The organism is Deinococcus malanensis, assembly GCF_014647655.1.
Classification (GTDB): Bacteria; Deinococcota; Deinococci; order Deinococcales; family Deinococcaceae; genus Deinococcus; species Deinococcus malanensis.
This window is the reverse complement of sequence record NZ_BMPP01000014.1, coordinates 1-55,563: the sequence shown is the minus strand read 5'-3', so window position 1 is coordinate 55,563 and position 55,563 is coordinate 1. Positions and strand designations below refer to the sequence as shown.

Here is a 55,563-nt window from a genome sequence, read left to right as displayed (position 1 = left end):
GCAGGGCGCGGCGATGCTTCAGGTATCGCCGGGTGATCAGCTCACGTTCCGGGTGCCCGTCGAGCCAGCCTTCCCCGTGGCGCAGCAGCTTGTCGATCTCCGCTTCGTCCACGTAGTAGTGCTTGGTGTCGTCCAGGACGGGGATGAGGACGTAGAGGTGAGCGAGGAGGTCTTTGAGGCGCACGGTGGCCGAGAGCGTCAGGTCCAGGTACGGGCTCTCGCCCCATTCCGGGAACTGCGGATCCAGGGGGTGTGGGTGGGAGGTGACCGTGTAGCCGAGATGTCCGAACAGCCGCCTGGCCAGGTCGGAGTCGCTCCTGGACGGGAGCGCGGGCAGGTGAACCTCGAACGGGAGCTCCTGCGCCGCGAGCTCCGGGCGTTCCTTGCTGCGTCCGGTCATGGCCGTGCCGAAGGCTTCGCGCAGGGCGCTGCTCAGGAAGCTGGACGCCGCGTACGGCCGGTCGTTGACGTACGGCTCCAGCGGCATGCTGCCCGCACCCTGCCGGCCCCGCGAGAGTGCCACCGGGTCCACCTCGACCAGCAGGGCGACGGTGCAGCGCTCGGGGGTCGCCTCGGGGTAGAACACGTGCCCTTGTCCGACGGGAAGGTCGAAGGTGAAGGGGCGGGCCGGGTTCTTGTGCAGCAGGTACCCAAGGTCGGTGGCGGGCGGGTGGATGGTGGAGATGGTGAGCAGCATAGGCGTCCTTTCGTGCGCTTCAGGCTACCGGCAAAAGGAGCGCGCTCCATCGGCAGTCTGGCGTAACGAGAACGCTGCTGCGGCCAGGAGCCGGTGATCTACCCCCTCGTCACACCGTGGGTCACCAGAGTCCAGACGAGAATGTGTTTCGCTCGGTTCCCCATCAACCTAGAGCTGGACATCTCCTGTAACCGGGCCGCTTTTCACGTCGCCGGACACCGTTGACCGTTTGAGTTCGGCATCTGGAGGCCCCGGTTCGATTCCTTCACGCGTGCGTCTGAAGGTGCGCAGCCCAAATCCCGTATCGGGTCACCGGTAGACGCTCCGTATGTCAGCAGCGTCCGTGGACATGACCTGCGGTGCTGGGCTCCGCTGTGCAGGCTGCCCAGTCACGTTCACGTGCACCCCTGGTGGAGCCGCAGCAATAAGGGCCGCGCCATCGGTCAGGCGAGGGAGCTTCAGACTTCGCATCCTGCCTGAGGTCTGGAACAAGTCGAGTAGGGCGCGGCCCAGGGCTGGCCCCCCCTGGTTCGGTGATGCACCCAAGGTCCGCGCACTGGGCGCGTCTCCCAGGTCCAGCAACTGGGCCACCAAAGCGGAGCACCGACAGGCGTACGAGCGACACCTCATGGTCCACGACAACGCCAGGGAGAGCACCATGGTGGATCACCGTCCGCTGACTCATACTGAACAGGCACGTCGGGGCCTTGAGTGCTCGCCTCTGGCCCCCATACTGGACTTCCCGGCTGTCTCTCGGCGTGAGGACGGCAGACCGTGCACGTGGACGTTCTCATATCAGCGAACTTCCCTGTGCTGTTCGAGGTGAAGATGCGGAACAGCAAGTCGACACTGTCACACACCGGCCCGCTGCGACTCATTCAGATTGGCCTGGGTGGGTGGGGCCGTGACTGGATGAAGATCGTGCGCGCCGAAACGCAGGTGGAAGCCGCTGCGTTCGTTGACGCCAGCCCGGACGCCCTGAAGCTGGCGTGCGAACGAGGCGCACCAGATGATCGCTGCTTTACCAGCCTGACCGAGGCGCTCCGCGCGACGGAGGCAGACGCCGCCCTGGTGACCACCAACGCACACGGCCACGCGCCCGTCGCCCTCGCCGCAATTGAGGCGGGCCTACCAGTCCTCGTTGAGAAGCCTTTCACGCCCACCATTGCCGAGGCGCGCGCAGTGGTGAACGCCGCTCACGCGCGCGGCGTGCCGCTGATGGTCAGCCAGAATTACCGCCACCACCCCGCCTCGCACCTCGCAGCGCAACTGGTGCGCGAAGGGCGCCTGGGCGAAGTGGGGTACGTCGAGGTGGACTTCCGCCGTGACCACGCCCGCGCGGTCCCCGCTCCCGCCGCGCACCACCGCCTGCCACACCCGCTGCTGCTCGACATGGCCATCCACCACTTCGACCTGATGCGCTTCGTGCTGGGCCGCGAGCCGCTCAGCATCGACTGTCACGCCTTCAATCCCCCCTGGAGTCCCTTTGTGGACCCCGCGAGCGCCACGGCCACCATCACCTTCGAAGGCGGGGTGGTCGTGAGTTACCGCGGCAGTTGGGCGAGTTCCGGGCCGGTCACGCCATGGGCCGGCGAGTGGCGCCTGGACACCGCACGGGGCGAGGTCCGCTGGACGAGCCGCGATGACCCGTCCCCAGACCGTGTGGACGTTCGCCAGCTCGGGCAGCCCGCACGTTCACTGCCGCTGCCCGAGACTCCGAATCTTGACCGGGCCGGGGTGCTCGCGACATTCGTGCAGGCGATCCACACGGGAGCAGAACCCGAAAGTTCCGGGCGCGACAACCTCGGCAGTCTCGCGCTCGCCCTTGCCGCCGTGCGCTCGGCTGAGGAGGGTCGCACCGTGCTGCTTGCGGAGATCATCGGCGCCTGAATCACGGGCTCTGGCCGGATCATTGCTGTTCAGACTGGCGGGGGGATGGCACCGCCGGGGCCACTCAAGTGGACGGGGCGCTCCTGTGGGGTGACGGCGTAATACGCCGCCGAGGCATGCAGAACTTCCTGCCACTCGTGCCGCTCCCGCCAGAGGGCTTCCTCCAGCTCCGCACGGGAGACCGGCCGCCCGTCCGGGTGCCGGCGATGCAAGGTCAGCTGGCTCGTCGACCAATGATGAGCCTGCGCTGCGTGGTAGGCCGCGTATAACCTCTCGAGATGGTCTTCCATAGCGGATGTGGTCATGTGTCCTCCGGCATTTCAGCTCAGCGCCAGTCCGGCCAGGTCGCTGGGGTCTGCCATCGTCTGAAACCGGCCGCTGAGGTAGAGCGCGTTTATGGCCCTCAGACCAAACCGGCGGCGCAGTTCACCAATGGAGAGCCGACCAAGGCGGTCTCCAGCGCGGAGGTGCAGCATGTCGAGGGTTCCAGGGATCCAGGTGCAGTTCACTTCAATCATTCGGACTCCAGAACGGTAGGACTCAGGCCACAAGGTCTGATCGGACAGAGAACCTCTGGAACTGGGACTGCCTGGGGATGTTAAGGAAAGCTTCACAAAGTGTACAAGACACAGCCAGACGACTGGAAAAGCAGCTGCCTGAAATCTGTTGTTCATTCGCTACGTCGTCACCCTTTCGCCAAGTGCAGGGCACTTTAGCTTCAAGGGGTTCCTCCGGCCAGTGGACAACCTGCCCGCCGTCAATGTGAAGAAGGCGGGAAGCAGCATCCCCCTAAAATTCAGCCTGAACGGCAACCAGGGGATGGGGATTCTGGCCGCCGACTCTCCCAGTGTCACTCAGGTGTCCTGCGAGACCGGAGCGCCCACAGCTGTCTTCCACACGTAGGTGTAGGTGTCTCACCCGAACACCCGATGTGGCCTGATTCGGCGCCATGTTCAGGCCGTTCTTGTATATATCGCCGCATCACACCAATGAATAATATTCCGTGGAATCCACACCGGAAAGCACAGTAGTCTGGAAGGAGTACCACCCTGCTCCACTCCGGCTCACACGGTCGATTCCTCTTACCACCATGCGCAGGAACAGCCCATGCCGAAACGCTTCACCCCCGTCCCCAAATACCGCCAGCTCTACCCGGAGACCCTCGCCACCGCCGATGAACTCAAAGCCCTTGGGCTCAAACCCGGTGCGTCTACCCCCGTCGCCCTCCTGGAGTACACCCGCCCCCCGGACACCAATGGGGTCTGCGCCCTTTACGCGCGGGATCAAGCGGTACCCATCACAGCGTTGGATACCACGCCGTAAACCCACAGTCTGTACCGTACCGTGAGGAGTTGATGTCCGCACTGCATGTCACGGCGTTCAGGTGTTATCCGGGCTGGGGAGGGTAGCTGTTAATTGAGCTGCGTTTCCTCGCGCCGCGCCCCCTCCCCTCCTGCTGCCCGGCCCCCCGTGGACCGGGTTGGAGAGAAAGAGGGAGTGCTTTTGGTACGCTTCAAAAGCAACCATCACGACTTTCCGGAGGTCGAAATGAATGCCCTGTTGCGCCTCGTCCCGGGACTTCACCAACTGTCCCTCGGCATCGTCAACGTCTTTCTCCTTGAACACGACAGCTCACTCGTGCTGATCGACACGGGCGTCGCCGGAAGCGAAGACGTCATTCTGAACGCCGTGCGGACTTTGGGCCACACCCCGACCGACGTGCACCACATCATCGTGACGCACTTTCATCCGGATCACTCCGGCAGTCTCGCGGCCCTCAAGGTGGTTACTGGGGCGAGAGTGTACATGCACCCCCTTGACGCGGTGCTGGTGCAGGAAGGCCGCTGGCGGGAGCGGCCCATGACGGCGGCGCCTGGCCTGGAGGCGATCTTTGAACGGGTGGTGGCCGCCCCACAATCGTTTCCGCACACCGCCCAGGTGGACGAACATCTGACGCCAGGCGAAACGCTTCCCTTTGCAGGCGGCCTGACGGTTGTGGCGGCGCCTGGGCATTCGGCCGGTCAGGTGGCGTTGTGGTGGCCAAAGCATGGTGGCGTGCTGTTCGCGGCGGATGCGATGGGGAACACGCAGGGACTGCACGATCCGATCCTGTTCGAGGACCTGGAACTCGGGCGTGCGACCCAGCGGGCCCTGGCGGCGCTGGAGTTCGAGGTGGCGACGTTCGGTCATGGGGACGCCATACGCCAGGGGGCAGCCCAGCTGATCAGGCAGCACTGGGGTTGACGCCCGTCTTGAACCCACGGCCGCGTCTGGTCAGGACCGGCAGTGACCCGGTGTGCACTTCTGAAGGAAAGCTGTAAGCGTCCGGCCCGTACAGTGCGGCAACTCTCTCCATGGAAGGTCACCCATGAAACGAAACCTGACGGTCCTGCCGCTCTTCCTATGCACCGCCCTCGCGCAGCAGGGCCCCGCGAGCACCTCCAGCCTGACCCGCGTTCCCCTGACCAAAGGCGCGGTCCGGGTGACCGATGCCGCTGCCACACGGCAATTCGGCCAGCTTCTGAATGGCCTGGCCACAGAGCAGGGCAGCGGGTGTCAGGTGAGCGAGTACCTGGTCTGGGACGATCCGGAGTTGGCCGAACAGATAGGTGGGGACCTTGCCGGACAGTTCAAGGCACGGGGCATGACGTTCAAGGAACTTGGGGAGGAGGAAAACGAGGAAAGTTACGCCCTGTCGTTCCTGCTGACCGAGAAAGCCAACCGGTATGTCGGCATGCTGTACGGGGACGCCGAAAGCGTGGTGCTCGGCTGGTGCCAGCTCAAGGCGGCGCAGGCGAAGGTGGCACAGGCGAAGACAGCGCCCGCCCCGATCCGGCCGGCCGCACCTGCACCAGTCAGACCTGCTCCAGACGGGCCTGCCCCGGCCAGGGCCGCGCCGACTCCCGCCGCCCAGCGCACCACCGGCACGGCCCTGGCTGGGGACTACGTGTGCCTGAGCGGCGGCGCACCGGAGCTGTCGGTGGCTGGCCCGGTATCGCAGGCTCCGGTCGATCCGGCCAAAGCACAGATGCGCAGTTACGCCAATGCCTCCAAATACCGCCTGTACGCAAACGGCACCTGGGGTGACCTGACCTTCGGCGAGAGGTACGTCAACCAGAAGGGGTACAAGGGCACCTACAAAATCCTCGCGAACGGCGACGTGGACCTGATCAGTGACCCGGGGTCGCGTCTGTACCTCTTCCGGACCATTCCTACCACCGACCGCCGCCTGGCGCTGGTCGAGGTGCACCAGCCTGCCGACCGGTACAAAGCGCAGTTCTGTACCCGCGTGGATTGAAACCCGAAATCAGTCCTGCCAAACCTGAAGATTCCACGTAGGAATTCAACCAGGAGGCATTCTGGCTGGTCTAAGAGCTGGCCGTGCGCAGCGGGGCACCCGCGTAAAAGCCGACCGCCTGGTCCACACTGAAGCAGTTCATGCCGTTCACTCGCGGGTCTTTGCGGGCGTCCGGGATCACCAGCACGCGGTCCTGCTGAATCGCGATCGCGCAGATGGACTCACTTTTGAGCGTTTCGGTGACGGTCAGGCCCAGGCGCGCTTTGAACCACTGACGGTCCTGGTCCACGAAGGTCACAGCGGCCATTGGCATGTCCAGGTACCGGGCGGCAAGCGCGACAATGCGGTCGAACTGCGGCGCAGGAAGGGTATCGAGAATGCCGAAGCGGTGTAGTTCAGCGGGGCGGGCGTCTTCGTGGGCAGGGGGGGACAGGCCAGCCCGGCGGTTTTCCTCGGCTTGCAGAGGTCGGAGCTTCAGGCGCGGCGTCGTTCCCAGCTTGGGCATTCTCAAGGGTTCACTCCAGCGGTTCTCCTCTACGGTACTTGTCCCGTGGTCCGCGTGCTAAGGGGCCTATCAGTCACATCAGTTCGAACGCGCTGGAAATGGTGGACCTCGGGACGTCAGGCGATCAGGGCGGGCGGGGTCCGGCGGGGTTGGCTGCGGCTGAGGAACCATATGGTGGCGCCGCTGACGACCAGGTGCATCAGGGCCAGGGCGATCTTCTCAGCGGTCCCGCTCTGCCCGAGGGGGCCAGCGATGGACAGCAGGGTAACGGTGAAGATGGCCGGCCAGGCGTGGCGGGTGAAGCGGCGCAGGACCAGCAGGCCAAGCAGGGCGGAGAAGGGGGAAAGGAGGCTTGCGATCAGCACGGGGAGGAGGGTGAGGGTCATGGGGGGCCATCAGCGCCCTGGGTGACGGTGAGGGGGCCACTGGTTAGGATGGCGATGGTGTGGATGGTGGCGTTGGCGGTGGCACTGAGGGCAGCGGTGAAGGTGGCAGGCCTCAAGGATGCCGCGAAGATAAGGTTGCCCGGTGGCGTGAACACCCTGTGTATTGCGTACCTGTTCGTACACGCCCACCATACGAGCAGCGAAAGAACGAGCGCGAGGGTGAAGGGGATGGGCGCCCCTCAGTGGCCTGAGGGGCGCTCGGCGTCCGCTCCTGGTGGCGGTGCAGCTTCAGCGTCCACGCTCGGGGCCTGCACCGCGTGCCACCCGGCGCTCAATGCGCCGCGCTACACATCGCTCAGGCCAGCGAACCCTTCTGCGGCTCCGGGCGGGAAGCTGGTGGGTAGTGTGGTGGTATGGCCAAGGTGAGCTGGAATGCGGTTCTTTTGAGCGCAGTTGGTGCGACATTCAGTGGTGCAGCGGCGCAGGACGCGACCTGTGACAACTACCGGCTTCAGGATTTCAGCGTCCTGCGAGTCGCGGTGGTGACTGTGGACCGCGCGCTGTTCCGGGATGCCCAGGGAACTGCCCGGGGACCCTATGTGGTTCGTGGTGACCGGGTCGTCCAGGGGCGTGCCGTCAACGGGCGCCGGTGCAGTTATTTCTTCGGCGCCTCGCGGAAGGTCAGTGGGTTCCTGAATGACGCGCAGGCGACGGCTGTGCCGGCTATTCCTCCTGCTCGTGGGGCCTGGATCCGCGATGAGGACGCTGGCCTGGTCATCGGCAATGGGCTGAAGTTGACAGGCGACGCGGTTTGGCACACACCCAGCGGCAGCGTCAATGTCGGCTCCCTCGAGGGAACGCTGATTCGGCGTGGCCCAGCCTGGGTGTACGCCAGCGTCTCTCCCGGCGACTCCTGCCGCCTGACCGTGCTGAACCTCGGCGCCGCGCTTCTCGTTGACGACAACGGTGGGTGCGGCGGGATGAATGTGACCTTCCAAGGCCTTTACCGCCGCGCTTTCTGAAGTGGCCGGAGTGGCGCCAGGACGTGGGTGCCAGGCATCGCAGGTCAAGGAGGAACCAGCGCATCAGCTTTTGTAAGAGACGGGGGTGCGGCTCAGCCAGACAGGATCCGCGCATTGCTTGAGCCCAGGCTTGCCAGACGAGACCGGCACAGCAGGCGGTTTCAGAACTGGCAGCGAGGGGAAGGATCACAGGGGGAGGGGAGGTCGTCCACAGGCTGAGCAGCCTACGGGCGAGGAGAGCTGGGCCGGCGGCCTGGACTGTGCTGGTTCGCGCCAGCAACCCGAGCGAGAAACCATTTATGAGAGCGGACGGCTCTCATGCAATTTTCTCTGCCGGTTTCCGAAATCGCGCCTACGCTGAAGGGGTGATCAACCCGCCCCCAACTCCTCCCATCAGCACCCTTGCCGACGTCTTTGACCGCGCCGACGTGGTGATTCCCCTTCCTCAAGGACATGTCCGGGCCGTGGTCCTGCCCACCGAGCTCCTCGCGGTTCATGATCCCGCGGTGCTGCTGGGACTCCCCGAGGTCCTGTCCGCCAGAGCGACGCTCTTGGACCGGCCACGCCTCTATGGGCGCCTGCGGCCCGAGCCTTGTTACGACGAGGGACTGGCGGTCAAAGTGATGGCGCACATGCTCGCGTATCTGGTCCGGCAGCCCTCCTGGTCAGGGCAGGTCGGGCAGCTCCGGGGACGGCTCACGCACTTTCAGATGCCCTCCGAATGGTGCTTCGAGCAGGTCATCGGACTCGAGGTAGATACTACCGCCGGACCGGTGCCTCTGGAATTGTGGACGGATCCGAGCTGGCCAGGAATGCTCGTGCTGCAGCCTGACGGAGCGAACCTGATGTGCGTGGGGGGGAGTCTGCCTGACGATGAGGCCGCGGGCTGCGCTGCGTTGAGCGCACTGCTGCTGGGTGACCGGGCGGAATTCGACCGCTGCGTCACGCGCGGGGAGGTGCTGCCTGCTGCCCTGGCGCCCTGAATATCAATACGACCACTGGGTTCCCTGATCTGAGCCACATTCAATCCCGGCCTGCGGGTGGCCTGGGGTTTCAGGAGGTGCACTGCACGCCCACTGACTACATCGCGTGCCGCGTCGTCCGCATGAGGACCTGATCCTCGCCTTCAACCTCAAGAGCTGTGGAGGGAGCCGCCATCCTGCGAGTGCCCCCTCCACGTCCTCTTCAGCGCAGCGAATCTCCAAAATGATGGCTGCGAATATCCAGATTGATCGCCACGTTGGTGGGATTGAACGTCCCGTCGTTCATGCCCAGCTTCAGGGTGTACGCGTCGGCGTACTGCACTTCCACCGTCTTCCGTGCCAGGGTCTTCACGCTGGAGGCCACCTTGTGCGGCGTCACCACGACTTCATGCATCCCGGCCGGCATGGTCTTGGGAAACATCATGTGATTATCCGGCGGGATATTGGTGAACATCAGCACACCGTTGACCCACACGTCCACTGGGCCGCTGGCGCCGGAATCGTTGTGGAAGTACACCCACGACGCCGAAGCAGGAGCAGACAGTGCCGCGACGAACAGGCTGGCAATCATGGTGGCTTTCATGGACTTACGGTTCTGCATAGCAATCGTCCTTTTGGGAACTGGAGAGCGGCGGGAACTGAGTGAAGATGCTGGAGGAGTTGGGCGTCATCTGGGGCAGGGCACCTCCACTGCGGAGCGTGAGTACTGACTTCCAGGCGGGAACCGCCGCGTCAATGGCGGGTGGCAGGGACCGCCGGCCGGCGGAACAGCTGACGCATCTGGCGTACGGCTGTGCTCCACCACGCCCGTGTTCCCGCGTCCTGTCCCTCCACCGCCTGACGGTGCGCCGCATGTACCACAGCTTCCTGGTGGTAGCGGTGCAGTTTGTCCAGGCCGCCATTCAGAGTCGGATCGAATTCAATGCGCATAAGACACTCCTTGTGCAGGAAAGGCGGCAGGTGGAGGGCGGCATCGTGCCAGTCAGGGAATGCCGGTCTGGCTCGATGCCTCACGTTAAGACTTGTTCAGGCTTCTCAGCATCACCAGAACTCGGGGGGTAGCTGATAATCCACCCTGGTAAAACTGGGGGGCACGGCCAGGCCTTCACCGCAGCTCAACGCGTGGCCACCAGGAAAGGTGCTGGTTCACAGGGACGGACCGGACACAGGGGCGAGCATCAGCCCCAGAAGTGCCATTGACCGCCGCGTCCCTCCAGTGAGGTGCCGCGCTCCACCATGACCAGGGGCAGGAGTCAGGCGTTTCCAGAGCGTCTCGTGATGCCATACGAACCTCTGTTCACCACGGCTCGGCCCATGACTGCCGTGAGCACGAGTTGGCCAGGCTGCACCCCTACGCTCCTCACCACGCTTCATCCACCAGCAGATGGACATAGGGAGAGGAGCCAGGAGGTCCTGCCTGCGACTCTCCTGGCCGTGAACAGGCCGTTTCAGGACTCTCCATCCTCCTCAAGAGGCTGACGACCCACTCAGCCCATGCTCCAGGGCCCAGCGGGCAAGTTCCACCCGGTTGTGCACCCCGAGCTTGCCCAACATGCTCGAGACGTGTTTACTCACCGTAGCTGCACTGATGTCCAGGTGCTGCGCGATTCGTTTGTCTGGGATGCCCCGCACGAGCAGTCTGAGGACGTCCAGCTCCCGTCCGGTCAACGGGTGGAGGGGCTCAGGCGCCGGAGAAGCGTGCAGCACGTGACCAAGCATCGCCTCCACCTCGGGCGCCAGATCCTCGAGTCGCAACGTGCTTCCTTCAGTGCGGCATTCCAGGTACCGCTCCCCCATCGCCGTCCGTAAGGCGGCGTCCAGCGTCTTCACGAACGGGGCGAAACACACGTCCCACGGCTCCCCTGTGCTGATCCGCATCGCGTCACTACACCCGACCATCCGGGCCGCCAGATCCAGCTGCCCGGCATCCCGCGCGTGGAAGGCCATTTGATGCAGCAGCACGTACCGCAGCAGGGCGTTCGGCACCCGCAGCATGTGCTCCCAGGCCAATAGCGCCAGGGGCAGCGCGATGTGTTTGTGGCCCTGGAGGTACGCCGACCAGCTCAAAAGGCCTCTGGCGAAGGCCAGACCCTCCTCACTGTTCAGCTCGCTGCTCAACGCCTCCGTCCGCTCGAAACAGCGGAAGGCGTCCGGGAGCTGACCGAGACGCAAGTAGGTCACGCCCAGGTTGTTGGCCACTTCACTGAGACGCCGCTTGTGGTTCATACCCTGGAAGATGACCTCAACCCGCCTGAACAGCTCCAGGGCCGGTTCATGTTCTCCTGCCCCTGAGTACACCGAAGCGAGAATCAGCAGGACGTTGGCTTCACCGGCGGCATCGTCCAGTTGCCGGTACAGGTCTCCGGCCTGCTGGAGGGCCTGCCGGGCCTCCCCGTACTGCTGTAGGTTGCGGCTGGTCACCCCCAGAGCGCACAGGGCGTCCGCCAGCAGCGCCGGTTCATCCGACACGTCCGGCAGGGCCAGGACCTGACCCAGCCACTCATGGTGCTTCTGCGTCGCGTCGTGGTCCCAGTACGGTCCCAAGGCCCGCACCAACCGGAGAGCCAGCAGGGTCCGCTGCGCCTCCACAGCCCATCTCAGGGCCGCCGTCAGGTTCGCGTCGTCTGCACGCAGACGACCAGACCATGCCTCGTCATACGCCGGGGCGGTCTGATGAAACTGCTCGGCCAGCGTCAGGTAATACCGCGCGTGCCGTTCGCGCAGGCGTTCAGTCTCTGTCAGGCTGCCGAACAGTTCCGCGGCGTATTCCCGGACCGGTTCCAGTAGCCGCCAGCGCGGTTCGGGACCCTCGGCGGTCTGAACCAGGCTGTGCTCGACCAGCCCGATCAAGGCCTCGCGCGTCCGTTCCTTCCCGGTCACGGCTTCCAGCGCCGGCAGGGTGAACCCGCCCAGAAAGACGCCACATGCTGCAAAGACCTCGCGCTGCTCCGCCGTGAGCAGATCAACGCTCCAGCCGATCGTGCTCCTGAGCGAGTGGCCATGGTGGGGACCGTCACTGGGCCCATCTGCCAGGACCTCAAGGGGCCGCTCCAGCCAGCTGAGAAGTCCGTCCGGCGGAACGACACGCAGTCGCGCGGCGGCCAGTTCCAGGGCCAGCGGAATGCCGTCCAGCAGGCGGCAGATCCGGGTCACCGCGGGCTCATTGGCGGCGGTCAGGCAGAAGTGCGGATCAACCGTCTGCGCGCACGTGACAAAAAGCTGCACGGCCGGGCTCGCCAGCAAGGGTTCGTTCGGCGCGGGCAAGGGCAGCGGTCCCACCGGGAATTCCTGCTCTCCGCGGACGTGCAGGGCCGTGCGGCTGGTCACCAGGACCCGCAGGTTCGGCGCGCCGGCCGTCAAGGCGGCCACGTCGGAGGCTGCCGGTGCCAGATGTTCGAAATTGTCGAGCACCAGCAGCAGGCTGCCCGGCCCCAGCCGGGTCAACAGGTCAGTGGAATCTTCTGAAGGCACTCCAAGGGCCTGGGCGACGGCGGGCGCCACCTCCGAAGGGTCGCGCAACTCCGCAAGGTTCACCCAGACGGCGCCCCGCTCGAATTCCGGGCTCAGCCGGTAGGCGATTTCCAGAGCCAGGCGGGTTTTGCCAATGCCGCCCGGTCCCCGCAGCGTGAGCAGCCGGACGCGGCGGTCTCTCAGCAAGCGGCTTGCGGTCAGCAGCAAGGGCTCACGACCGACCAGGGCATGCGGTCGAAGAGGCAGGTGACCCGGAATCCGGTGAGAACGAAAGTCAGTCATGAGTCCCCCTCAGGTCAGAAGTACAAGACATCTGCTTCACTGGAGAACGGTTCCGGGCCACGCAGCGCTTCTGCCGGATCGCACGCTCTTCCCCACCCGGCCGGGTTGCGTCCCCGGCAGCCTGCTTCCGGAGACCGGGACCGCCATCAGGCGTGAGCGCAGCCACCTCGGGTTTTGGGAGTGCGCCCTGGCGAACAGCTCAGCTCGGACGCGGCGCGGGGCAGGGGGAGTGCTGAAATAGCCAGGAAAAGGTCTGGCCAGCGCTCTTCACCAGGTCAAGCAGGGTGCCCAGCCATAGGTCTTGGATTCCCTTCTCCTGCCGCCGCCGGTACGCGTCACGGCAACAGTCCTGGAATACCTGGAGCATGTGCGGACCATACTCGGCGCGGTGCTCGGCCGGATACAACCGCATTAGGAAGCGGTATGCGGCGACGGACTTCTCGACAGCCTGGATGGTCATGGGGTACTCCCTGCGGTCTACAGGCCGCCCAGTGCGGGGGTGCGCCGGGCGGCCTGCACCAGGCGGCCCAGACGCTCGACTTCTTCATTCAGGACCCGCTGCCCGAACGAGGTGAGGCTGTAGTACCGGCGGCGCTGGTCATCCAGGCTGGGGTCGGGGCGTTCGTCGCTTTCCTGGACGAGTCTGGTGGTGAGGAGGCGTTTGAGGGTGCCGTAGAGGGTGCCGGGGCCCATGCGGGTCTGGCCTTCGGAGTGCGTTTCGACGGCTTTCATGATGGTGTAGCCGTGTTTTTCGCCGTCAGCCAGGGCAAGCAGGATATGGAGGACCGCTGGGGTCAGGGGCAGGAGGTCGTGGGGGCTGGGGTGCTGGTCGCTCATGTCCGTCTCCTACCGGAAGTGATATATCCCCTGTGGATACAGCGTGACAAAATTGGGTGGGTGCGTCAAGAACCGAAGGCTGACGGGGACGCCCACCTCAGCGGTCAGGCAAGGAAAGACGCGGGAGGGCAGGCGGCGGGCGAACCACGCCGGCAACCTCCTTCATTCCGAGCGATAGGAACCGTCCGAATTCCCGACTTTTCCTACTGGTGGCTCTCGTCCAGGACGCTTCCAACCCTGTTCAGGAGATGCAGTCCAGGGGCGCTTCCTGCCGATTCCTGCTCCAGGGCCCGCCCTCCGAAAGAATTGGGAACCAGCGGGAGCGCTGGGGCCAAGAACCTGGCGTGCATTCCGGAAGCGGCGCGAAGAAACAAAAAGCGCTTCGCAGAGGAGGCCACGGCTGCATGATCCTGCGGGTCGAGCGAAACCACGGGTCGTGCCGAGACGCTTCCCGCCGGAACCGCAGCGTCCGTCATCACGGGTGCGGCCGCCAGGAGGCAGGCACCGTGGGCTGACGCGGCAGATGTCAGGGCGAGTACGACCAGAGCGAGCAGTGGTATGAGGTTCATGCTTCTCCCTTCCCTTTCACCCGGAGTGAGGACGTATGCCCGGCTGGATGACCACAGCGGCCTTGCATGCGGTGAAGCCCGTTCCCCGGGTCTGCGGCCTGAAGTGTCTGTGCCAGGAGCCGAGCCGTGCCGTTGAAGTACGTGACGTTATGAAATGCGTGCGAACCCAGTTCCTGAGCGACGGTTCTGGCCTCGCTGACCGTGCTGCCAAAGACGACCACCCGGGTGTTGTGGTCTTCCATAGGAAGTCGGCCGTCATTTTTCGCATCGCTCACGCTGCCCTGAGGGAGACGCACCACACCTGGCAGGTTGGGGAAAGGAAAAGCACAACCTGCGCGGCTCGCGTCGACCCAGCACGCGGTCCGGTCGTTGCGCAGGATGTAGGCCGCCCCCTCCTTCTCGACGACCATCAGGCCCCCAAGCGCCCGCCAGACGGGCGCACCCAGGTGATAGCAGCGGACATCCGTGAAGCCCGCGTCACGCAGTTCAGCGGCGAGCCGGTAGGTTTTACGGCAGTGAGGGCCGTTGCAGTAGATCAACAGCGGCACCGACGGGTTCCCCTGCGTCAGGCGCGCGATCTCCCGGACATCACCGACATACTCTCCCATGGGCACGCCTGGCTTTGGCCCGACGTTCCTCGCTCCCGGCAGATGACTAATCGCCCACTCCAGAGGAGACCGTGCGTCGAGCACGAGGGTTGAGCCTGCCGCAAGAAGCCTGCGCAGCTGCGCCGTCGAGACCTCCGGCCAGGGGCCGCTCCCGCCGTGCCAGGTGCATGCTTCAATGGGGTGCGGCTGCCCTGGCAGCGCATCTGGTCCGGTTGCCTCGCTGATGTCCTGCTGTCCCGTCACCAGTGGTCCTCCTGTGCTCAGTGTGCCGAACGTGCGGCGCCCGGCGCATCGGGTGAATGACCCATACCTCGCTGGTCAAACGAGCCCTTCACGAATGGCGATCGCGACTGCCGAGGCCCGGGAGTGTACGCCAAGCTTGTTGAACACGTTCTCGACGTGACGCGCCACGGTCTTCTCGCTCAGTGTCAGCTTCTGAGCAACTTCGCGGTTGCTGCGTCCTTCGGCCAGGAGGCGCAGCACCTCGAGTTCACGTGGGGACAGTCTGAACGTCGAAGGGCCCGACTGCACTCCAGGAGCCGCAGGGACGCGCAGCGACAATGCGTCCTGGATGGCGGCATCCAGGTCGAGCAGGGTCCCGGCGCGCATCTCACGTTCGTAGGCCGCGCCGCCGAGGGATTGTCGTGCGCGGCTCAAGGTGACGGCGACCTGCCGTTCATCCAGGGGCGCGGCCGGGGCACCGATCATGGCCCGCAGGTTCCGCGCGGCCGCGCACCACCGCACCGCTTGAGCAGCGCTCCCAGCCCGCGCGGCGTACGCCGCATAATCCTCCAGGCTCTCGGCGATGTTGCGGCGGTGGCCCAGGCGCACAGAGCGGGTCAATGCGTCAGACAGAAGCGGCAGCGCTTCCCTGAACTCGCCGCCCATGACCGCACTCAGTCCAAGGGCCGTCTGCGACGCGATAATGCCGCGCTCGTCACCGATAGCACGCCGCAGGTCGAGGCTTTCACGCAGCAGGTGCTGTGCCTGCCCGGTATCCCCAATGTCCAGGAGCGCCCGGCCGAGGCTGTACAGGGCGTAGGCCACGCCGTGGGTATTGCCACTCGTGCGCCAGAAGGCCAGCGCGCGGCTCAGGGGTTCGACAGCGTCATGCGGTTCTCCCCAGTACAGGGAGAGCCGACCCAGGTTGAACAGGGGCGACGTGCGGCCCAGGTCCCGGCGCTCCACCTCCCACAAGGGCAGCGCTTCGTTCAGAAACGCCCGCGCCTCGTCGGGCCGGGCCGCGTTGTGTGCCAGGACCCCCAGCAGGTTGAGTGCCGCGGCCATCCCACCAACATCAGCATGATCACGGGCCAGGGTAAGACTGGCGGACAGCAGACGCTCGGCCTGCTCATGGTCGCCCTGCATCCTCGCCATCTCACCCGCAGCGCACAGGGCCCGCGCGCGTGACTCCGCGCTTCCCTCACCATCGAGCGCACGTTCCAGCCACTGGCGGCCTTCAGCGAAATGTCCATGAACGCTCCAGAAGTTCCCCAGCGCGGCTGCAAGGTCAAGCGCGAGGTTCTGGTCATGCTGGAGGGCCCAGGTCAGGGCGGCGCGCAGGTTGCCGTGCTCACGCTCCAGGGCAGAGAGAACCTCATGCTGCCGGGCGCCCCAGAGGTCCGCGTCGGCCTTCACGGCGAACGAAAGGAAGTGACGCGCGTGGCGCTGGTGGATGCTGTCACCATCACCCTGCTGGACCAGCCGTTCCAGGGCGAACTCGCGGATGATTTCCAGCAGGTCAAAGCGCCCGTCACCGTCCGGTCCCGTCATCACCCTGATCAGGCCATGACGGGCCAGGGTCTCGAGCTGCTCGAGGGCGACGTGAGCCGGAAGGCCCGCGACAGCGGAGATGCTCGCCAGACTGGCACCCTGGGCGAACACGCCGAGGGTCCACAGCAGTCTTCGCTGCTCGGGCTCGAGAAGCTGCTCACTCCACTCAAGCGTGGCCCGCAGGGAACGCTGGCGTTCGGGACGGTCGCCTGGACCTCCAGTCAGCAGTTCCAGCGTGGAGTGAAGGTGCCCGAGCATCATGGCGGGCGGCAACACCCGTACTCTGGCGGCCGCGAGCTCAATCGCCAGCGGCAGGCCGTCCAGGCGGGCGCAGATTTCCGCGACCGCCTGGGCATTGTCCAGGCGAACCTCGAAGTCGCGTTTCACCGCTTTGGCACGTCGCTGGAACAGCTGAACGCTCGCTGCGGTCTGAACTTCCTGAAAGGTCCCGCCCAACCTGGGCACGGGGAGCGCGCCGAGGGCAAATTCCTGTTCGCGCGAAAGGCCGAGTGGTGTCCGGCTCGTCACGAGCACCCGAACGTTCTCGACAACGTCCAGCAGCGCGGAGACGAACGGTCCCGTCTGGGGAAGGTGTTCGGCGTTGTCGAGCAGCAGCAGCAGGTGCGCGCGCTCCAGCCGGCTCAGAACCCGCGGCAGAACATCGCGGGACGTCGAGTCCCTGAGTCCGAGTGCCCGCGCGACTTCCGTCTCGGCTGGGGTGTCGGGCCGCAGCGGAGCGAGCAGCACCATGCAGACACCGTCCCTGAACGCAGGAGTAAGGGTCCGGGCAACGTGTGAGGCGAGGCTGGTCTTGCCGACGCCACCCGGCCCGGTGACCGTCACCAGGGAGACTGCTGGGTCGCTCAGAAGCGCCGTGAGGGCCTGGGCGTCCGTCTCCCGCCCGATCAGCGCGGCGGCATTAACCGACAGCTTGCTGCCTGCTTGTTGCGGCGACGCGAGGCGGTGGTCCATGGTGACCCCCTCAGGGTACTTCCCCGGCAGGTCTTCAAGGTGCATTAGAGAGGAAGGCGGTGGGTAATTCACCCGATGCGGTCAACCGCTGCCATGTCTACCCTCAGGGTGTGGGGGTGCCGAAACAGGACTGACCGATGAGGACTGACCTGGAGCGCCCTCCGCAGTTCACCGGACAGCTGTGAATGCTCACGGGCCCCACGGGTCACAAAGGAGTCGAAGATGCGCATACTGAACACCCTCTTCACCGTTACCACGCTCGCCTTTGGTGCCTCCGCCGCTGCACATGCGGTGGTGCGTACGGAGCTGGGGGCCACTGAGAGTGCCCTGGGCGCGACCGAGATGTACCGTTTGCAGGTTCCGAACGAGAGCGCGGCGACGAGCGCCACCACTCAAGTACGCATGCTTCTTCCTGCGGGATTCGTCCTGTCCCGCACCTTACAAGCCCCAGGCTGGAAACGCACGTTCGAGAAAGACGCGGCCGGGAAGATCACGGCGGTGGTGTGGACGGGCCGCATCGAGCCACAGGAAATCGCGCGCTTCTATTTTCAGGGTGCGAACCCTAAGGAAGCCGCTCAACTTACGTGGAAGGTCTACCAGAAGTACGCGGACAACACGGTGACGGCCTGGGACGACGCCAACAAGGACTTCCCGGCTTCCTCCACCACAGTGAAGTGACATGCCGGCGGTCAGGCAGTCGTGTACCGCAGTGGTACGGCACCGATCAGGCGACTTGCAAAAGAGGAGGTCGACATGAGGATTCTGGTGGTTGGAGCAAGCAGCCGCCTGGGCCGGGCCGTGATTCCACACCTGCTCGCACGGGGCTGGGAGGTACGGGCCATGACGCGTCATCCTTCCGGTCTGGGAGACCTGGCAGCACAAGGGGCACAAGTCGTTCAGGGTGATCTGCGCGACAGACGGTCGATTGAGCGCGCGGTGCAAGGCTGCACCCACGTGTTGTCTGCCGCCCACGCCCTGAGCGGAACGGGCCACAACTCGTCGGAAGCGGTGGACCTGCGTGGCATCTCCACCCTGATCGACGCAGCCGCCCATGCACAGGTAGAACATTTCGTGTTCACGTCCGCCTGGGGCAGCAGCTCAGAGAGCCCGGTGGACTTTATGCGCTACAAAGCTGCCGGAGAGAGGTACCTGCGGGGCAGTGGCCTGTCATGGACCATCCTGCGTCCGGCAGCCTTCATGGAATTCTGGGCGACGTTGATGTGGGAACCGGTCGTGCGCGGACGGCCCGTAATGCTGTTCGGGCGTGGCCAGAATCCCATAAACTACGTGGCCGTGCAGGACGTGGCGTTTTTTGTCGTGGCTGCCCTGGAGGACCCGGCCGCTCGTGGACGCGTCATCGACGTGGGAGGTCCCGAGAATATTTCACTTCGGGAAGTCGTGCGGGTGTTCGAGCGGGCATCAGGAAAATCGGCGCGCGTGAAAGTTGTCCCGCTCTGGGTCCTGCATGCGGTCGCCGTGCTGATGCGCCCGTTTCATCGGCCGCTGGCCCGCCTGGCTGCCCTGGCGGTCTGGCAGGACACGGCTGACATGCGGCTTGCCCCGGCACGCACCCTCGCGCAGGACCCGGTGCGTTTGACTTCTTTGCGTGAGATTGCAGAGTGGACTTCCGCCCAGGGCACGCTCCAGGTTGACCCGGCGCGTGCGTGAGGTGTGCTTCCGGACGCGGCTCCTGCCGCTCACGCTGAAACGAAAACGGCGGGCACGCCGGCATCTGTTCCTGATCTGTACGCTGAATCTGCCTGGAGGCTGCCTGACCCCAGTGACCTCACCGGGTTGCCCGGAGTGATGTTCGCTGGTGCGCGTCCAGCTCCCTTGGTGGCGCTGGTTTTCGGCGGTCAGTTGCGTGGGGCAGCTGGCCATAATGAAGTTCAGCGACCGCTTCTTGTGGAGGCCTGAGGCCAGGACCTACAGACACAGTCAGCACATGGCGTTGCCCTATGTCCACTTCCGAATCCAGCCAGAGTTCCCCTGACATGCTTGCAAACGAAGTCAGGGCCGTGGCTCTTCAACCCGGAGCATCCGCACCAACGGCGCTGGCAGAGGACAACCCGGTGTCAATGAGAGGTGTCATGCTGTACAAGCGGGCGAATGCGGTCTCTATCATGGAAGGTCAGACCACGCCATTACCGTGCAGATCCGGCCTGGAGCGGGGCAGGGTCTGGCAGGCGCCGGCTGACGTCGTTGCCCAATGAAGATCTGTCGCTTCCACAGATCGTGGAGAGAATGATGCGCGTCTTTGTCACAGGAGCCACAGGGTTCATTGGCCGGCGTGTGGTTCACCAGCTTCTTCAGCGTCACCATCACGTCACCGCCCTGGTCCGTCACCCGGCTGCCGCCACGAACCTGCGGGCGCTGGGCGTGCACCTCGTGCCCGGGGACGTCACGCGGCCCGGCGGGCTGGCGGACACCATGCGGGGAAGTGACTGGCTGCTGCACCTGGCCAACCGTTACAGCCTGTACGAACCGGATGAACAGGTGTACCAGACGGTGAATGTGCAGGGAAACCGGAACGTCATGACTGCGGCCCTGGAGGCCGGCGTGCGCAAGGTGGTGCATGTCAGCAGCATCGTGGCGTTTGGCGCGTCACCGGATCAGCCGCTGCGCGAGGACAGCCGCGTGGGACAGCACGCGACCGCGTACGCACGAACCAAGCACGCCGGGGATGAGGTCGTCTGGGAACACGCGCGCCAGGGCCTCAAGGTCGTGATGGTCTACCCGGGCGCGGTGCTGGGACCGGGCGATCCGAAAGACACGGGCATCTGGATCAGGCAACTGGTGCGTGGTCAGCAACCGGCGCGGGTGTTCGAGGCGGGCGGGTTCACCTTCGTGCATGTCGATGACGTGGCGCAAGCGATTGTGCGGGCGGCGGAGCGGGAGGGCAACGCGGGGGAGCGGTACCTGATCGGCCGGGAGTACCTGACGAACGGGGAATTCGTGTCGCTGGTGAGCGAGCTGTCGGGCGTGCCGCGACCAAAGCTGGCCTTTCCGGACTGGCTGGCACACGCGGGTGCGGCTGTATGCGGGACCGTGGCACGGATGACGCGCACACCACCAGTACTGGGCCTGTCGAGGGAGACCGCGCTCCACCTCGCCCAGGGGTTCCGGTTCGGGAGCGAGAAGGCCGAGCGGGAACTGGGCTTAACGTACACGCCAGTGCGCGAGGCTCTGCGGGCAGACATCGCGACTTTCCATGTGACCCGCGAGGGGTAAATAAAAATGAGCACAACGTCGTGTCCTGTGTCGAAGACCTGGAGGAGGTTGTACGGGCAGTAGACCCGGCGGTGCCGGACGCCACGACCCATCTTGATGGCATCGCCCTTGACGGTCTGTGAGGCCAGTGGTGACGCCGGGGTGCCCAAGATCACGTACGCCCTCACTCCAAGTGAAGCCAGCCCGTTTTCGGAGTACACCTACCAGTGACCGCACCGCCTTCCGGGTCAGGATGCCCTACCTCGCGCAACGCGTCGCCGTGGACCAGGGCGTAGTCCTTCAGGTCACGGAGAGACCCGCTGGGCCAGGTGTGAGCCACCGCAAGGAACCACGACGTGTGCCCATACAGGTCCGGCAGATGATCAGTCCAGGGTACATGCAGCACCGCATGCCACGTGGACCGCCGGCTGGGTTGCACGACAGCCTGAGCCTGAAATACTCGGTACACCTGCCCGAGCTGCGTGTACGGATGACCGTCGAGATCGTTGAGAAGCACCACGTCGCCACAGCGATGGCCAGTCGCGGGCGTGGGAATTCCCACCAGCAGGGCCATCGCCGGGTTGAGCCGTTCTGCGTTCACCAGCTCCGAACCGCACTCGGTCTGGAAACGCACCTGCATACGTTCCTGCCCCTCATCGCTCAAGATAGCGATGCCGAGCGCCGCCCAGGCATGTGACGCGGTCTCCGCATCCCAGCGGGCCGAAGCGGCTTGCCCGAAATTCGTCCAGGCCTCACGGTGGGTGGGGTCGAGATGCACCGCTTGGCGACAGGCGAGCTGCGCGGGGTGCCAGCGCTGCTGCTGCATGTGCGCCGCTCCCAGAGCAGCCCAGGAATGGGCTGAAGCCGGCGCGGCGTGCACAGCCGTGCGGGCCCAAAGGGTGGCCGGCGCCTTCCGACCGGCAGCGAGGCGACGAGTGACGAGGTCCAGAAGGAGTTGGGGAGCGAGGGCGGGCATCTCCCTCTCATTTTGGAGGCAGTCCGGATCACTCGGGGTCTTTTTTTCGATGGGGTGGAGGCAGAACGCTTCAGCAGGTGCTTCGGACCAGGTACAGCTCATTCCACGGGCACTTGAAGCACACGCGCATGAACCGCATGATACAATTATGTATATGACAGAATGGAACGGCACCCCCCCCATTCTGCACCTGCACGTCCCCCTTGCCCTCCTGCCGGAGGACCGCACCCTCACGCCCCTACGCCGCTTCGTTCAGCAGGCCTTCGGGGCCACGCTGCACCTGCGGCCCAGTCCCGACCCCGTCTTCGATCTCACCCTATGGGGACCCTGGTCGCACTCCCCTGCTCAGGTGCAGAGCCTGATCGCCCCCCTCGTAGACGTCAGCTTTCACGAGGGGGGTTCACTAGAGGACCGGAGGCCCTCCACAGGTGCGGGCAGACCGAAGTAGCCTTCACACCTTTCAAGGGGGCTGGCCCAGCCGGAGGAGCGTTCTGCCCGGCACCTACAGCCCTGGCCCTGGGCGGTCGTGCCTGGTCCGCTGGGAGTTCCTTGGACGTCGACACAACGTAAGGACGACTCTGCGCGCGTCCATCCATACGCCCCCGTACGAACCTTCCAGGACCAAGACACGAATCAGTCCAGAGGAAGTCGGAACCTCACTTCGTCGGAATACGAAGGGCAGGCAGGGTGGGCCCTTGCTGCGCTTCCGGCCAGCGCTCACGAAATGTCAGGCCGGTCAGCTCGTGCTGGTCGTACACCTCGAGAAAAGCGCTGCTGGCGAAATACATCAGATTCCTGGGCAACTGAAAGAAGTCCATCCCGTCCAGGCGTTCCTCCAGGAAGGAGAATCCCGGATCGTCAGCCCGCGCCGGATCCCGTGGATCCGGATGACGGGTCGCGTGATACGCATAGTACTCATGCCCCGGCACACTGATAGGAAGCAGTTCGCCGTGCGCCATCAGCAAGTCGCCCAGCACCCGAACAGCCGCTGCCTTGAACGCGAACGTGTACAAGGTGATCTGCGTAACATCCGCCGTGTGCCGGGGAACCTTCGCGCCTTGTAGCACGTCCATCTCGAGAGGCGTCCAGGTCGAGGCCAATGGCCGGGTGCCGTACATCGGCGATTTGAGTCGCTCGTTGAGGAAGCTCATGTCTTCATGCCGGGCCCGGAGGGGTGCGAACCCGGTGCCGTCCACGCTGGCGGAGTAGATCTTCTTGACAGTCGTCACGGAAGCTGACCTCAGTAGGGGAATGTGCCGGTGAGGAGTTCGGCGGCGATCTTACGCAGTTCAGCCCGGACAGCGCGGCCAGACGTCAGCGGCTCAAGCCGGGCGTGAAGCGCATGGTAGTAGCGGGCGGTGTGAATGCCACTGGTCACGGTACCAGGAAGTGAGGGGGTGTAGGTAACGGCCTTGACGTTGGCGGGCAGCAGGACACCGTTGTCCACATCATTGATATTGATGCGGAATTTCCCCAGTTTCCTTCGCATGACCACGCCAGTCACAGGGTGCATGCAGGGTGACCAGGACGCACCCTTGGCGTCAAGGGTGCACAGCGCGAAGTTCACCTGTTTCACTGACGGCGGCACCATCCCCGGCGGCCGGATCACGACACCCCGCCGCTGAGGATGGGGACTTTCTTGATTGCACAGGTGCTTTCAAGTTCTGACCGAACGCCACCTGCATCCGGCCTCCCTGAGACGCCGGTGGCGTCGCCGGGACCGCCGAAACACTCGTAGAGTCCAAGACATCAGCCATGAAAAGGAATGGCAGTCCGGCCGGCGTGCGCCACCGCCCGGACCCATTTCACCGGTTTTTCCCCCGGGCAGGCCTTCGTCTGGTACGACTGAACCATGCCGGACGTGACCCATGACGACTTCATCCTCCTGCCTTCATGCGGGACGGGCGAGCGCCATGGCGGTCGACGGGCTGGAGCCGGGAGAAAAGCCCGGCACGGTGAGCGGGGGATCCAGGTCACCGCCACGGTTCGTCCTGTTGACGCCAGGCGCGTGGACGCGGAGGCACACGCCCTGGGCCTGACCCGCGCGGAGGTGGTCGCCCTGGCCGTCCGTCAATGCACCCAGAGCCGAAACAGTGAGGCGGCACCCGTCCTGTCCGTCTCCCTGGCCCCGCGGGACCTGGAACGGCTGACGGCGGTGGCCGCCAGGATGCGGCTGTCCTGCGCGGACGCGGTGACCGTGATGGTCGGCACGTGGCTGGATGAGGTCACCGGCTGTCATGGCCCGCAGGAGCCCGATGACGGACCACCTTGACCGCGTGCGGGATGTGCTCGCCGTCACGCGGGTGATGACCGCCACGCAGGCGGGCCGCCTCGCCAGTCTGGATCTACCGGAGCTGCACCGCAGCGGACTGGTCATGATGCCCATGGGGGTGAACCTCCGCCACCAGGGGAAACACTCCCGCCGCCAGATCCAGATGGTGGCGACGCGGGACCTGCGTGGGCGCCTGCGGGGTACCGACATGCTGCACACGTGTGGCGCGCTGGAACTCGTTCTGGGCGCCGTACCCCTGGATGAATTCGATCCGGCCGCGCTGACCATGCCGTCGAAAACGCCGGAAGGCGAACGGCCCGACCTGGAGTACCGCCACCCACCCGGCGAGCTCATGGCCGCGGAATTCGATACGGGCGCCTACAAACTCACCGCCATGCACAGCAAACTGAAAAGGTTCACGCGTGAGTACGACGCGGTGGTCTACGGCACCACCGTTCCCCGCCGGCACCAGAACCTGACGCGGGCGGTCCTCGAGGGGCTGGGCTGCGGGTCACTGTCCCTGCACCATGTCCTCTCGCTGGACTGATCACCCGCGTGGCAGCCGGAACGGCACCACCTGCAACCGGTACCCGGGCCGGCGTTCGAGCGCTGCTGTGCGGCGCCGGTCCGGCACCACCACGATCAGGTCCGCCTGCTCGAGAATCAGCCGGGCAAACATGCCTTGATGGGCGCGGCGGATGGTCGCCGGCGCGTAGCCGACGTGACTGGCCATCACCACGTGCTGCCGGCCCTGCGGGTCACGCATGGTGTGCAGGGCCCGGTGGAGTCTGCCGCCGTGGTCGAGAAGGGTGTCGTAGGTCAGGCCACAGGTCTTCTCCAGGTGCGCCAGGGCCCGCCGGCGATACAGGTGAGTGGCGGCCGCATCCGGCGTGGTGCTCGCGGGGGTCCCGGACCGCACGCCGAGCAAACGCTTCCCACGTGGCCCCAGAATCACGAGCTCCCCGTAGACCGTGCTGATGATGTCGGTCAGGTGCGCCTGCGTCGCCCGGAGCACCACATCAACGCCGTAGCGATCGACCATGCACCTGAGGGTCTCGGTGTGCCACCACTGGAGGTCCACGAGCAGTTCGCAGACGGCCGGGGTCATCATGGCCTGCGCGGCGGCCAGGGAAGCGCGTGGCCGGGAGAGGACGTCGGTGTACGCGAGCAGTTCGTTCAGAGCGGTCATGTCTCTACGGTGAGCGCAACCAGGCCGACCGTGGAGAAAAACACTCACATGGCGCTCCTGAGATCCAGCGGGAGCGGCTGTGCTGAGCGAAGCGCCGGACACAGGGGGGAGGGCACCGCGTCTTGGCGTGGACATGCTCAATGACACCGGGTACCCGGATCGGCCCCTCTGGCGAGAGGGCCTCAACGGCGCGCAAAACGGGACGCGCCCGTCTGTATCCGCGGGCTGAACAGAGGCATCTCTACGCTCAGGCCAGCGAGATGATGAGAGTTTTTGGGGCACTTGCAACGGACCCGGCAGAATTTCGATGGTGCTCGTACCGTGGAAAAGTGCTCGTGCTCTCCCTCCGCCTGATGCTGCCTCTCGCTGCACCCCCACTCCCCTCTTTATTCGAACGGGCCTTTAGTGGCGTCACAAGTCAGCACCAGAGTGCCCAGAACACCCCCCCAGCACCGCCGGAGCTGAACACCGCGGTGGCGTGCACGGGTCTCCTCCACCTGGGGCGGACCGGCACCACCTGTGGCCTCATCAACTACCTGAGCCCAGGGGCGGCCCTGTGACCCTGGTGGCTCCTGCCGATGTTCCCACACCAGCCCGTCCCTCCCTCCTTCAGGCCATCCTGGACGCCGCCGACACTCCAGGCACGACCGTCATCTCCGCAGTCCCCGGCGCCGGGAAGACGCACGCCGCCTTCGAGGTGATCGCTGAACGCTTCCTCCAGCGCCGGTTGCAGCGGGTGCTGATCGCCGTGTCATCCACCGCCGGCGCCGGGAGTCTGGCCGCCCAGGTGCAGCGCGATCTGACGGAGCTGTTTCAGGCTTTGGGATTGACTCAGGGCGTGAAGATCATCTACGGCCGGGCAGCCGTGCAGGCCAGCACACCGGCGGGCGAGGATGCGGCGCAGCGGTACGCGGCGCAGTTCAGGGGTCTGTGGGCACAGGCGGGTGTCGTGATCGTCAGTCACGCGCACCTGCCGCTCCTGAGCGTCCTCAGCGGGCCGGCACGCGCCTTGCGGGACGCTGAGCTGCTCATCATCGACGAGAACCCCACCTCGTCCCTGATCGTCACCGCCGACACCCTGGTCGAAGCGGGACTGGCCCGCCTCACCCCCCAGTCCTTTCTGGCCGCCCTCGTCGAAGCACAGTACCTGACCGCCCGCGCCGCCGGGCAGTTCAACGTGCGTCTGGACAGGCCTGAGACCTATGGCGCCTTGAAGAAGCGGAGCCTCCAGCCCGGGTGGGCCCTGCGCCGGTTCGACCTGGCCGCCCCGAACTTTCTGGGGCACCTCCGGCGGCTGGCCGGACAGCCGTTCTCCGCGGCGCACCGCGTGGCGTTCAGCCAGGCCCTGAGCGCACTTCTGGCACCAACGAAGGCCACCGAGCGAACCGCGGACCGCTTCGCCGAGATGCTGGCGCGTGAGTTCGCGAGCGCCATGGACCGCATCAGTGAGGGAGATACGCACGAGAACCGGTTCGGCCTGACCTGGACGTACGGTCAAGGCCAACCGGGCCTGGGGACTGCCCGACTGCGCTTCCACCTGCTGCCCACCCTGCCGCGGCGATGCCCCACGGTGGTGCTCGACGCGTACGCCACTGAACCGGAGTACCGCGGGGTGTTCGAGCACCCCCGGCACGTTCGTGCGGGCCCGGAGGTCATCACCCAAATCGAAGTGGCTCCGGCCCTGCGGCTGGATCCCATCGACCTGCGGCACACCAAAAATGAACGCAAGCTGGCCTGGGTGCTGATGGAAGTCCGGGAGTTCGTGCGGGCCTCGCCCCGAAACACGCTGGTGGTCGTGCACAAGGCGCTGCTCGACCCGAACTCCAGATCCGGACGGCGGTTCCGGGAGCTGGCCCAGCGCTTCCTGGGGGACGAGGTGGCGCTCTCAGACCAGACGATGGAACCACTGACCCGGATGAGGGGGCACCGCCTGGCGCACTGGGGAGCGCTCAACGGCTCGAACCGCTACGCAGGCTGGAACGTGGTCGCCCTCACCAGCTGGCGGTTGCCGAAAACCTACGCCGCGTATGAACTGGCTGCACGCCTGACCGATCAGACGGAACGCAAGGCCGTGCTCGAACGCCGGGAGCGGGCCGAACTGATGCAGGCCCTGCACCGCTCCCGGCAGCACCGCACCCCTCCAGGGCAGAGCCGGCCTCAACTGCTGGTCGCCTTCAATCCACATGAGTTGTGCCCGAAGGAGTGCGAGGCAGAAGCCACCGAGACCTGTAAACACTGGCAGGAGTTTGGGGTGGGCTTCGAGCGCTACCTGACCGACGCCCCCATCAGGCTCGGCGCCAGGAACCCCGGGTGGTCACGTGTGACGCTCGGGGTGGCCACGGAAGTCGAGCGGCACTGCGGCGCGGTTCCCCTGCTTGCCCTGCAAACGCTCGGGTTGATGGAGCCGCCCACCCTGACACCGCAACTCCACAGGGACATCGGGCGGGCGTCCCGCACCCTCCTGGACTGGGCCAGCCGGACGCCAGGCTCGGCCCTGCACCAGTGGGCCACCCTGGTCGGCTGGCAGCCCTGCGACGACCTGCCTGAATTTCTCAGCCGTACACAACAGGCGTGGTTGCCTTTTTTCGTGACGCCCGTCCGGACGAACGTGAAAGTGGGGGAGACACTGAAATTTGTTGAGGTGTTCGCGGAGCTGATTCAAGCCTATCCGGAGAAACAGACCAAGCATTTGACCTGGGCGCGCACGCGCTCACAGGCTAGAAAAGCAGTGCAGGCCCTTCTCTCCCCCCTCCCACCGCCACCCACCCACGTCACTGCCTTCTCTGGGAGATAAAGAGGGTGACTGACAATTTATGTCGTGCCAGACAGCATATTTTCCTGAAAAAAGCAGGAGGAGGAAATACCCTTTCCCCTTTTTTCGGCTGATTGAGGGGAAATGCTTTTTCCCCTTCAGGTGGGGAAAGAACGTTTCCCCTTTCGTGGAGGGACAGGGTTTTCCCTTCCCGCACGACTCCTCAGATAGAAAAAAGCCCTTCAACACGTCGTTTAAGGAAAGCTTGGAGATCATTCGCGCTTTCTCAGTCGACGCTGAAGGGGAAATGCTTTTTCCCCTTTGGGGGAAAGAACGTTTCCCCTTTCGTATAGGGGAAATGCTTTTTCCCCTTTGGGGGAAAGAACGTTTCCCCTTTCGTATAGGGGAAATGCTTTTTCCCCTTTTAGCGGGAAAGGACGTTTCCCCTTTGGGATGTCAGCCCAGAAGAAGGTGGGCAGGTGGCGGATCAACGACTGTCACGCCCGACTCACTGGTTGGATCTGCGCGGAGGAATTCCGTGGTCTGATCTCCGCTCGTCCGGACGTCGTATCGGTGGGGCGGGGTACACAGCGCCTTCTGAAGGTGTGACGGCTCTGACATCCCGTTGAGGGTGGGCCGCCCGGAGCGCGGCCCGACGAGAGGGAGGTGGGGAGGAGGCTCCCGTGCCGTGCGGGGTGGACACAGGAGGGCCCCGATGTGCGGTCCCGTTCGGGAAGCCGGATCCCACCACAGGAGCACCATGACAATCACCCTGAATCATTCACTTCATCCCACGGACACCCAGGCTCCCGCGCTGGATCAGCGGTTTGACGCTGCGGGGGCCGCCTGGCGCCTTCTGGCGCTGCATGCCCGCTCTGAAGCGGCGGGAGAGCCCCTGTCGATGCAGGAAGCCGCGCAGCGTCTCCGCAGCCAGGTGAGGTGGCCGACCGGTCACGGCCGGATTCCGCAGCGCAGCGGCGCCGCGTGGCGCGCGGAATTCAATCCCGTGGCGGACGACGAGGGCTGGACGGCCCTGCTGGGTCGCCACGCGCTGGACACCCTGGTCGCGGCGTTCCGGCGCACCCTGCGTGACGTCGGGGCACAGGCACCACTGTCAGCCATTTCTGCCACGCCACCTTCAGGGCTGCGCCTGCGTGCCCTGGTGCGCCCCGTCAGCAGTCTCTGTGTCGAGGTGGTGGGGGTGGGACCGGTCCTCGCGCCGGTGTTCACCCTGCCTGGCCCGGCGGGTCTGGCGGTCGACGTGTGGCGGCAGCAGCTCGGTGTCAGGCTGCGCGAGACCCGCGAGACGCTGACGCGGCGCCTGCTGGCGGGAGACGCGCAGGCGGATGAAGAGTACCTGCGCCATGTCGCCCGGTACGGTGAGATGGAAGCCCGCCTGGCCGTGCCGCTTGCCGCACCTTGCACAGGACCGGTCACGCTGACCTTCCTGGAAGAGGCCGAACTGGAGCAGTGCGTGCGGCCGGGTGAGCCTGCCCAGTACCGCGTCCATTGGAATTTCCGCATTTCAGACCTCGCCCAGCCCCCGGATCCCGGCCTGATCGCGGTGGACCCCGGCATCCGGACCCTGTACGCCTGGGCCACCCGGTATGGCGTCGGCCGGTTCGATTCGCCCCTCTCCGGGTCATGGGTGGCTCCGCTGCCAGCCCCGCTCAGGGGTCAGGTCGACCGGGTGCTGGATGTCGGCCTCGCGCGGCTGAGCCGTCAGGAACTGCTGCACTGCCGGCAGGTGCGGCCGGTGCTGGACGCGGCCACGTCCCTGTTTCTCGGTCACCGGTACCTGGCCCTGGAGGCGACCGATCTGGCAGGCATGCGGCGCCGACAGCTCGATTACCCGGCGTTCGCGGAGTTCAGCGGCCTGGACCTGCACATGCAGTTCCTCCGGGAAGTCGTCCGGCATTCGGACGGCATCCGGCAGGGGCTGGACATCGGGCCGGCTGGCACCACCGTCGACTGCGCGGCCTGTGGCGGGGCGAACACCATGAGGTACTCGGGCCGTTTGGGACGCTGCACGGCCTGTGGAACGCGCCGGCACCGGGATGAGAATGGCGCGCTGAACGTGTATACGCGCGCCGCGCGGCAGCTGGGATGGGCCGCGTGACCGCCGCCTTTGACTCTCTTTCTGTGCGGGCAGAGAGGATCCGGCGTCATTGGCCTGAGGGGTTGCAGGGCCTGCGGGCGTATCTTCCCTATCAGGTCCGGATCCGGGCGTCGGGTCGTCCGGGCAAGGTGCCGTGCCGGCTGAGCAGCGGCCGGCTGTACCCAGTCAATCCGCTGGACGTGCGCCATCACCTGGTGCTGGATCAGGCGACTGCCCTCCTGGAAGCTGGCGCGTGTGACGGTCTGGGGATCGTTCTGGACGGACGCCCGGTGCTGGGCGGCCTGCCGCTGCTGGCCCTGGATCTGGACGGTGTGGTGGAGCGGGGCGAGGTGTCCCCGGGCGCACGTGAGCTGGTCCGGACCGTCGACTCGCTGACGGAGGTGTCCGTCTCCGGGCGGGGGCTGCACTGTGTGGCCCTGGGGACGCTGGACCGTCCAGGCCGCCGGGGGAAGCTCGGGCACCTGGGTCTGGAGTGGATCGACCGGGGATTCCTGACGGTCTCCGGGAACGCGCTGGACGGGTACAGCCGGCTGCTCGACCGGGGGGACGTCTTGCGGGACCTGCATCGCCGGTCTCTCCCTCGCCCGGCCGACCTGCGGGGGCCCCGCCCGGCGGACCTGACGCTCGACGACCAGGTCATCCTGCGTCGGCTGAGGGCCGCGCGCAACGCCCCGAAATTCCTGGCCCTCTTCGAGCAGGGCGACCTTTCCGGATACCAGGGGGACCCCAGCCGGGCGGACCTGGCGCTGCTGCGGCTGCTGTGCTGGTACACCCGGGACCCCGTGCAGTTGCGCCGTCTCTGGCAGGGCAGTGCCCTCGGCCGTTCCCGGGGGGACCGCTGGGCGCAGCGGGTGGCCGCCGATGGCCGGGATTACAGCACGTACACGATCGACACGGCGCTCGCCATGAGCTGCGCCTCAGGTTGAAGCCTGCCGGCAATGAGACCGCGCACCCTCACCTTTCAGGAGACCTATGTTGCACACCACACTTTCTTCTGGCCTTCCGACCGTCCGTGTCCGCCTTCGCCCAACGGCCGGACAGATTCTGGACCTGCTGACCCTGCGCCAGGCCGCAGACACAGTCTGGCTGGCCGCCTGTGAGCAGGCCGCCATGAGCTGGAGCGGTCCGACGGTCTCGCTCGGTGCACTGCTGGGAGGTTCTGACCAGCCCGGGCGCGACAGTGCCAGCGAAGCGCAGGGCCTCCTGGACTCTCCTCTGGTCGGCCACGCTCCTGTTGGCCTCCTGGAATATGCGAGCAGGCGGCATCAGGCCGCATGGAAATTCGCGGACCCGTCAGCCGGGGACCGGGACCTGCCCCTGGTCCGCGAGGCCATGCCGGTCGCTGGTGCGGGCCTCCTGCTGGAGGTCAGGGCAGACGGTCTGCGGATCGAGGCCGTGAGGGGAGTGGTCGCCGCCTCGGGACTTCCAGCGGGCGGACTGCCGGCCCCCACCACCGGCTGGATGTCGGTCCGGCGCACCTGGCAGGAGGGGGCAGCCTGCTGGACTGCCGATTTGGAGTTGGAAGAGGGTCGTGGGGGAACGGCAGGACCCGAAAGGCAGCCGTGTGGGCTTCAGGCGTGAGCGGGTCACACCGGCCACTTCGCTCCGTGGGTCCTCCAGGAGGCCATGACTGTCCCCCCATTCTGGAGCAGATCCTCCGGCGAGCAGTGTGATGGCTGGACCGGGAAGAACTGGTGGTCTCCGAGGGGTATGGCGCTGACCTGGGGCTGGCCCAACTGAAATGCAGGGCGCCAGAGGGCGCCCTGCACTGGACTGCTCGTCTCAGGCGTCCGTGGTGGCCGTTCCAGTCAGCAGTTCGTCGAGCTGGCGCAGCAGACGGTCCACCTGCTGTTGCTGCCGGGAGGACAGCGCCTCGAGGGTCCGGGGCCGGGCCAGGGCGGAGCGCACCCGTTGGATCCGCGCGGCCCGTTCGCCACTGGGTACCCGCGCCGGCGTCGCCGCGCGGGTCAGTTCGTCCAGGCTGGCGCCATCCCGGGCCATCGCCAGCAGACGCGCGCGCGCGTCCTCGTCCGCGACCCTCGCGATGACACGGCCCTTGGTGTATTCCAGTCCCCCGGTCCGCATGGCGTCCAGCACGTCGGACGGAAACCGCAGGATCGGCAGGTGATGGCTCAGGAACGTCGGCCAGGTGCCACCCACGTGCCGGAACAGGGCTTCGAGCTTCGCGATGTCATCCGCGTGCCCGGCATCGTCCGGGCGCTTGCGCAGGGCATTCAGGTGTGCGGAGACCTCGCCGGGATCGAGGTCGAGTTCCAGCGCGATCAGCCTGACCGTGGCGTCCACCCGGTCGACGGGATTCAGATCCGCCCGTTGCAGGTTCTCGGTGATGGCGACCTCGAGCGCTTCCCGGTCGGTGAGGGTGCGGACGGTGACAGGGACGGTCGCGAGCCCGGCCAGGACTGCCGCCCGCCAGCGGCGTTCACCAGCCACGATCTCGTAGGTGCCGCTGGCGGTCCGGCGCGTCACCAGGGGTTGCAGCACGCCGCTGCGCCGGATGCTGTGGGCGAGTTCCTCCAGCGCCGCGGCGTCGAAGGTCCGGCGTGGCTGTCCGGGAAGGGGGGTGAGGTCACGCACGCCCACTTCGACCGGGACCGCCGCAGACTGCACCCGGCTGATGGTGTCGTCAAAGCCCGCGGAGACGGGCGGCCGCTTGCCTTTAGCCACGCGCGACCTCTGGCAGGCGGGCCGCCTGCGTCAGTTCGTCGGCGAGGTGGCGCACGGCCTGATCGACCGGGCTGTTAGGGGCGAACAGGCCGACCGGCTGACGGGCCCGCCAGGCGTCCCGCCAGACACTGCGCAGCGGGATTTCGGTGGCGAGGGGAGACAACTTTTCTTTCAGGTAGGTCAGGGTGTCCTGGTCGTGGCCGACCCGCCGGTCATACAGGGTGGGAACATACAGGGCGATGGTGAGTTCGGGGCGGACCCGGTGATAGAGCTCCATGGCCTGGGCCAGTCCGTCGAGGCCCTCGATCCCTTTGTCCTGGCAGGGGAGAGGCACCACCAGCTGGTCGGCCGCCAGGGCACCCAGAATGGTGAGCTGGCCCAGGCTGGGCGGGCTGTCGATCAGCACCAGGTCGTAGTGCTCGCTGAGTTCGCGCAGGCGGCTGTGCAGGTTCATGTGGACGCCTGGGACCCCCATCATGCGCCCCTCGGCCAGGGTCAGGTTCACGTGACTGGGAATGACCGCCAGACCGTGGACGTGATCCGGCTCCGGCAGCGGGGCGCGGGAGACGGCAGTGTCGTGCACGGTGCGCGACAGTTCCGAGGCGGTAACCCGCAGGCCCAGGGCTTTGGTCAGGCTGGCCTGTGGGTCCAGGTCGACCATCAGCACGCGCTGCCCACGCCGGGCAAACTCGTACCCCAGCGCGTAGCTGATGGATGTCTTCCCTGCCCCGCCGACGTGATTAAAGAAATTCAGGACACGCATTCCCCTCTACTGTATGTCAGCCCACAACGTTGTGGGCTGAATAATCTGGGTAGCCCACAACGTTGTGGGCTGGACGGTGGACCTGAGGACTCAGCATGGGGCCGTGCGCCCACGACGGACGCGCGTGAAGGCCAGGATCGGAACCGTTGCAGTCAAGCTCGCCCGCTGTCCAGGGTGGAGCAGCCAGGCTCTGAAGGTGAGCGGCTTCCATTCCAGCGGTCTCGGGCTGAGGTGAGAGGCCGGCTTCTGTGAGTGAGGAGAACACTTCTCAACCCCGGTAAGGTCGCGAGCAGGGGGAGCAGTTTCATCGTCCGGGAAAAAGCAGAACATTGGCGCCTCAGGGATCGTCCTGCGTCTCCCGCTGTCAGGCTCCTGGCAGACGGCACCAGTGGCGGCCACCGTTCTGCATGAACTTTCCAGGGTACACACCCGCCGTCATACCTGAGGAGTTTCGGGGTCAGACAGGGCCTTCGAGGCAACGACAGCAGGGAAGATGACCTCTGTTTACGAGACTTGTGGGGATCCGGACAGGGAAGGACCATATCCCACACGGGCGGCCCCGCGTGGTTCCGCTTCCGTCGGCGGACAGCTCCCATCCACGTGTCTTCCGTCGTTTTACCTGAGGAGAAGTAAAGCGACGCAGGTTCTCTGGCTGGGTCGAGGGATGTCCCGTCGTCGTCAAACCTGAGGAGTTTGACCCATCCTCGTCGTATTACCTGAGGAGTTGTCGTCGTATTACCTGAGGAGACGGGGAACGTACGTCCGTCGTCAAACCTGAGGAATCCGCCGGAAACTGGTCGTATTACCTGAGGAGCCAGCCAGGGCAGTGGTCGTCTTACCTGAGGCATCACCGCCGTATTACCTGAGGAGCCGGGGGCAGCGTCCAACGTCAACCCTGAGGAGATCCGCGGCCGTACGGTCGTCAAACCTGAGGAGTTCTGGTCGTCAAACCTGAGGAGTTTCGGGGAAATCTTCCGCCTGGGACGGCAAGCTGGCGAGCTCCTTGATGATGTCATTCAATTTTTTTTATCTTTTTATTCTTTGATTGAAAACATACAATCAGGAGTGTGACCGACAGTGAGCGACCAGGCAGGCTCGACGAACTCAACGTCGTGCAGCTGAACCTCATTGCTGCGCTCGATCAGGTAACCTCGTCGTACTGGAAAGTGATGATGGTGCGTCAGGGCCGCCGGATTCAGGTCGAATGCGAAGCCCTTGAACGTTACGGCGTACCGCACGGTCTGGACAATGACGTGGCCTCAGCCCTGATCTCCGAGTACGCCATTGCCGGCATGCCGGAGGACGGCCGCCTGACCCTGAGTGCCACAAAGTTGCTTCGCGCCAGTGGATTTTCTCTGGGCGGCCTGTACTACGACAGCCTGCATGACAGCCTCCGGCGTCTGGCCACCACGACCTACACCGTTTCGGAGGGAGGGTGGCGCGATGCGGACCGGCGCTGGACCCATGCCTCGTTTCACTTTCTGGAGGACCTGGAGGTCTCCACCAAAGACGGCGCGCGCCTGTTCGATGAACGGACCATCATCCGTCTGCGTCTGGCAGACAAGATCACCGCCAGCATTCGCAGCGGGTTCACCAAGCCTCTGGACGTGGATTTCATGCTGTCGCTCTCCAGGCCGCGTGCCCGGGTGCTGTACCGGGTACTGGACGCCGCACGCTACGACCTCGATACCGGTGAGTACCTCCAGTCGCTTACGCTGGGCCTGGAGGAGCTGGTCGCGCTGTGCAAACTCACCTCGTCGCGCCCGGACAACGTCGTCCGCAGTCTGGAATCCGTTCATGCCGAACTGAAAAAAAGAGGCTACCTGCAAGAGGTGACCATTACGGGCCGTGGGCTCGGGCGGCAGTTTCATTACCGGTTCGTGCCGGAGTTCCGGCCGGTCGACCCGGTCGTGACGTTTCGCCTCAGGCAATACGGCGTGACGGGCGGCGCGGCCCGCGAGCTGTCGACCAATCACCCCCGCGAGTGGCTGATCGCGCAGATGGACCGGTTCGACCACCTGGTGCGCACCCAGGTCATCGTCGTCAAGAAAACCCCGGCGGCGGCCCTGGTGCACCTTTTGAAGAACCCCGATCACTACCCGTATCCAAAGAGCCCCCAGGCGGCTCCCACCCGCAAGGCGGGCCGGATGGAACCGCTCCTGGAAATACCAGCTGTCTCGTTCGACGACATGTTCGTGGACGATTCGCCGGAAGAGGCCGCCGAACGCCTGCTGACCTACCTCAGTCCCCATTACCGCAAGCTGCTCAGCGCCGCGGATCTGGATCACCTGCGCCACGCCGTGCTGACCGGGCAGCTTGAGGCAGCCGCGGTGGCCCGAGAGGCCATTGGAGCGGTGACGCGAGTGGACCGGCCATCGTTTGTCAGCGCCCTCCGGGAGCAGTTTGGCCGTGCTCCGGATCAGGTGACGGCCGCTTTCGCTGAACGGTCCTGAGCGATCCGGTCACGTGCCCGATCGTCTGGTCGGTGGCCAGGTCGCTCCTGCATCTGCCCTTACCCCGGCATGTCTGGCGCTCAGGGAATTGCCCACCCGGGGAGCAGGAGGCGGTGACGGACCTCAGGCGGGCTGGGGCACGCAGGACAGGTGGAATGGGGGAGAGCACAACCTTCGAATGGTCGCGGTGGCTGTACGTGTCTGCGGGGTGGCAGGAGCCACCCCGATCCAGAAAAACCGATGACATCCACACGACAAACCCAGTACACCCTCCCGATTGACCTGATGCCGAACCAGAGACAAGCGTTACAGCGGTTGCATGCGGCTGGTGAGCTGGTCCGCACCGCCTGCTGGCAGCAGCATGTCATCGCGCGGCGCACCCACATCGACCTGTCTCTGTCGGCTCTCCTGGGAGGCGACCCGCACTACGACCGCACCGTCCAGGGCGAGTTGATGGCGCTTTCTGTCACACGCGCGGTGGGTTGGGCCCCGCTTGGTCTTATCGCGGCGGTCATCCAGGATGAGCGTGAGCGTCAGGCAGAGCCGGAGTACAGGATGCCGTCCTCTGGGCCAGTGATGATCTGGGGGTGTCGGCTGCTGCGGGGCCTCTCGGTGGATGGAGTGTGGCTGGAGGGCGTCGACGGCATGCTGCTGGCCCCTCTGGATCAGCTCCCTGCCGACATTCAGGGAGTGATCCGCAGTGACACCCGTATCCCTGTGAATGGTCCGGTCAACGTCACCGCAGCGGGGCTGACCGGGTGGGCCTGCGTGCAGGAGACGGACGAGTCGTGGTTGCTTACGCTGGAGCTCGCATGACGTCCGCCACGTTGACCATCACGCTGGAGTCCGGAATGTTGGCCGCGCTTGAGGAGGCCGCGCAGGCGCACAACCTCACCGTCGAGAATTTCATCCGGGAGGCACTCCGTGCTCACCTGCTGCCGGCGATGCAGTTGGATCTGGCCGCGCTCGGCGAGGCCATGCTGACGGCCATCCAGGTAATGCGGGACGATCCCGAGATTGAACCGCTCCACATCACCGATGAGATGGTCGAAGCCACGCAGGCTTTCCTGTTACCGGACGACGCCACGCGCCTGGTGCTGGGCGACGAGCTCATCTCGCAGCTGATCGGCCTCCCGGCGGGCGCACCGCTGACAGCTGAGGCAAGCGCGCGCCTGGCGGCAGTGACGACGGTGTGCCGGCTGCTGAGAGGCACCCTCAATGAAGCCGGGGTGCGCAGGTGGTGGAGAAAGCGGCGCTACCAACTACGTGGGGCAGCGCCACTGGACCTGATCGGGGGTGGGGGCTGGACGCCGCAGACCTTGGCGTTCCGTGAGATCGCGGCGCTGGCCGAGGCTGATGCCGGGTTCGCTGCCACCTGATCAGCCGGGTTGGTCTGTGATCAGTCGTCGGTTCTCGTCGGGTCATCCTGGCTTCCAAGAGGCTTCCAGGAAGCGCGGGAATTCCCCAAACTTAATCAGGCCACGCAATCTCCTAGGCTCATGCCCTGAGAGGGTCGGGGCCATGCAGCGGCTGTGCGAAGGGGTTAACGGCACCTGTCAACGTCGCCTGACGGCAAGCCTGGGGCTCATGGGGCAGGGGAGACGCCGTGCACCGTTGCGAAGTTTTGAACTTCCTTCCGTAGCAGGTGACGCGGATGGCGGAGGGGCAGTGTGGTCAGGTTGGACCAGCGCCATGGGGGTCAGGTTCCTCATACAGATCCTGCCGAAGCGGAAGTGCAGGCGAAGGTCGCGTGGGCGGACGATCATCCGGACCCCGACTGCGACTCTGCCGGGTGCGTGTACCAGGAGGTCACCCCGGGGACTTGACTCTCCCCCTGACTGGAGACCGTACCGTGCGGGCATGAGCACCCTCGACTGCTGCGCCCCTAAGCCCAGTCCTGACACCAGCGGCTAGGGCCCGACGTGCGGCACCACCGGAAAGCCGTGAAACTGGTGACCCTCAAAGCCCTTCTCACGTCCACGGCGCTCGCCACCCTGGATCCAGACGAGGCGTACCGTTTCTGCCTGGACGCGGTCTGCGAGGTGGTGTACTTCACCTCCAAGTGCGAGTACGGGCAGGTAGACGTGAAAGTCCCCGTTTTCCAGAAGAACCAGACCGCCAGCACGCCGGTGTGCTACTGCTTCGGCCATACCCGTGCCAACCTCGAAACGGCCACGCGGAATCAACAGGCTGACGCCATCCCTCCTCAATCCAGGCGCACATCAAAGCCGGCCGGTGCGGGTGTGAACGGAACAACCCCTAGGGCAGCAGCTGCCTCGGGAACGTCAACCGCACGTTGAGGACCCTGCCGGAGGCCAGCCATGCCTGAGGCCGCCACTCTCCCCGCGCCGATCGCCGGCTTTCACGTGACCTCATCGCTCACCTTTCCACCGGGGACGAACAACGCGTTGCCCTATGCTGAAGAAACCCATCAAGAACCTGTGCGCGTACCAGCTGCTGGGCAGCGTCCTGGTGCTCTGCCCCTGCCATCTCCCCCTCCTGCTGGCGCTACTTGCAGGTGGCGTAGGCGGAGGAGCGTTCACCTCCTTCCTCAGCCAGTACATGACCCTCGCGCTGGTGGTCCTCACCGCCTACTACCTCTTCGCCCTGTGGATGGGACAGCGGCTCCTCGCCCGCAACACAGCCTGCTCCACCCCGCACACCAGAACTGGAGGGCGGGATGACTGCTACTAAAGGATGCCTTCGGAAGGTTATCGTTCCGCTTCTGCTGGCTGTCGTGGTGGCTGTCCTGACAGCCGCGTTGCTCCGGCAGCAGCAAGCCCGGCGACATTCCGGCTGGCATCACCGGGGGCCAGGCCGTGTCAGCGAGCCTCCCTCAGCTTAGTGGGAGACGCTGCGGCTCGCTGATTACCAGGGCAAGGTTCTGGCGGTGAACTGCTTCGCGTCCTGGTGCGCATCCTGCTGGGACGAACTCAAAGGTTTCGAGCGGGTCTCCCGTAAGTACGCCAGCAAAGGCGTCGCCATTCGCGGAATCAGTACGGCAACGTCAGCACACGGGTCAGGCAGGCCAACGTGACTCACATTGACACGCAGCCGCCGGGCAGGATCATCCACCTGCGGACCCTCAAGGTGCAGTGCAGGACGGGAGACGCCTATCCGGCTTCGTATGCAGACAATTACCGGTTCTGGTCCGTTCCCCACCAGGGCAGGTTCGCGAACGGGTAGTGTGCGTCATTCCCTGCCTTCAGGGCGGCGTAGAACTCCGGGAAGTTGTACTGCGGCTGATACCCCAGTTCAGCCTTCGCCTTCATCACAGACCAGTACGTGTGCCCCCACATGGTCGACAGCTCAGCCAGACTCCCACCCTTCTGCGTGACGAGCTGGGAGAGGCCTGGATACTGAGAGTCCAGGAAGGCTACCGGATCTTCGCGCCAGCTGGGCCACTGCTCCTGAGTGAAGGGCACTTCCGCCATGATGTTGAACGCATCGCAGACGACCGTGTCGTTGGCCAGGCCCAGCAGGAACGCCTGGGCCACATCCCGGTCATCCACGCCGCCCTTGAGCAGCCGGAAGCCGTACCGGAGAAAATCTTCAGGGACGAACATGCCCAGGCGATACGCAATCGTCTGGATGCCGTGGCTGCGGGCGTAAAAGCAGGCGATTTCCTCTGACAGCGTTTTGGTGAGTCCATAAAAATCCGTGGGCAGGGTGGGCAGCTGCTCCGTCACGACCGCGACACTGTGCTCGGGCGTGCTGACACTCTCCCCATACACGCCCATCGTGCTGCATAGCAGCACCTTCCTGATGCTGTGCTCTCGCGCCGCTTCATAGACGTGGTACGTGCCTTCCACGTTCAGGGTCCAGAATTCATCCCGGGAATGGTTGCCCAGATGAACGCCGTGCAGCGCGGCCCCGTGCACGATGGCGTCGACGCCTTCTGCGGCCCGGAACACGTCCGCCTTGCGCGTCGCGTCACCCTGAATGAACTGAAGCGGCGTGTTCAGGGGCCGGAAGTCCATCAGCACCGGTGTATGTCCGCTGTGCTGTAAGGCTGGGGCCAGAACCCGGCCCAGATTGCCGCCTGCACCAGTGATCAGCACTTTCACCGCAGCCCCCATCGACCCGTCACGGATCTTGTTCTTTTCTCAACCCCGTGCGTGGTGGCCACCGTCAAGGCCATCCCGCTTCATTGCGTGGTGTGACGATCACTGTGTTCAGTACCAGTTCAGCAGGCGCGGCCAGCTGAAGATCAGCGGCGTGGCCCAGCCCACTACTGGCTCCTGTCACCAGGGCCACCTGTCCAGCGAGAGCATCAGAACTCACCCCCTGGCGTTCAGGCGTCATTTGGGCTTACCGGCGGTCACGGACTCAATCAGCTGGAGGTCGTCCTCCGTGAAGAGCGGCCGGGTGGACGCCCGCACATTCTGCTCCACTTGTTCCGGGGTCTTCCCACCGGGGATGGCCACCGAGACCGCTGGGTGATTCAGCACGAACCGCAAGGCCACCTCTCCCAGGGACCGGTGGGGAGAGGACAGGACGCGCAGCTGCTCGACCTGATCAAGCTGGGTCTGGTACCAGTCTTCCTGAGGCCAGTCGTGCCGCACGTCGCCTTCCGGAAAGCGGGTCTCGGCCGTGAACTTTCCGGTCAGCATGCCCATGCGCAGCGGACCACGCACGACCACCCCGATGCCATGCTGCTGGCAGTACGGCAGGATGTGCGTCTCGGCCTTGCGGTTGAGCAGGCTGTAATCCAGCTGCACCACGTCCAGCATGCCGCCTTGATTGAACGCCTGAACGTACGCGAAGTCACCGGTGGACACCCCGACCGCCCGCACCCGGCCTTCCTGTTTGAGCTGGGCAAAGGCGGTCAGAAACGCTTCTGTTTCCCGTGGGTTGTTCCACCAGATGTGGTCGAAGTACACGTCGATGTAATCGGTCTCCAGCCGGCGCAGGCTGTCTTCGAAGGCAGAGATGATCTTCTCGGGGCGGTCGTACACGGGGTCCTGGTTCGGGTCCCGGTGGTGGCCCATCAGGCCGCCTTTGGTGGCCACGACGATCTGATCACGGCGGTTTTTGATGACCTGCGCGACGAGGGTCTCACTGTGGCCATTGCCGTACACGTCTGCGGTGTCGATGAAGTTGACCCCCAACTCCAGCGCCCGTTCCATCGCGCGCAGAGAGGCGGTGTCCTCAACCGGACCCCAGGCGTCCCCCCCAATGGCCCACGCGCCAAACCCGATTTCTGAAACCTGAATGCCGGATTTCCCCAGTGCACGGTGTTCCATCAGTCGCTCCTTTCCATGTTGACCTTTCAGCCGGTATCGCTTCACCTTAAAGGCACGGGCATTCCGGACCTCTTGGCCGTGTTGAAGCCGTCTTTATGGAACCCGCTGAACTCACTTCACCTGATTGTCGACATTTGGCGGCGGGGGAACTTCAGCACCGGCTACGGCCTGTCGCGGGCGGGAAGGCACCTGCTCACCAGACTGGCCCACACCCGCCTGCACGATCACATGAATGCGCTCGATCACGTTGCCGCCCATGCCCTGACGGTTCCAGATGGCAGCTGAGCTGAGGGGCTGGATGTTCCCGGCTGTGTCCGTCGCGCGCGAGGATAGCACGTACTCCCCGGGCTGACTGACCTGCCACTCGGTGCGCCAGGGCGTCCAACTGTAGGGTCCCCCAGGCCGGCCCAGCTGGGCATCCTGCCAGGTTCTGCCGCCGTTGGTGCTGACCTCCACACGGCGGACCGCGCCGGTGCCGGACCAGGCCATCCCTTGCAGCAGGTGCCGGCCAGGGGCCACGAAGCGGTAGCGCGATATGGCGTCAGCCAGCCCGGGAGGTTTCATAACGGAATGCACCCGTTTGACTGTCACCGGGACACCTGGGTCGGTGGCGCTCTTCTGGTAGCGGTAAACCTTGGCCTGCTCCACGCCTTTGAATGGCTGGTTCAGAACCGTGATGGCGCGCAGCCACTTCACGCTGGCCATGCCGTACCATGTTGGCACGATCAGCCGCAGCGGAAAGCCGTGCTGGGGCAGCAGAGGCTGACCGTTCTGCGCCCAGGCCAGCATAACCCCGTCACGCAGGGCTTCCTTGATCGGGAGACTCCGCTCGAAAGCATGTTCGACCCCCAGGTCCACTCCGGTGTCCCAGCCGGTAAAAAGAACCTCGACAGCGTCATCGAGTAGCCCGGCTTCTTCCAGCAGGGGGCGCAGGGGCGTGCCAGTCCACTCGTAGTTCCCAATGGCTTCCTTGAACCACGGCACGTAGATGCCGCGCGGCTGGAAGGTCGAGCGGCCCGTTCCCGCGCATTCCATGATGACGGGTTCCGTCACCTGCTTCCGCGCCTTGATGTCGGCCAGGGACACCCGTTTGGGAGTGCGGACACGACCACCAATGGCGATCTCGTAGCCGTCGGCGCTCAGGTTCGGCACGTCGAAGTGAACCAGCAGGTAATGCATGCCCAGTGGCGTGACCGGCTGATCGAGGAATTCTGCGAAGTGCCCGTGGTTGCGGAAGGCCAGCAGCGTCTCTTTGTCGCTGTAGACGCGCTGGTTGGGTTGCGGGTCAGGACGTTTGGCGGTGGGCCGCTGCGGAATGTCAATGCATTTGGCGGACTGGGCCGAGGTGAATGAGCCTGTGGCCAGCGCACCCGCCGCGGCCGCACCCAGCGCCAGGAAGTTCCGGCGTGTCGAACCTGAAACGGTGGACAACTCTTCGGTGGGTAACACGGTGGTCGGCTCGTCATGCATGGCTGGGCTCCTTGGCGGTCGAGCATCCCGGTGCACCGTGTGCATCCGTGGATGAGGAGATTCGTGCGGAAGCAGGGGAGGTTCTGCTGCGAGAGGACAGCGGCGAGTGGCCTCTCGCAGGGGTGCCGTCCAAGCTGTTGTCCTTTAGCAAGATGTGAGGGGGACGGACAACTTCAGAACCTGATGCCGCGTCTGGCCTGCCGAACCTTGCTTCGGCGTGCGGTCAGCCACGCCACTCCTTCAAGGGTGAACAAGACCGCTGAGGCCAGGAGTATTAGGTTCCGCACGAACCACACTGATTTCACCTGCAACGGGTAAATGCCGTGCTCCCGCAGGTACTGCTCATTGACCAGCCGGGCCCCACCCTCGGAGGATCCCGGGAGAAAGGCCGCCGGGTCACGCACGATCATCAGTTGCGTGGAGCCGATCAGGGTGCCCGTCCCTGCGTCCCCGAAGAGGGAGGCACTCCCCGCGTCCGCGGGCTCGACGCGTTGCACCTGCTGGGCTCCCCGTGTCATCCATGCGGCAGTGGTCAGACTGGCGATCGCAACGATCAGGGCGAGCGCCATCATCAGCCGTGACACTGTGAGCGTCAGTGACTTCGACATGGGGTTACTTGTTGCTGGCGATGAACTTGACGGTGAGTGCGGCGTCGTTGTTCACTCGGCCGCCATTGGCGGTTGTGTTCTTCACGCCGAATTCGCTGAGTTTCATTTTGAATTTCGCAATCACCCCGAGCACGTCCCCTTTGGCTCCGAGCGCCCTGGTGGTCGCGTTGGCCGGAGTGTGGCGCACGGTCGCGTTCGCGGTGATGGCTTTGGTCACGCCGTTCAAGGTGAGATTTCCGTTGACCTGGTAGAGGTTGGCCTGAAGGTGTTTGACGGTGGTCACGACGAATTTCACGTCCGGGTTAGCATTGAAGTTGAGCCAGTCCACGCTGCGCATGTGTTCATCACGTTTGGTGATGCCCGTCTGGATGGTGGTGCCCTTAATGGCGATGGTGCCGCTTCCGGTGTTCGCCTGAGGATCGAAGATGACGCTTCTACTCAGGGTATTCGTGCGGCCGGTGAAGTTCTCTGCAACCGTTTTGAGTTCGATGGTGACGGCATTGTGTTTGTTGTGTTCAGTCATGACCGTGAATGTTTCTGGCGCAGCTGCGGCGGTGGACAGACTGGCCAGTAGGGCGAGGAGGGGGAATTTCGTCATGTCAGTCTCCTGGTGTGGTGAGTGGACGTGGGGTACTGGAGAGAAGGTCTGTTCTCGGTGGCCCTACTCCATCTTTTCGGAATACCTAAAAAAGAAGTTTGATACTCCTTATCTTTGCCGCATAGCTGCTGGAGTTGCAAGGTGAGCCGATCTTCATCGTTCAGCGGCCCTGGTGAGTGAATGATCGACGGCAAACGGCTCCTCACCGCAACGTGAAGCCCGCACGGGTGGGAACCTGTGCGGGCTTCACGGCATCACATCTGCCAAGGCTGAGTCCGGGGCAGAAGCCACTCCGGATGAAGTGAACGGCCTGAGACTGTTCGACCCGCCTCAGGGTTCACGACGAAAACGCCGGCGAAACCTCTGGTGAAGGGCTTGCGTCCGCTCAGCGGTGTCGGCCGCACGGGCGTCCATGATGAGTTTGCCTCCACGCGCGGTCGCGCCGACTACCAGTGCGGCGGACATCAGCACCAGGTTCTTCACGATGTACTGGCCTTCCAGGTTCGGCACCCAGGGCACGACGGTAAAGGTTTCCTGCGGGAAAAACACCAGCGGCAGGAAGGTGCCGGCCATCTGCGCGAACAGCAGCAGTAACGTCACGCGCAGGAACCGGCCGGTCAGCAGGCCCAGCCCGATGGCGCATTCCCAGGTGGCCAGCACTGGCAGGCTGACGCCCGGGGGCACGGTGCCGAACGTCAGGACGGAGATGGTCCGGGTCGCGAGGCCTTCAGCAGAACTTACGCCCGGGAAGAACTTCTGGACCCCGAACCAGAAGAAGATAATCCCGAGGGAGAAGCGCAGCAGCGTAATGCCGTGCCGTGCCCACCAGCCGATCAACTGGGCATCCAACAGATTGAGCTGCGCGCTGACCTGCGCTTTGCCCTGGGCGGTTAGGAGGGACTGAGGGCGGGGTAGTCCGGCGGTGTGGTCGGTGGGTTCAATACGGCTCATTCGGGCCTCCAGCAGGAACACCTTGAACTTCATTCCTGGTCTGAAGGGATATATGCGGAAAAGAGGGCTTCAGATGTTTGGGCGTGCCCTCATCCTGCTCACAGCCCCGGCCCTTGAAGCTGTTCCGGCCCGCCTGTCAATTCAGAACGGCAGCCGGTCTCTGAACCGCATGAGACGGGTTGAGAGCGCTGATGACGATCCTGGTACTGATCGGCGCATGACCTCCATGCGTGCCTCTTCCTCTATGAGATCCCGTTCCTTCTTTGCGGAGGTGGTTTGAGGTGGGATGCAAATGCGAGTGCGCCTGCTGCAAACCGCAGTTCGCGGTGCGGGTGCTGGACGCGTGGCAGGAAACGCCCACCATTCGTGTGACGCGGACGGTGAAACCGGCGGCGTTTCAGGCCACCTACCTCCACCTGGTCGTGTACCCCGACCCGGAGCAGCAGCGCACGGACGCGCGCGACCACTTCCCGGGGACTGAACGGTTTGGTGACGTAATCGTCCGCTCCGGCGTTGAGTCCTCCAGGCAGTCTTCCACCTCTCCCCGTGCGGTCAGCAGCAGCACTGGCAGTTGAGGAAACTCCCGGCGTGCGTATGCGGTCAGGTCCACCCCGCTCATACCGGGAAGCATCCAGTCGAGAATGGCCAGCTGCGCCGTGGCGAGCAGCGGCACCGCCTGAAGACCATCCTCCGTGCTGATCACGGCATGCCCTTCCGCCGTCAGGTACGCCGTGAGAATTTCGACGATCGCCGGGTCGTCATCAACCATCTGAACGACGGCCATTTAGCAGCTCCCGGGCACGATCATGGTGGCACTGTGTGGCGTGCCAGCAGGGCGGCTGGCCAGGAAGGAGCGCGTCAGGCCCCGGAAATGAAGTGGCGTTGCGCCAGTTGAGTTCAGGAAAAACAGCGTCATGTGCCTCCACGCGGATGCCCAGGCCACAGCCCGGGTTCCCGGCACCCTACCCAGTGACTGTAAAATTCCTGTTAAGCGGCGCCGGACAACCAGCGCATGCCCACCAGGAGGTTCTGACCCGTCAGTCGCCTGAAGAAGCTCGCCTGGTGCCGGCCAGCAGGATGAGGGAGGACATCGCCTTCCGCAGGGCCGCGCTGGCCAGTTTCTCAAACCCGACAAGTTCCTTGCTGTTCGGGAAGACCCGCAACGCCCGCTGCGTGACGTCCAGGGTCTTCTGGTGCTCTCCAGCCTGGGTCCACGCTTCAAACGCCTCCTGACGGTACAGGTAATACATGGTAGGAACACCCAGGCTGACTGCCCGGTCAAAGGACTCCGTGGCCGCCCGGACGTTGCCCAGCCGCAGGTGCGCCTTGGCCAGCCCCCACCACGCGTAAGGGTCCTTCGGCCGGGCTTTCACTTCCTGCTCGCCATGCAGCTTGAGATGCTGCCAGTTGGCGGCCGCGCTGAAGTCCGCGCCCAGAATCTGGCGGACTTCCGCTTCCCGGGCCGGTGGGTACGCCACTAGGTACTCCCCGTTGTAGTACTGCCACAGGGTCATCAGCTGGGCGGTGCTCAGCCGCAGGGAGGGACCCAGCAGGGGATCGCTGATCAGAAACTGCCCGGCGCTGTAACCGTACACCGTGCGGAAATGGGCCACGTTGCTGCCGGTTTGCAGGCGCTGTTGCAGCACGACCGGGAAACCACGCGCGACCAGCGCGCGGATCAACTCAGCGTCCCCGGCGTACCGGATCACGCTCTGAAGCCCACCGCGGCCGAGGTACGCGGCGAGTTCCAGGCTCGTCACCTGGGGATCACCAGGGTAGTCCTTCATGGCACTTGCCGCCTGGGCCTGCGTCACCTGGGTCCCGTAGTACCCGAGAAGGGTGAGGGCCGTGACAGGCGCGCAGTTATTCAGCGCCTGATAGTCATGCCGGATGTTCTTCAAGGTCACACTGGCCGGCTGAGCAGCCGCGACGCTCCACGCACACCACAACATCAACATCCACCGAAAGGTCATGCGTCATGATGTCGGGCAGAGCTCTTCTCTGCGTGCTGCGCAGTGCCTACTGCCTTGAGCATCAGCTTACTGTTCGCCTCGCCGACCCCGCAGGGTTGACCGGCGCCGTTCAGTTCTCGGCGCGGTTTATCGCACACTGAAGCCCAGGGAAAGCTGGTGGTGGCGGCCGGCGCCCGGACCTTTACGCGAACTTTACACGAGGGCACTACCGTGAAGGCATGAAACGAAATATTGCGATGGTGACACTGCTCAGCTTGACGACACTCGCCGCTGCCCAGGGCATGGATCACAGCAACATGCCAGGCATGTCCTCCAGCAGTGGGATGAACATGAAAATGGACATGAGCGGCCTGGAGAAACTCAAAGGTAAAGCGTTCGACCGTGCGTTCCTCAGCATGATGATCCCCCATCACCAGATGGCCGCGGATATGTCCCGCGCCGTGCTGCCGAAGACCAAGGACGCCACCGTGAAACGCTGGGCGAACGAGATTATCAAAGCCCAGAACATGGAAATCAAACAGATGAACACCCTGCTCAAAAGCCACGGCGGCAATGACGCAGCCATGGCCAACATAATGAAAAAGGGCATGAGTGGCATGGACGCCATGGTCACAAAGGCCAAGAACCCCGATGTCGCCTTCGTGCAGGGCATGATTCCCCACCATATGTCGGCCATCGACATGGCCACCATGGCCCTGGAGAAGAGCAGCAACACGACCGTCCTGAAGCTGGCGCGGGACATCGTGCGGGCGCAGGCCGTGGAAGTGCACGACTTCCGCATGTGGCTGATGAAACGCGGCCTCTGAATCCAGTCTGTCATCCGGGTGGAGCGTGATCACGCTCCACCCGTTGTCATGCCGCACTTTCAGGTCATTAGGAAAGGGGGGCCTAAGCCCCCCCCCGCGTCGTGCGTTCAAAGGACGCTGGCGTCAGTGACCGTCGTGGCTGTCCTCAGCCTCATGCCCGTCCGCTGCGCCGGTGACCAGGTGCGCGGCCTCCTCGGCTTCCACGGGGGTGGCTGCGGTCTCCGGAACGTCTGCCGCGGAGTGCTGGGCGGCGGACACGGTGGGGGTCACTTTCTCAGCTGCCACGCCGTGGCCATGGGCAGCGGGCGCATTCACTGATTTGGACAGCGCGCTGAGGCCGCCAAACAGCAGCGCCGCCACAGCCAGTGTCCCTGAAATCAGTTGCGTGACTTTGCGTCCCAACGTGAGGCCTTCACGCATCGCGAACGCCGTCACCGCCAGCAGCAGGCCCCCTGGAATCAGAATGGTGGAGTAGGGGGGGTTATCCAGGAAATGCTGAACGCCGCCGGTCATCATGCCCATACCCACGGACAGTACGAACGACACCAGCAGGAACTTACCCAGGGCGGTCCCGCGCTCGTTTTTGCGGATGACGTACTCCTGAAGGTAATTCCCGGCGGTGAAGCACACCACGCCCACAGCGGCGAGGGCCATGTAGAAGGTGGTGTTTTCTCCCAGTCCCAGGTGCACGATGCCGCCCGCGATAAAGCTGGTGGACGCCAGCATCAGAAAGTACGCGACGAAGGGAAGCAGCAGGTGACTGCGGACAGAGGTTTTTGCGGATCCGTCGGACGCAGGGAAGGAACTGGGTGCGGTTGAAGTCACGCTCGTAACCCTAGAGGTTTAATGTAAAGGTTGTGTTAGGCCGCCGGTGAGGGCCCTGTGTGATTTTTGATTTCATCCCCTTCACGGCCAGTGCGGCCCGGAACTTTGTCAGTTCCGGGCCGCACTGTGGCATGGGTATGAATGGCGCGGCTGCCGCTGATTGCCGGGCGGCGCGCGAGTCAGTCTGGCTTGAGGGTCTGAGCGAGATCGACGAGCAGTTCCTCGGCGCGCTCATAACCAGGCCTCAGGTACGCCATCGCGAAGGTCGTCCAGTCCTGCACTGCGCCGACCTCCTGATCACCCTCGTGAAGTTTGAGGTGCGGGTACACGCCGTATTCGACGTAGCAACCGTAGCGTTCAGCCAGCTCCTCCAGCCGCTGCGTGTTCTCGTCCGTCCAGGTCAGGACGTACGGCAGCTGGAAGCAGGGTTTGCCGCAGCTGCCCCCAGGCCGACCAGCGGGAATCCAGCCACGGTCTGGGTGTTCTCACGGGTCCGGACCCGTACAAGGAACGCGTGGCGGTTCCGGGCGACATCACGGTTGGGGAGTTTCTGGGCAGCAATCCAGGGGCCGACAGTCAATTTGGTCATCAGAAGATCCTTTCAGAAGGGGAAAGCAGGAGCTGTTCAGGCATGCACGGGTGAGGAAGCGACGGGCTGTGCGGGCACGGGATCAGGCCGGACCGGTGGGCGGAAGCCGCGCAGACGCAGGGCATTGGTCAACACGAAGACGCTGGAGAACCCCATAGCGGCGGCGGCCAGCACGCCGCCCACCGTGAAGATCTGGTAGCGCTTGACCTTGTTGAGGTTCGCTTCGAGGTTCTCGAGGTTCGCGGAGACGTACTGGAATTTCGCCCGGTCAATCAGGGTTGCAGGCCCCGAATGCCCCGGTCGAAGTTGTGATTCCCGAACGTGTCCGCATCGAAGCCCATGACGTTCATCACTTCGATGGCCGGCACTTCGTTGAAGAAGCTCGACAGGGGCGGTGAGGTCCCGGTTGCAGGTGTACTTCTGGGCGTTCGACAGCAGGTTCAGGCATCTGCCGCCCGCCATGAGACTTGCGCTGCTGATCACGCCCCCTTCATCGCATGATCGGGAGCGTGAACCCGAACGTTGCTCCCCCACCAGCGTGGCTCTGCGCGAACACCTCGCCCCCGTGCCGCTGCACGATCCGGCGCACATTCGCGAGTCCCACCCCCACACCCTCGAATTCTTCCTGGCGATGCAACCGCTGGAACACCGCGAACAACTTGTCGGCGTACCGCGCGTCGAACCCCACTCCGTTATCCGCGACAAACACGGCCGTCTCGCCGGCGCGTTCCTCTGCCCACACGCGGATTACTGAGACGTCCCGGGTGCCGCTGTACTTCAGGGCGTTGCTCAGCAGGTTCAGCATCACCTGACGCAGCATGTCATGATCCCCCATCACCAGCGGTAACGCCTGAACCTCCCAGCGCACTTCCCGGCCCAGCAGGTCCGGGTCGAACTCCAGGCGCACTTGCTGCACCAACGCGCCGAGGTCCACCGGTCCAAGCCGCAAGGGCAGGCGTGACGTGCGCGACAGGTCGAGCATTGCGTCGATCAGGGCATTCATGCGCTGGGCGGCCTCGTCCACGACCGTCAGGTACCGCGCCGCTTTCGGATCGAGGGTGCCCCCGAACGACTTGCGCAGCAGTTCATTAAAGCCCGCGATGTGCCGCACGGGCGTGCGGAGATCATGCGACACCGAGTACGCGAACGCTTCGAGCTCCTCGTTCGCGGCCGCGAGGGACGCAGTGCGCAGGGTCAGCTGCGCGCGTTCCTGCTCCAGTTGTGCTGTCTTACTCGCGCGGTCAAGGGCGAGCTCCAGACTGCGTCCCATCGTCTCGATCACCGCGCGGTCCGTTGCGGTCCACTCAGCCCCACCGAACAGTGCCACACTGAGAATGCCGCGGACGCGCCCAGATTCTCTTAGTGGCAGCATCGCGGTCGCCGTAACGTGGGTCATGTGCTTCTCCAGGCCATCCGTTGCCAGGTCGTACGGATCCAGGTACAGCACCTCACCCGTCTCGAACGGCACACGCAGGTTCCCGGTCTGCTCGTGTGGGAGTCCAGCCTCATGAGCCCGTTTTCGACCGTCACTGCCGTAGCCGCCCAGCATGCTCCGGACAAACCAAAGTTCGCCTTCACGCTCGTAGTACACGGTGGCCTGAATGGGCAGCAGCTCGTACAACTGTGCCTGCGCCTGTTGGATCAGGGCGTCCGGGTCCGTGCTGAGCGCCAGATCCCGCGTCCATTCCTCGAACGCGGACAGCACCTGGTTGCGCGCCTGAACTTCAGCGTTCTTCGCTTCCAGTTGCGCGACGCTCTGCGCACGTTCCAGGGCGAGACCGAGACTGCGTGACGCGGTTTCCAGCAGGGCCCGGTCGACGGCTGACCACGCGGCCGCCGTGCTGAACAGCCCGATGCCGAAAATGCCGTGCACTTCCCCCGCCACCAGGACGGGCAGGGCGGCACTGGCCTGGATGTGCCCCACGACCCGGGCGAGGTCATCGGTGGTCTGGTCGTAATGCTGTTGGTAGTACGCTTCCCGCGTCTCGAACGGGAAGCGCAGGTTCCCAGCCGACTCGTATGGCAACCCTGCCTCGAGCATCTGTTGCAGTTCAGGGTTACGCAGTGACCCGGTCAGTGACTTGAGGCGGAACACCCGTCCATCCAGTTCGTAGTAGGTGGCGACCCCGTCCGGCAGCCAGCGCAGCACGATTTCCTGGGCCCGCTGCACCAAGACATACGGGTCCGTTTCGAGACTCAGGTCACGTGACAGGTCTTCGAACGCTTCGAGGGCCTTGTTGCGTTGCTCCACGGCCGCGCGTTCCTGTTCGAGGCGTCGCGCCTGCTCGGTGCGCTCGAGGGCGAGCGTGAGACTACGGCCCAGCGCGCGCATCAGGCCTCGGTCGCGTTCCTGCCACTGCTCCCCGACGCGCAATCCCACCGTAAACAGGCCACGCACCTCATCCCCAACAAGTAAAGGATAAATGCAGGCTTGACCGAAGACATCCGTATTCTCGATGCCTTCACGGGTCGCGTCCCACCCGTCAATGAAGACCGGTTGCCTGGTGTGCACCGCCTGGGCGAAGGAAGGCACGGCTTCCGGCAACCCGGTGCGGAGCATGCTGACCTGCTCTGCGGTGAGGTTCTTCCAGGTCAGTGCCTTCCAGAAGCCGTCATGAAGTTCGTAGTACGCGCTGCTGTACTCGACGAAGCGCGCGTCCATCACTTCGTACGCCTTGCGGCTGACCCGGAGAATGTCCGTCTCGGTCGCGACGAGTTCCGTGAATGCAGTGAAGGCCTCCAGCGCGGCCGCCTGGTCCGCGAGCTGCCGGGTGTGCGGGTCCCTCGTGGCTTGCAGCCTGGCGCGCTCGAAGGCGAGTTCTAGGCTGCGGCCCACCGCACGGAAGACTCCACGTTCTCGATCCGTCCACCTGTCCTGGTTGAGGACCCCGATGGTCAGCAGACGGCGCGGCACCCCATGGTGACTGTACGGGTACATGGCGCCCGCGCGGTACATGTCCGTGTTCTCGAGACCCTCCCGCCCGGCATCCCACGAATCGAAGAACACCACCTGATGAACCTGGAAGGGTTTCTGGAAGCCTGGTGCATTACTCGGGAAGCCTTGCCTGGCCGTCTGCACGAACGTCTCGTCCATGCCCTCGGTGAAGATCAGACCCTGCCAGCGGTCCTGGTGCAGTTCGTAGTACACGACGTGCACCTCACCCAGGACGGTCCGCAGGACATCGCGCGCCAGTCTGGCGAGACTGAGCGCGTCAGTGGTGTGACTCGACGCTTCCGTGAAACGCGCGAAGGCGTCGAGGGGAGCCGTGCATTCGTCCTCAAGGTGAGGACGCCGCGCGGCTCTGGAGGGATCGGACATGCCGGGCAGCATACGCCCGGAGGTGGAGAGACACAGGTCTATGCAGCCTGATGACTGTCCGAGCTTTTTCAGGAGCGCTGTGAGGCGAGTCTTGAGCCTGTCTGGCGGGCTGCAACCGTGAGTCTGCTCCGAGCCCGGGGTGCGCAGGGTGCAGGAAGGGGGGTACCGGAGCCGTGCCGTTTTTCCTCAGGGGCGGTCCGTTCCGGTGCAACGCGGACGTCATGGAACGGGTCGGCCTTGGTCGCGCCTGCCCAGCGGAGTGCTACGTACAGGTTGCGTGCGGCCGCCACGTACGTCCGGCCGGTGCTGGCCGACAGCCGCTGCGTTTCAAGGAGCCAGCCGACGTAGCCGCTGCTCATGTTGCGCCGGGGGCGAAGCAGAGACACGGCGTTGTCCTGTGCCCAGCCAATGAATTTCGTCATTCCAGTTTTGTAGGTCTTCAGCGTTTCGGTGCTGGCGCCGCGGGGCCCATGGTGAGGGAGGTAGCCTTCCAGCATGGCCCACAACGCGTCCACGTCGTAGTCCCGCGCCGCTATGCAGTGCAGCTCATCCTCCAGCAGGTCCGCCAGGCGCTACGCCCGCTGCGCCAGGTCAGCGCGGTACACCATGATTGCGAGACTGCTCACCACTCCATCGTACTGCCCATGCTGCGCCCTTCAGCGACTCCCCCTCAGGTAGCTGAACAGCGGATGAACGTCGCGTAGTAGCACATCCGATTCTCATCCCTTAGCGTGGCCAAAGCACCAGAGCGCGGACCAACTACCGACATTGAAGGTGTCAAACTTCCCTTCTTAACCTGATGAGGTGAAGTGTGACTTTGAAAGATGGCATCACAGGTTGGGAAGCTCGGCCTGACGCGGAGGTTCTTCAGGCCCTCGCGAGGCAGGACCTGAGTGCCCTCCTCGAACTACACCGGCGGTACGCCCGGCTCCTGTATGCCCTGGCCTGGAAAGAACAGCGTCCAGATCCCGAGCAATGGGTGCAGGACGTGTTCGTGTCCATCATGCACCATGCCGACAGCTTTTCCCGGACGTCACTCCACCCGCGGATTTGGATGGTCATGATGGCGCGGCGTGTCTCATCGTAGGTGGTCCGCAGTTCGCCCCTGACCGGATGGAATGACCTTCTCTGTTCAGCCGGACGGTTCAGGCTGGGATGACTGGAGCACCACGCGGTGAAATGCGAACCAGGGGGTCGTAGGGGCAGGAAGCGTGTGCCGCTCCTCCCCCTCGCCTGATCCGCTTGTATCCGTCCTCGAGGCAGGATTCGTAACGTCACCAGGCCCGGGAGCACGTAGGGCCTGGAGTAGCCGCGCATTTCCCTGGTCTCCGCGCAGGAGGAAGGTCATGAAGGAGCACCGGGCGCCGGAACCTGGCACAAGCCCGGGATGGAGCAGGCTCGTCATCATCGGCGGGCAGGAAGCAGAAGAAGGCCCCCGCGACGTTCTACGTGTGGTGATCCGGCGGGTCGGCGGGAACCTGACTGACGCTCTGCATTCGGCCAAAGCAGCGACCACGTGGAAAGACTACGGTACTGGCATGACTTCCGATGAAGGCTCTTCCGCACGCTTCCTTCGCCTGCGTGAGCAGACCGTTCCCAGCCGGGCCGACCCTACCCCGGTTCCGGCACAGGGCACGCTGTCACACCGACTACGCTGGCATCAGCCCCTTGCGGAGCATGAACTGGCAGCTGACCTTCAGGCTCAGAGTCTGAAAGTGCCGCAGGTCGAGTGAGGGGCTGACACCGCCTTTCCTGCCTGGTGGAAAGGCGGGCAGTGATGACCGGCGCGCTGCGACCTGGGGCGTACCATGACTGGGACCTCTGAAGTGGCACGCGGGTTGTCCTGCCGTCTCCGTAGGGAAATCCTCTGCCGTTCGTGCGGTAGCGAGTATCTCTGGCATCTGAGCAAGGGCACCACTCACAGGGTCATGCGATACGACACCCGCTGTGAAGCTCCTCAAGACGCCCCCGGCGTTACGCCTCGTCTTTCAGGCGGTCCACGCTCAGCCGTTGGTTCTCCGTGACGTCCCTGAACATCAGGGTGCTGCGTTCCTCCAGGTCTCTGGCCTTGCGCCCGTAGGCTTCGGCCAGCCACCCATTCCCGGCTTCCGCGAACTCCCGGCCGGTGTTCTCCAGCAGCATGACGGCTTCTTCCATGGTGCGCATCGTCCGCCACAGGGTCTCCTCGACGTGCTCGGTCACACTCACCAGCAGCGTGTCCCCCGTGTACGCATGTCCGGTGTGACAGCGGTACCGGGTAAACCCACCTTCCTTGATCTGCACCAGCACGCCGCCGCATTCCGGGCAGGTCTGCGGCGTGACCTTACCAAACTCCATCACGCCTTTCCGGAAGGCGTGATCGCTCAAGGCAATCTTCACTTCGGTTTCGACCCGGTGCTGAGTGTCCTGATCGACCGTGATCCGCCCGGTGCCCTCAGGAGCTTGAGCCACCAGGCGCACCAGCAGGGCACCCAGATCCTGACCGCGCACGGTGTGATCGACCTCGACCTGGGTCAGCGCACTGGTTGGCATGGACTCATGGTCCGCGTCCCGCGGGTCCTGCACGACCGCAATGCCGCCGAACTCCTTGATGGTCCACAGGCCGGAGGTACCGTCATCGAGCAGGCCGCTGAGCACCACCCCGATCACGCCTGTTCCCGCGCTGTACGCCGCTGAGCGGAAGAGGGTGTCCACTGCCGGGCGCGCCCGGTTCTCCTTGGGTCCCTTCTTGACGCTCAGGCACCCGTCCTGAATCAGCAGGTGGTGATCGGGAACCGCGCAGTAGATCCGGCCTGGCCGGATGGGTTCGTCATCCTGAGCGAATGAAGCCGGAAGAGGGCCGGCCCGGCCGAGAATTTCGGGCAGGTGGCTGGGAGAGTAGGCCGGGATGTGGGTGGTCACGCAGATGGCGGCTGGGAAATCGGCGGGGAGGTTCGCCGCGAGGTCGATGAGAGGCCTGATTCCTCCTGCGGAAGCGCCGACGACGACCAACCAGTGCGAAAGCATTTCTCACTGTGTGTAACCGCGCCATGAGAGGGATGCCGGGTTCCTGAAGGAGGCCCCGGAAAAAGGCATGGGTCCTCCATGGACTCTGTCCGACGTCTCCAATAAAGCCCGCTAGGCCGAGTCATTGTGCACGTTCTGGTCCGCTGGCGATCCGGAATCCAAGTTACTCGTGAACCGTGGGTTGTCTGGGCCACGCGAACCAGAAGGTCGACCCCCGATTGACTGCCCCTTCACCCCACGCCCGGCCACCGAACCGCTCGGTCACCCGCCGCACCACCGCCAGTCCCAGCCCGGACCCCTCGTACACGCTCGACGGATGCTGGCGCTGAAACAACCGGAACAGCCGCTCCTTGTGGCGCATATCGAACCCTACCCCGTTGTCCTCCACGCCGATCACAAACTCCGCTTCCGTCTCCCGCACGTGAAGGTGGAGGCGGGCTTCTGCTCGGGTGCGGGTGTA

General features: G+C 64.8%; 59 protein-coding genes and 1 pseudogene (1 of these 60 only partly in view). 26 read left to right on the top strand and 34 right to left on the bottom strand.

Features of this window, described 5'->3' with window-relative positions; all coding sequences use genetic code 11:
* Positions 1–697, bottom strand: partial view of a 3' terminal RNA ribose 2'-O-methyltransferase Hen1 gene (locus IEY49_RS15370; protein WP_189010367.1) — the 5' portion only. Its footprint begins 671 nt before the window's first position; the window shows 697 of its 1,368 coding nt (coding positions 1–697); the start codon lies at positions 695–697; the stop codon falls past the left edge of the window.
* 828 nt (positions 698–1,525) lie between these two features.
* On the opposite strand from IEY49_RS15370, the gene IEY49_RS15365 reads away from it, so the two are divergent.
* The gene (locus IEY49_RS15365; protein ID WP_189010365.1) at positions 1,526–2,587 is read left to right on the top strand and encodes a Gfo/Idh/MocA family protein; all 1,062 of its coding nucleotides are present in this window, start codon (positions 1,526–1,528) and stop codon (positions 2,585–2,587) included.
* A gap of 29 nt (positions 2,588–2,616) precedes the next feature.
* On the opposite strand, the gene IEY49_RS15360 is transcribed toward IEY49_RS15365, so the two are convergent.
* A complete protein-coding gene (locus IEY49_RS15360) occupies positions 2,617–2,892 on the bottom strand; it encodes a hypothetical protein (protein WP_189010363.1) in 276 nt (91 codons plus the stop codon).
* A gap of 15 nt (positions 2,893–2,907) precedes the next feature.
* Positions 2,908–3,105: a hypothetical protein gene (locus IEY49_RS15355; RefSeq protein WP_189010361.1), complete on the bottom strand. Its 198-nt coding sequence runs from the start codon at positions 3,103–3,105 to the stop codon at positions 2,908–2,910.
* 148 nt (positions 3,106–3,253) lie between these two features.
* Between IEY49_RS15355 and IEY49_RS21900 the strand changes: the two genes are divergently transcribed.
* The 4 genes from IEY49_RS21900 (at position 3,254) to IEY49_RS15335 (ending at position 5,885) form a co-directional block, all read left to right on the top strand.
* The gene (locus IEY49_RS21900) at positions 3,254–3,490 is read left to right on the top strand and encodes a PxKF domain-containing protein (protein WP_189010359.1); all 237 of its coding nucleotides are present in this window, start codon (positions 3,254–3,256) and stop codon (positions 3,488–3,490) included.
* Between the two features lie 204 nt (positions 3,491–3,694).
* Positions 3,695–3,910, top strand: coding sequence for a hypothetical protein (locus IEY49_RS15345; RefSeq protein WP_189010357.1), 216 nt, complete (start codon positions 3,695–3,697; stop codon positions 3,908–3,910).
* A 180-nt stretch (positions 3,911–4,090) separates the two neighbouring features.
* Complete coding sequence (locus IEY49_RS15340) at positions 4,091–4,831, top strand: MBL fold metallo-hydrolase (protein WP_229780839.1); 741 nt, start codon at positions 4,091–4,093, stop codon at positions 4,829–4,831.
* Between the two features lie 124 nt (positions 4,832–4,955).
* The gene (locus tag IEY49_RS15335; RefSeq protein WP_189010356.1) at positions 4,956–5,885 is read left to right on the top strand and encodes a hypothetical protein; all 930 of its coding nucleotides are present in this window, start codon (positions 4,956–4,958) and stop codon (positions 5,883–5,885) included.
* Between the two features lie 70 nt (positions 5,886–5,955).
* Here IEY49_RS15335 and IEY49_RS15330 read toward each other — a convergent pair whose 3' ends face one another.
* Together IEY49_RS15330 and IEY49_RS15325 are read right to left on the bottom strand one after the other, a co-directional pair.
* A complete protein-coding gene (locus IEY49_RS15330; protein ID WP_373291925.1) occupies positions 5,956–6,390 on the bottom strand; it encodes a GAF domain-containing protein in 435 nt (144 codons plus the stop codon).
* A gap of 116 nt (positions 6,391–6,506) precedes the next feature.
* Positions 6,507–6,776 (bottom strand): DUF6069 family protein, encoded by a 270-nt coding sequence (locus tag IEY49_RS15325; protein ID WP_189010354.1) that lies wholly within the window; start codon positions 6,774–6,776, stop codon positions 6,507–6,509.
* 413 nt (positions 6,777–7,189) lie between these two features.
* Between IEY49_RS15325 and IEY49_RS15320 the strand changes: the two genes are divergently transcribed.
* On the top strand, positions 7,190–7,798 hold the full coding sequence (locus IEY49_RS15320; protein WP_189010353.1) for a hypothetical protein: 609 nt from the start codon (positions 7,190–7,192) through the stop codon (positions 7,796–7,798).
* Positions 7,799–8,163: 365 nt separating this feature from the next.
* Entirely contained in the window at positions 8,164–8,781 is a 618-nt protein-coding gene (locus IEY49_RS15315; RefSeq protein ID WP_189010352.1) for a hypothetical protein, read from the top strand.
* A 202-nt stretch (positions 8,782–8,983) separates the two neighbouring features.
* Here IEY49_RS15315 and IEY49_RS15310 read toward each other — a convergent pair whose 3' ends face one another.
* The 7 genes from IEY49_RS15310 to IEY49_RS15280 all read right to left on the bottom strand — a co-directional run bounded on the left by IEY49_RS15310 (position 8,984) and on the right by IEY49_RS15280 (position 17,293).
* The gene (locus IEY49_RS15310) at positions 8,984–9,382 is read right to left on the bottom strand and encodes a DUF4397 domain-containing protein (protein ID WP_189010351.1); all 399 of its coding nucleotides are present in this window, start codon (positions 9,380–9,382) and stop codon (positions 8,984–8,986) included.
* Positions 9,383–9,513: 131 nt separating this feature from the next.
* The gene (locus IEY49_RS15305; protein WP_189010350.1) at positions 9,514–9,711 is read right to left on the bottom strand and encodes a hypothetical protein; all 198 of its coding nucleotides are present in this window, start codon (positions 9,709–9,711) and stop codon (positions 9,514–9,516) included.
* Between the two features lie 537 nt (positions 9,712–10,248).
* Positions 10,249–12,534 carry an ATP-binding protein gene (locus tag IEY49_RS15300; RefSeq protein ID WP_189010348.1) on the bottom strand — a complete coding sequence of 762 codons (2,286 nt, stop codon included), beginning with the start codon at positions 12,532–12,534 and terminating at the stop codon, positions 10,249–10,251.
* 199 nt (positions 12,535–12,733) lie between these two features.
* Positions 12,734–12,994, bottom strand: coding sequence for a hypothetical protein (locus IEY49_RS15295; RefSeq protein ID WP_189010346.1), 261 nt, complete (start codon positions 12,992–12,994; stop codon positions 12,734–12,736).
* Between the two features lie 17 nt (positions 12,995–13,011).
* Positions 13,012–13,371 (bottom strand): PadR family transcriptional regulator, encoded by a 360-nt coding sequence (locus IEY49_RS15290; protein ID WP_189010344.1) that lies wholly within the window; start codon positions 13,369–13,371, stop codon positions 13,012–13,014.
* A gap of 565 nt (positions 13,372–13,936) precedes the next feature.
* Positions 13,937–14,791 carry a rhodanese-like domain-containing protein gene (locus IEY49_RS15285; protein ID WP_189010342.1) on the bottom strand — a complete coding sequence of 285 codons (855 nt, stop codon included), beginning with the start codon at positions 14,789–14,791 and terminating at the stop codon, positions 13,937–13,939.
* A 75-nt stretch (positions 14,792–14,866) separates the two neighbouring features.
* On the bottom strand, positions 14,867–17,293 hold the full coding sequence (locus IEY49_RS15280; protein WP_189010340.1) for a tetratricopeptide repeat protein: 2,427 nt from the start codon (positions 17,291–17,293) through the stop codon (positions 14,867–14,869).
* Positions 17,294–17,515: 222 nt separating this feature from the next.
* On the opposite strand from IEY49_RS15280, the gene IEY49_RS15275 reads away from it, so the two are divergent.
* The 3 genes from IEY49_RS15275 (at position 17,516) to IEY49_RS15265 (ending at position 20,524) form a co-directional block, all read left to right on the top strand.
* A complete protein-coding gene (locus tag IEY49_RS15275) occupies positions 17,516–17,971 on the top strand; it encodes a DUF1775 domain-containing protein (protein WP_189010338.1) in 456 nt (151 codons plus the stop codon).
* 75 nt (positions 17,972–18,046) lie between these two features.
* Positions 18,047–18,961 (top strand): SDR family oxidoreductase, encoded by a 915-nt coding sequence (locus IEY49_RS15270; RefSeq protein WP_189010336.1) that lies wholly within the window; start codon positions 18,047–18,049, stop codon positions 18,959–18,961.
* Between the two features lie 576 nt (positions 18,962–19,537).
* Positions 19,538–20,524, top strand: a complete 987-nt coding sequence (locus IEY49_RS15265; RefSeq protein ID WP_229780838.1) for an NAD-dependent epimerase/dehydratase family protein — start codon at positions 19,538–19,540, stop codon at positions 20,522–20,524.
* A 163-nt stretch (positions 20,525–20,687) separates the two neighbouring features.
* Here IEY49_RS15265 and IEY49_RS15260 read toward each other — a convergent pair whose 3' ends face one another.
* Complete coding sequence (locus IEY49_RS15260) at positions 20,688–21,479, bottom strand: hypothetical protein (protein WP_189010332.1); 792 nt, start codon at positions 21,477–21,479, stop codon at positions 20,688–20,690.
* A 154-nt stretch (positions 21,480–21,633) separates the two neighbouring features.
* Here IEY49_RS15260 and IEY49_RS15255 point away from each other — a divergent pair, with 154 nt between their 5' ends.
* Positions 21,634–21,927, top strand: coding sequence for a hypothetical protein (locus IEY49_RS15255; RefSeq protein WP_189010330.1), 294 nt, complete (start codon positions 21,634–21,636; stop codon positions 21,925–21,927).
* Between the two features lie 208 nt (positions 21,928–22,135).
* On the opposite strand, the gene IEY49_RS15250 is transcribed toward IEY49_RS15255, so the two are convergent.
* Entirely contained in the window at positions 22,136–22,708 is a 573-nt protein-coding gene (locus tag IEY49_RS15250; RefSeq protein ID WP_189010328.1) for a hypothetical protein, read from the bottom strand.
* 11 nt (positions 22,709–22,719) lie between these two features.
* Positions 22,720–22,968 carry an AHH domain-containing protein gene (locus IEY49_RS15245; protein WP_189010326.1) on the bottom strand — a complete coding sequence of 83 codons (249 nt, stop codon included), beginning with the start codon at positions 22,966–22,968 and terminating at the stop codon, positions 22,720–22,722.
* A 363-nt stretch (positions 22,969–23,331) separates the two neighbouring features.
* On the opposite strand from IEY49_RS15245, the gene IEY49_RS15240 reads away from it, so the two are divergent.
* Together IEY49_RS15240 and IEY49_RS15235 are read left to right on the top strand one after the other, a co-directional pair.
* Positions 23,332–23,751, top strand: a complete 420-nt coding sequence (locus IEY49_RS15240; protein ID WP_189010324.1) for a hypothetical protein — start codon at positions 23,332–23,334, stop codon at positions 23,749–23,751.
* A complete protein-coding gene (locus tag IEY49_RS15235) occupies positions 23,735–24,298 on the top strand; it encodes a hypothetical protein (RefSeq protein WP_189010322.1) in 564 nt (187 codons plus the stop codon). Before IEY49_RS15240 ends, IEY49_RS15235 begins: the two co-directional genes overlap by 17 nt.
* On the opposite strand, the gene IEY49_RS15230 is transcribed toward IEY49_RS15235, so the two are convergent.
* Complete coding sequence (locus IEY49_RS15230) at positions 24,299–24,940, bottom strand: hypothetical protein (RefSeq protein ID WP_189010319.1); 642 nt, start codon at positions 24,938–24,940, stop codon at positions 24,299–24,301. It lies immediately after the preceding gene.
* Positions 24,941–25,496: 556 nt separating this feature from the next.
* Here IEY49_RS15230 and IEY49_RS15225 point away from each other — a divergent pair.
* From IEY49_RS15225 to IEY49_RS15210, 4 genes are all read left to right on the top strand, one after another.
* Positions 25,497–27,734 (top strand): DEAD/DEAH box helicase family protein, encoded by a 2,238-nt coding sequence (locus IEY49_RS15225; RefSeq protein WP_189010317.1) that lies wholly within the window; start codon positions 25,497–25,499, stop codon positions 27,732–27,734.
* 718 nt (positions 27,735–28,452) lie between these two features.
* Positions 28,453–29,811: a zinc ribbon domain-containing protein gene (locus tag IEY49_RS15220; RefSeq protein WP_189010315.1), complete on the top strand. Its 1,359-nt coding sequence runs from the start codon at positions 28,453–28,455 to the stop codon at positions 29,809–29,811.
* Complete coding sequence (locus tag IEY49_RS15215) at positions 29,808–30,737, top strand: phage NrS-1 polymerase family protein (RefSeq protein ID WP_189010313.1); 930 nt, start codon at positions 29,808–29,810, stop codon at positions 30,735–30,737. Before IEY49_RS15220 ends, IEY49_RS15215 begins: the two co-directional genes overlap by 4 nt.
* 46 nt (positions 30,738–30,783) lie before the next feature.
* A complete protein-coding gene (locus IEY49_RS15210; protein WP_189010311.1) occupies positions 30,784–31,392 on the top strand; it encodes a hypothetical protein in 609 nt (202 codons plus the stop codon).
* A 201-nt stretch (positions 31,393–31,593) separates the two neighbouring features.
* On the opposite strand, the gene IEY49_RS21695 is transcribed toward IEY49_RS15210, so the two are convergent.
* Together IEY49_RS21695 and IEY49_RS15200 are read right to left on the bottom strand one after the other, a co-directional pair.
* A complete protein-coding gene (locus IEY49_RS21695) occupies positions 31,594–32,496 on the bottom strand; it encodes a ParB/RepB/Spo0J family partition protein (RefSeq protein ID WP_189010309.1) in 903 nt (300 codons plus the stop codon).
* Entirely contained in the window at positions 32,489–33,259 is a 771-nt protein-coding gene (locus IEY49_RS15200) for a ParA family protein (protein ID WP_189010308.1), read from the bottom strand. The genes IEY49_RS21695 and IEY49_RS15200 overlap by 8 nt, the downstream gene beginning before the upstream one ends.
* Before the next feature lie 1,067 nt (positions 33,260–34,326).
* Between IEY49_RS15200 and IEY49_RS15195 the strand changes: the two genes are divergently transcribed.
* From IEY49_RS15195 to IEY49_RS21895, 6 genes are all read left to right on the top strand, one after another.
* On the top strand, positions 34,327–35,712 hold the full coding sequence (locus IEY49_RS15195; RefSeq protein WP_229780837.1) for a replication initiator protein A: 1,386 nt from the start codon (positions 34,327–34,329) through the stop codon (positions 35,710–35,712).
* A gap of 240 nt (positions 35,713–35,952) precedes the next feature.
* A complete protein-coding gene (locus IEY49_RS15190) occupies positions 35,953–36,528 on the top strand; it encodes a hypothetical protein (RefSeq protein ID WP_189010306.1) in 576 nt (191 codons plus the stop codon).
* The gene (locus IEY49_RS15185) at positions 36,525–37,091 is read left to right on the top strand and encodes a ribbon-helix-helix protein, CopG family (protein ID WP_189010304.1); all 567 of its coding nucleotides are present in this window, start codon (positions 36,525–36,527) and stop codon (positions 37,089–37,091) included. The genes IEY49_RS15190 and IEY49_RS15185 overlap by 4 nt, the downstream gene beginning before the upstream one ends.
* A gap of 543 nt (positions 37,092–37,634) precedes the next feature.
* On the top strand, positions 37,635–38,012 hold the full coding sequence (locus tag IEY49_RS15180; RefSeq protein WP_308424672.1) for a (2Fe-2S)-binding protein: 378 nt from the start codon (positions 37,635–37,637) through the stop codon (positions 38,010–38,012).
* Positions 38,013–38,127: 115 nt separating this feature from the next.
* Positions 38,128–38,406 carry a hypothetical protein gene (locus IEY49_RS15175; RefSeq protein ID WP_189010302.1) on the top strand — a complete coding sequence of 93 codons (279 nt, stop codon included), beginning with the start codon at positions 38,128–38,130 and terminating at the stop codon, positions 38,404–38,406.
* A 160-nt stretch (positions 38,407–38,566) separates the two neighbouring features.
* Complete coding sequence (locus IEY49_RS21895) at positions 38,567–38,749, top strand: TlpA disulfide reductase family protein (protein ID WP_373291924.1); 183 nt, start codon at positions 38,567–38,569, stop codon at positions 38,747–38,749.
* Positions 38,750–38,849: 100 nt separating this feature from the next.
* Here the strand turns inward: IEY49_RS21895 and IEY49_RS15165 are convergent, their stop codons facing one another.
* The 9 genes from IEY49_RS15165 to IEY49_RS15130 all read right to left on the bottom strand — a co-directional run bounded on the left by IEY49_RS15165 (position 38,850) and on the right by IEY49_RS15130 (position 46,558).
* A complete protein-coding gene (locus tag IEY49_RS15165; protein WP_189010299.1) occupies positions 38,850–39,779 on the bottom strand; it encodes an NAD-dependent epimerase/dehydratase family protein in 930 nt (309 codons plus the stop codon).
* Positions 39,780–40,013: 234 nt separating this feature from the next.
* Positions 40,014–40,958 carry an aldo/keto reductase gene (locus tag IEY49_RS15160; RefSeq protein ID WP_189010298.1) on the bottom strand — a complete coding sequence of 315 codons (945 nt, stop codon included), beginning with the start codon at positions 40,956–40,958 and terminating at the stop codon, positions 40,014–40,016.
* 111 nt (positions 40,959–41,069) lie between these two features.
* Positions 41,070–42,428: a sulfite oxidase gene (locus IEY49_RS15155; RefSeq protein ID WP_189010297.1), complete on the bottom strand. Its 1,359-nt coding sequence runs from the start codon at positions 42,426–42,428 to the stop codon at positions 41,070–41,072.
* Between the two features lie 173 nt (positions 42,429–42,601).
* Positions 42,602–43,036, bottom strand: coding sequence for a hypothetical protein (locus IEY49_RS15150; protein WP_189010296.1), 435 nt, complete (start codon positions 43,034–43,036; stop codon positions 42,602–42,604).
* A 4-nt stretch (positions 43,037–43,040) separates the two neighbouring features.
* On the bottom strand, positions 43,041–43,634 hold the full coding sequence (locus tag IEY49_RS15145; protein ID WP_189010295.1) for a YceI family protein: 594 nt from the start codon (positions 43,632–43,634) through the stop codon (positions 43,041–43,043).
* 330 nt (positions 43,635–43,964) lie between these two features.
* The gene (locus tag IEY49_RS15140) at positions 43,965–44,585 is read right to left on the bottom strand and encodes a DoxX family protein (RefSeq protein WP_189010294.1); all 621 of its coding nucleotides are present in this window, start codon (positions 44,583–44,585) and stop codon (positions 43,965–43,967) included.
* Between the two features lie 406 nt (positions 44,586–44,991).
* Positions 44,992–45,369, bottom strand: coding sequence for a response regulator (locus IEY49_RS21500; RefSeq protein ID WP_308424671.1), 378 nt, complete (start codon positions 45,367–45,369; stop codon positions 44,992–44,994).
* Positions 45,370–45,501, bottom strand: coding sequence for a hypothetical protein (locus IEY49_RS21690; RefSeq protein ID WP_268239062.1), 132 nt, complete (start codon positions 45,499–45,501; stop codon positions 45,370–45,372).
* 121 nt (positions 45,502–45,622) lie between these two features.
* Entirely contained in the window at positions 45,623–46,558 is a 936-nt protein-coding gene (locus IEY49_RS15130) for a C39 family peptidase (protein WP_189010293.1), read from the bottom strand.
* 218 nt (positions 46,559–46,776) lie between these two features.
* Here IEY49_RS15130 and IEY49_RS15125 point away from each other — a divergent pair, with 218 nt between their 5' ends.
* A complete protein-coding gene (locus IEY49_RS15125) occupies positions 46,777–47,364 on the top strand; it encodes a DUF305 domain-containing protein (RefSeq protein WP_189010291.1) in 588 nt (195 codons plus the stop codon).
* Between the two features lie 123 nt (positions 47,365–47,487).
* Here the strand turns inward: IEY49_RS15125 and IEY49_RS15120 are convergent, their stop codons facing one another.
* The 5 genes and pseudogenes from IEY49_RS15120 to IEY49_RS15100 all read right to left on the bottom strand — a co-directional run bounded on the left by IEY49_RS15120 (position 47,488) and on the right by IEY49_RS15100 (position 52,594).
* On the bottom strand, positions 47,488–48,189 hold the full coding sequence (locus IEY49_RS15120) for a hypothetical protein (RefSeq protein WP_189010289.1): 702 nt from the start codon (positions 48,187–48,189) through the stop codon (positions 47,488–47,490).
* 179 nt (positions 48,190–48,368) lie between these two features.
* A pseudogene (locus IEY49_RS15115) lies at positions 48,369–48,778 on the bottom strand (hypothetical protein).
* A 36-nt stretch (positions 48,779–48,814) separates the two neighbouring features.
* Complete coding sequence (locus IEY49_RS21495) at positions 48,815–49,261, bottom strand: hypothetical protein (RefSeq protein ID WP_229780853.1); 447 nt, start codon at positions 49,259–49,261, stop codon at positions 48,815–48,817.
* 7 nt (positions 49,262–49,268) lie between these two features.
* Entirely contained in the window at positions 49,269–52,097 is a 2,829-nt protein-coding gene (locus IEY49_RS15105; RefSeq protein ID WP_229780836.1) for a GAF domain-containing sensor histidine kinase, read from the bottom strand.
* A gap of 68 nt (positions 52,098–52,165) precedes the next feature.
* Positions 52,166–52,594: a site-specific integrase gene (locus tag IEY49_RS15100; RefSeq protein WP_268239066.1), complete on the bottom strand. Its 429-nt coding sequence runs from the start codon at positions 52,592–52,594 to the stop codon at positions 52,166–52,168.
* Positions 52,595–52,908: 314 nt separating this feature from the next.
* On the opposite strand from IEY49_RS15100, the gene IEY49_RS15095 reads away from it, so the two are divergent.
* Both IEY49_RS15095 and IEY49_RS15090 read left to right on the top strand, forming a co-directional pair.
* Complete coding sequence (locus IEY49_RS15095) at positions 52,909–53,184, top strand: sigma factor (protein ID WP_189010285.1); 276 nt, start codon at positions 52,909–52,911, stop codon at positions 53,182–53,184.
* A gap of 259 nt (positions 53,185–53,443) precedes the next feature.
* Positions 53,444–53,830: a hypothetical protein gene (locus tag IEY49_RS15090; RefSeq protein ID WP_189010283.1), complete on the top strand. Its 387-nt coding sequence runs from the start codon at positions 53,444–53,446 to the stop codon at positions 53,828–53,830.
* A 241-nt stretch (positions 53,831–54,071) separates the two neighbouring features.
* Here IEY49_RS15090 and IEY49_RS15085 read toward each other — a convergent pair whose 3' ends face one another.
* Together IEY49_RS15085 and IEY49_RS15080 are read right to left on the bottom strand one after the other, a co-directional pair.
* Entirely contained in the window at positions 54,072–55,103 is a 1,032-nt protein-coding gene (locus IEY49_RS15085) for a chemotaxis protein CheB (RefSeq protein WP_189010281.1), read from the bottom strand.
* Positions 55,104–55,266: 163 nt separating this feature from the next.
* On the bottom strand, positions 55,267–55,563 hold a 297-nt coding region (locus IEY49_RS15080; RefSeq protein WP_268239061.1), incomplete at its 5' end, for a sensor histidine kinase.

Coding starts and splice junctions, on each gene's coding strand:
- IEY49_RS15255 (WP_189010330.1), top strand. CDS start 21,634: ATGACAGAATGGAACGGCACCCCCCCCATTCTGCACCTGCACGTCCCC.
- IEY49_RS15210 (WP_189010311.1), top strand. CDS start 30,784: ATGTTGCACACCACACTTTCTTCTGGCCTTCCGACCGTCCGTGTCCGC.
- IEY49_RS21690 (WP_268239062.1), bottom strand. CDS start 45,501: ATGACGCTGTTTTTCCTGAACTCAACTGGCGCAACGCCACTTCATTTC.
- IEY49_RS15275 (WP_189010338.1), top strand. CDS start 17,516: ATGCGCATACTGAACACCCTCTTCACCGTTACCACGCTCGCCTTTGGT.
- IEY49_RS15230 (WP_189010319.1), bottom strand. CDS start 24,940: ATGACCGCTCTGAACGAACTGCTCGCGTACACCGACGTCCTCTCCCGG.
- IEY49_RS15365 (WP_189010365.1), top strand. CDS start 1,526: ATGCGGAACAGCAAGTCGACACTGTCACACACCGGCCCGCTGCGACTC.
- IEY49_RS15140 (WP_189010294.1), bottom strand. CDS start 44,585: ATGAGCCGTATTGAACCCACCGACCACACCGCCGGACTACCCCGCCCT.
- IEY49_RS15355 (WP_189010361.1), bottom strand. CDS start 3,105: ATGATTGAAGTGAACTGCACCTGGATCCCTGGAACCCTCGACATGCTG.
- IEY49_RS15145 (WP_189010295.1), bottom strand. CDS start 43,634: ATGACGAAATTCCCCCTCCTCGCCCTACTGGCCAGTCTGTCCACCGCC.
- IEY49_RS15085 (WP_189010281.1), bottom strand. CDS start 55,103: ATGCTTTCGCACTGGTTGGTCGTCGTCGGCGCTTCCGCAGGAGGAATC.
- IEY49_RS15125 (WP_189010291.1), top strand. CDS start 46,777: ATGAAACGAAATATTGCGATGGTGACACTGCTCAGCTTGACGACACTC.
- IEY49_RS15100 (WP_268239066.1), bottom strand. CDS start 52,594: ATGCTGGAAGGCTACCTCCCTCACCATGGGCCCCGCGGCGCCAGCACC.
- IEY49_RS15240 (WP_189010324.1), top strand. CDS start 23,332: ATGCCGGACGTGACCCATGACGACTTCATCCTCCTGCCTTCATGCGGG.
- IEY49_RS15200 (WP_189010308.1), bottom strand. CDS start 33,259: ATGCGTGTCCTGAATTTCTTTAATCACGTCGGCGGGGCAGGGAAGACA.
- IEY49_RS15335 (WP_189010356.1), top strand. CDS start 4,956: ATGAAACGAAACCTGACGGTCCTGCCGCTCTTCCTATGCACCGCCCTC.
- IEY49_RS15220 (WP_189010315.1), top strand. CDS start 28,453: ATGACAATCACCCTGAATCATTCACTTCATCCCACGGACACCCAGGCT.
- IEY49_RS15270 (WP_189010336.1), top strand. CDS start 18,047: ATGAGGATTCTGGTGGTTGGAGCAAGCAGCCGCCTGGGCCGGGCCGTG.
- IEY49_RS15290 (WP_189010344.1), bottom strand. CDS start 13,371: ATGAGCGACCAGCACCCCAGCCCCCACGACCTCCTGCCCCTGACCCCA.
- IEY49_RS15300 (WP_189010348.1), bottom strand. CDS start 12,534: ATGACTGACTTTCGTTCTCACCGGATTCCGGGTCACCTGCCTCTTCGA.
- IEY49_RS15345 (WP_189010357.1), top strand. CDS start 3,695: ATGCCGAAACGCTTCACCCCCGTCCCCAAATACCGCCAGCTCTACCCG.
- IEY49_RS15260 (WP_189010332.1), bottom strand. CDS start 21,479: ATGCCCGCCCTCGCTCCCCAACTCCTTCTGGACCTCGTCACTCGTCGC.
- IEY49_RS15265 (WP_229780838.1), top strand. CDS start 19,538: ATGATGCGCGTCTTTGTCACAGGAGCCACAGGGTTCATTGGCCGGCGT.
- IEY49_RS15310 (WP_189010351.1), bottom strand. CDS start 9,382: ATGCAGAACCGTAAGTCCATGAAAGCCACCATGATTGCCAGCCTGTTC.
- IEY49_RS15130 (WP_189010293.1), bottom strand. CDS start 46,558: ATGACCTTTCGGTGGATGTTGATGTTGTGGTGTGCGTGGAGCGTCGCG.
- IEY49_RS15090 (WP_189010283.1), top strand. CDS start 53,444: ATGAAGGAGCACCGGGCGCCGGAACCTGGCACAAGCCCGGGATGGAGC.
- IEY49_RS21500 (WP_308424671.1), bottom strand. CDS start 45,369: ATGGCCGTCGTTCAGATGGTTGATGACGACCCGGCGATCGTCGAAATT.
- IEY49_RS15320 (WP_189010353.1), top strand. CDS start 7,190: ATGGCCAAGGTGAGCTGGAATGCGGTTCTTTTGAGCGCAGTTGGTGCG.
- IEY49_RS15235 (WP_189010322.1), top strand. CDS start 23,735: ATGACGGACCACCTTGACCGCGTGCGGGATGTGCTCGCCGTCACGCGG.
- IEY49_RS15160 (WP_189010298.1), bottom strand. CDS start 40,958: ATGGAACACCGTGCACTGGGGAAATCCGGCATTCAGGTTTCAGAAATC.
- IEY49_RS15280 (WP_189010340.1), bottom strand. CDS start 17,293: ATGGACCACCGCCTCGCGTCGCCGCAACAAGCAGGCAGCAAGCTGTCG.
- IEY49_RS15325 (WP_189010354.1), bottom strand. CDS start 6,776: ATGACCCTCACCCTCCTCCCCGTGCTGATCGCAAGCCTCCTTTCCCCC.
- IEY49_RS15330 (WP_373291925.1), bottom strand. CDS start 6,390: ATGCCCAAGCTGGGAACGACGCCGCGCCTGAAGCTCCGACCTCTGCAA.
- IEY49_RS15245 (WP_189010326.1), bottom strand. CDS start 22,968: ATGCGAAGGAAACTGGGGAAATTCCGCATCAATATCAATGATGTGGAC.
- IEY49_RS15185 (WP_189010304.1), top strand. CDS start 36,525: ATGACGTCCGCCACGTTGACCATCACGCTGGAGTCCGGAATGTTGGCC.
- IEY49_RS15175 (WP_189010302.1), top strand. CDS start 38,128: ATGCTGAAGAAACCCATCAAGAACCTGTGCGCGTACCAGCTGCTGGGC.
- IEY49_RS15190 (WP_189010306.1), top strand. CDS start 35,953: ATGACATCCACACGACAAACCCAGTACACCCTCCCGATTGACCTGATG.
- IEY49_RS15150 (WP_189010296.1), bottom strand. CDS start 43,036: ATGTCGAAGTCACTGACGCTCACAGTGTCACGGCTGATGATGGCGCTC.
- IEY49_RS15305 (WP_189010350.1), bottom strand. CDS start 9,711: ATGCGCATTGAATTCGATCCGACTCTGAATGGCGGCCTGGACAAACTG.
- IEY49_RS15155 (WP_189010297.1), bottom strand. CDS start 42,428: ATGCATGACGAGCCGACCACCGTGTTACCCACCGAAGAGTTGTCCACC.
- IEY49_RS15105 (WP_229780836.1), bottom strand. CDS start 52,097: ATGTCCGATCCCTCCAGAGCCGCGCGGCGTCCTCACCTTGAGGACGAA.
- IEY49_RS15360 (WP_189010363.1), bottom strand. CDS start 2,892: ATGACCACATCCGCTATGGAAGACCATCTCGAGAGGTTATACGCGGCC.
- IEY49_RS15295 (WP_189010346.1), bottom strand. CDS start 12,994: ATGACCATCCAGGCTGTCGAGAAGTCCGTCGCCGCATACCGCTTCCTA.